53 protein-coding genes and 1 riboswitch (1 of these 54 running past the window's edge) are annotated in these 54,943 nt (G+C 71.3%); of the genes, 24 read left to right on the forward strand and 29 right to left on the reverse strand.

Going from position 1 to position 54,943, the window contains the following annotated elements; genetic code table 11:
• Nucleotides 1–523: 523 nt before the first annotated feature.
• Nucleotides 524–754, forward strand: a complete 231-nt coding sequence (locus ACFWBQ_RS15190; protein ID WP_385488004.1) for an Lrp/AsnC ligand binding domain-containing protein — start codon at nucleotides 524–526, stop codon at nucleotides 752–754.
• A 252-nt stretch (nucleotides 755–1,006) separates the two neighbouring features.
• Here the strand turns inward: ACFWBQ_RS15190 and ACFWBQ_RS15195 are convergent, their stop codons facing one another.
• Both ACFWBQ_RS15195 and ACFWBQ_RS15200 read right to left on the reverse strand, forming a co-directional pair.
• Complete coding sequence (locus tag ACFWBQ_RS15195) at nucleotides 1,007–1,549, reverse strand: GNAT family N-acetyltransferase (RefSeq protein ID WP_385488007.1); 543 nt, start codon at nucleotides 1,547–1,549, stop codon at nucleotides 1,007–1,009.
• A 406-nt stretch (nucleotides 1,550–1,955) separates the two neighbouring features.
• Nucleotides 1,956–2,984: a helix-turn-helix transcriptional regulator gene (locus ACFWBQ_RS15200; protein ID WP_385488010.1), complete on the reverse strand. Its 1,029-nt coding sequence runs from the start codon at nucleotides 2,982–2,984 to the stop codon at nucleotides 1,956–1,958.
• 42 nt (nucleotides 2,985–3,026) lie between these two features.
• On the opposite strand from ACFWBQ_RS15200, the gene ACFWBQ_RS15205 reads away from it, so the two are divergent.
• Nucleotides 3,027–3,578: a DinB family protein gene (locus ACFWBQ_RS15205; RefSeq protein WP_385488013.1), complete on the forward strand. Its 552-nt coding sequence runs from the start codon at nucleotides 3,027–3,029 to the stop codon at nucleotides 3,576–3,578.
• Between the two features lie 252 nt (nucleotides 3,579–3,830).
• Entirely contained in the window at nucleotides 3,831–4,082 is a 252-nt protein-coding gene (locus ACFWBQ_RS15210; RefSeq protein ID WP_385488016.1) for a hypothetical protein, read from the forward strand.
• A gap of 14 nt (nucleotides 4,083–4,096) precedes the next feature.
• Here ACFWBQ_RS15210 and ACFWBQ_RS15215 read toward each other — a convergent pair whose 3' ends face one another.
• The gene (locus ACFWBQ_RS15215) at nucleotides 4,097–5,350 is read right to left on the reverse strand and encodes a PP2C family protein-serine/threonine phosphatase (RefSeq protein WP_385488019.1); all 1,254 of its coding nucleotides are present in this window, start codon (nucleotides 5,348–5,350) and stop codon (nucleotides 4,097–4,099) included.
• Nucleotides 5,351–5,571: 221 nt separating this feature from the next.
• Here ACFWBQ_RS15215 and ACFWBQ_RS15220 point away from each other — a divergent pair, with 221 nt between their 5' ends.
• Nucleotides 5,572–5,817, forward strand: a complete 246-nt coding sequence (locus tag ACFWBQ_RS15220) for a hypothetical protein (protein ID WP_385488022.1) — start codon at nucleotides 5,572–5,574, stop codon at nucleotides 5,815–5,817.
• A 367-nt stretch (nucleotides 5,818–6,184) separates the two neighbouring features.
• Here the strand turns inward: ACFWBQ_RS15220 and ACFWBQ_RS15225 are convergent, their stop codons facing one another.
• Together ACFWBQ_RS15225 and ACFWBQ_RS15230 are read right to left on the reverse strand one after the other, a co-directional pair.
• Nucleotides 6,185–6,799 (reverse strand): hypothetical protein, encoded by a 615-nt coding sequence (locus tag ACFWBQ_RS15225; protein ID WP_385488025.1) that lies wholly within the window; start codon nucleotides 6,797–6,799, stop codon nucleotides 6,185–6,187.
• Nucleotides 6,796–9,396, reverse strand: coding sequence for a hypothetical protein (locus ACFWBQ_RS15230; RefSeq protein WP_385488028.1), 2,601 nt, complete (start codon nucleotides 9,394–9,396; stop codon nucleotides 6,796–6,798). The genes ACFWBQ_RS15225 and ACFWBQ_RS15230 overlap by 4 nt, the downstream gene beginning before the upstream one ends.
• A 613-nt stretch (nucleotides 9,397–10,009) precedes the next feature.
• Between ACFWBQ_RS15230 and ACFWBQ_RS15235 the strand changes: the two genes are divergently transcribed.
• The 5 genes from ACFWBQ_RS15235 (at nucleotide 10,010) to ACFWBQ_RS15255 (ending at nucleotide 12,785) form a co-directional block, all read left to right on the forward strand.
• Nucleotides 10,010–10,225, forward strand: coding sequence for a hypothetical protein (locus ACFWBQ_RS15235; protein WP_385488030.1), 216 nt, complete (start codon nucleotides 10,010–10,012; stop codon nucleotides 10,223–10,225).
• A 6-nt stretch (nucleotides 10,226–10,231) separates the two neighbouring features.
• On the forward strand, nucleotides 10,232–10,576 hold the full coding sequence (locus ACFWBQ_RS15240; protein ID WP_385488033.1) for a hypothetical protein: 345 nt from the start codon (nucleotides 10,232–10,234) through the stop codon (nucleotides 10,574–10,576).
• 128 nt (nucleotides 10,577–10,704) lie between these two features.
• Nucleotides 10,705–11,133 carry a hypothetical protein gene (locus ACFWBQ_RS15245; RefSeq protein ID WP_385488035.1) on the forward strand — a complete coding sequence of 143 codons (429 nt, stop codon included), beginning with the start codon at nucleotides 10,705–10,707 and terminating at the stop codon, nucleotides 11,131–11,133.
• 1 nt (nucleotide 11,134) lies between these two features.
• Nucleotides 11,135–12,508 (forward strand): DUF1254 domain-containing protein, encoded by a 1,374-nt coding sequence (locus ACFWBQ_RS15250; RefSeq protein WP_385488038.1) that lies wholly within the window; start codon nucleotides 11,135–11,137, stop codon nucleotides 12,506–12,508.
• Between the two features lie 52 nt (nucleotides 12,509–12,560).
• Nucleotides 12,561–12,785 carry a DUF2277 domain-containing protein gene (locus ACFWBQ_RS15255; RefSeq protein WP_385488040.1) on the forward strand — a complete coding sequence of 75 codons (225 nt, stop codon included), beginning with the start codon at nucleotides 12,561–12,563 and terminating at the stop codon, nucleotides 12,783–12,785.
• A gap of 78 nt (nucleotides 12,786–12,863) precedes the next feature.
• On the opposite strand, the gene ACFWBQ_RS15260 is transcribed toward ACFWBQ_RS15255, so the two are convergent.
• The 4 genes from ACFWBQ_RS15260 to ACFWBQ_RS15275 all read right to left on the reverse strand — a co-directional run bounded on the left by ACFWBQ_RS15260 (nucleotide 12,864) and on the right by ACFWBQ_RS15275 (nucleotide 16,825).
• Entirely contained in the window at nucleotides 12,864–13,538 is a 675-nt protein-coding gene (locus ACFWBQ_RS15260; protein WP_385488042.1) for a DedA family protein, read from the reverse strand.
• A 205-nt stretch (nucleotides 13,539–13,743) separates the two neighbouring features.
• A complete protein-coding gene (locus tag ACFWBQ_RS15265) occupies nucleotides 13,744–14,193 on the reverse strand; it encodes a DoxX family protein (protein ID WP_385488044.1) in 450 nt (149 codons plus the stop codon).
• A 109-nt stretch (nucleotides 14,194–14,302) separates the two neighbouring features.
• Nucleotides 14,303–16,027 carry an alkaline phosphatase D family protein gene (locus tag ACFWBQ_RS15270; protein WP_385488047.1) on the reverse strand — a complete coding sequence of 575 codons (1,725 nt, stop codon included), beginning with the start codon at nucleotides 16,025–16,027 and terminating at the stop codon, nucleotides 14,303–14,305.
• A gap of 153 nt (nucleotides 16,028–16,180) precedes the next feature.
• Complete coding sequence (locus tag ACFWBQ_RS15275) at nucleotides 16,181–16,825, reverse strand: HNH endonuclease family protein (RefSeq protein ID WP_385488050.1); 645 nt, start codon at nucleotides 16,823–16,825, stop codon at nucleotides 16,181–16,183.
• Between the two features lie 279 nt (nucleotides 16,826–17,104).
• Between ACFWBQ_RS15275 and ACFWBQ_RS15280 the strand changes: the two genes are divergently transcribed.
• Nucleotides 17,105–17,839: an ABC transporter permease gene (locus ACFWBQ_RS15280; RefSeq protein ID WP_385488053.1), complete on the forward strand. Its 735-nt coding sequence runs from the start codon at nucleotides 17,105–17,107 to the stop codon at nucleotides 17,837–17,839.
• Between the two features lie 49 nt (nucleotides 17,840–17,888).
• Here the strand turns inward: ACFWBQ_RS15280 and ACFWBQ_RS15285 are convergent, their stop codons facing one another.
• Both ACFWBQ_RS15285 and ACFWBQ_RS15290 read right to left on the reverse strand, forming a co-directional pair.
• Nucleotides 17,889–18,551, reverse strand: a complete 663-nt coding sequence (locus ACFWBQ_RS15285; protein WP_385488057.1) for an HAD-IA family hydrolase — start codon at nucleotides 18,549–18,551, stop codon at nucleotides 17,889–17,891.
• A 178-nt stretch (nucleotides 18,552–18,729) separates the two neighbouring features.
• The gene (locus tag ACFWBQ_RS15290; protein WP_385488060.1) at nucleotides 18,730–19,761 is read right to left on the reverse strand and encodes a peptidoglycan-binding protein; all 1,032 of its coding nucleotides are present in this window, start codon (nucleotides 19,759–19,761) and stop codon (nucleotides 18,730–18,732) included.
• A gap of 139 nt (nucleotides 19,762–19,900) precedes the next feature.
• On the opposite strand from ACFWBQ_RS15290, the gene ACFWBQ_RS15295 reads away from it, so the two are divergent.
• Nucleotides 19,901–21,943 carry a DHA2 family efflux MFS transporter permease subunit gene (locus ACFWBQ_RS15295; protein WP_385488063.1) on the forward strand — a complete coding sequence of 681 codons (2,043 nt, stop codon included), beginning with the start codon at nucleotides 19,901–19,903 and terminating at the stop codon, nucleotides 21,941–21,943.
• A gap of 103 nt (nucleotides 21,944–22,046) precedes the next feature.
• Here ACFWBQ_RS15295 and ACFWBQ_RS15300 read toward each other — a convergent pair whose 3' ends face one another.
• On the reverse strand, nucleotides 22,047–22,523 hold the full coding sequence (locus ACFWBQ_RS15300) for a GNAT family N-acetyltransferase (protein ID WP_385488066.1): 477 nt from the start codon (nucleotides 22,521–22,523) through the stop codon (nucleotides 22,047–22,049).
• Between the two features lie 62 nt (nucleotides 22,524–22,585).
• Between ACFWBQ_RS15300 and ACFWBQ_RS15305 the strand changes: the two genes are divergently transcribed.
• Complete coding sequence (locus ACFWBQ_RS15305) at nucleotides 22,586–23,695, forward strand: serpin family protein (protein ID WP_385488070.1); 1,110 nt, start codon at nucleotides 22,586–22,588, stop codon at nucleotides 23,693–23,695.
• Nucleotides 23,696–23,981: 286 nt separating this feature from the next.
• Entirely contained in the window at nucleotides 23,982–26,030 is a 2,049-nt protein-coding gene (locus tag ACFWBQ_RS15310; protein WP_385488074.1) for a bifunctional glycosyltransferase 87/phosphatase PAP2 family protein, read from the forward strand.
• Nucleotides 26,031–26,155: 125 nt separating this feature from the next.
• On the opposite strand, the gene ACFWBQ_RS15315 is transcribed toward ACFWBQ_RS15310, so the two are convergent.
• A complete protein-coding gene (locus ACFWBQ_RS15315; protein ID WP_385488077.1) occupies nucleotides 26,156–27,106 on the reverse strand; it encodes an Lrp/AsnC family transcriptional regulator in 951 nt (316 codons plus the stop codon).
• Nucleotides 27,107–27,552: 446 nt separating this feature from the next.
• Here ACFWBQ_RS15315 and ACFWBQ_RS15320 point away from each other — a divergent pair, with 446 nt between their 5' ends.
• Nucleotides 27,553–27,864 (forward strand): hypothetical protein, encoded by a 312-nt coding sequence (locus tag ACFWBQ_RS15320; RefSeq protein WP_385488080.1) that lies wholly within the window; start codon nucleotides 27,553–27,555, stop codon nucleotides 27,862–27,864.
• 148 nt (nucleotides 27,865–28,012) lie between these two features.
• On the opposite strand, the gene ACFWBQ_RS15325 is transcribed toward ACFWBQ_RS15320, so the two are convergent.
• From ACFWBQ_RS15325 to ACFWBQ_RS15335, 3 genes are all read right to left on the reverse strand, one after another.
• On the reverse strand, nucleotides 28,013–28,972 hold the full coding sequence (locus ACFWBQ_RS15325) for an AEC family transporter (RefSeq protein ID WP_385488083.1): 960 nt from the start codon (nucleotides 28,970–28,972) through the stop codon (nucleotides 28,013–28,015).
• 88 nt (nucleotides 28,973–29,060) lie between these two features.
• Nucleotides 29,061–30,422, reverse strand: a complete 1,362-nt coding sequence (locus tag ACFWBQ_RS15330; protein ID WP_385488086.1) for an MFS transporter — start codon at nucleotides 30,420–30,422, stop codon at nucleotides 29,061–29,063.
• A gap of 237 nt (nucleotides 30,423–30,659) precedes the next feature.
• Nucleotides 30,660–31,322, reverse strand: coding sequence for a TetR family transcriptional regulator (locus tag ACFWBQ_RS15335; protein WP_385488089.1), 663 nt, complete (start codon nucleotides 31,320–31,322; stop codon nucleotides 30,660–30,662).
• Between the two features lie 144 nt (nucleotides 31,323–31,466).
• Here ACFWBQ_RS15335 and aroQ point away from each other — a divergent pair, with 144 nt between their 5' ends.
• The 3 genes from aroQ to ACFWBQ_RS15350 all read left to right on the forward strand — a co-directional run bounded on the left by aroQ (nucleotide 31,467) and on the right by ACFWBQ_RS15350 (nucleotide 34,694).
• Nucleotides 31,467–31,937 (forward strand): type II 3-dehydroquinate dehydratase, encoded by a 471-nt coding sequence (gene aroQ / locus ACFWBQ_RS15340; protein WP_385488092.1) that lies wholly within the window; start codon nucleotides 31,467–31,469, stop codon nucleotides 31,935–31,937.
• Nucleotides 31,934–32,797, forward strand: coding sequence for a shikimate dehydrogenase (locus ACFWBQ_RS15345; protein ID WP_385488095.1), 864 nt, complete (start codon nucleotides 31,934–31,936; stop codon nucleotides 32,795–32,797). Before aroQ ends, ACFWBQ_RS15345 begins: the two co-directional genes overlap by 4 nt.
• Nucleotides 32,798–32,918: 121 nt before the next feature.
• Nucleotides 32,919–34,694 carry a bifunctional sugar phosphate isomerase/epimerase/4-hydroxyphenylpyruvate dioxygenase family protein gene (locus tag ACFWBQ_RS15350; RefSeq protein WP_385488098.1) on the forward strand — a complete coding sequence of 592 codons (1,776 nt, stop codon included), beginning with the start codon at nucleotides 32,919–32,921 and terminating at the stop codon, nucleotides 34,692–34,694.
• Between the two features lie 69 nt (nucleotides 34,695–34,763).
• Here the strand turns inward: ACFWBQ_RS15350 and ACFWBQ_RS15355 are convergent, their stop codons facing one another.
• The 6 genes from ACFWBQ_RS15355 to ACFWBQ_RS15380 all read right to left on the reverse strand — a co-directional run bounded on the left by ACFWBQ_RS15355 (nucleotide 34,764) and on the right by ACFWBQ_RS15380 (nucleotide 41,112).
• Complete coding sequence (locus tag ACFWBQ_RS15355; protein WP_385488560.1) at nucleotides 34,764–35,183, reverse strand: transglycosylase SLT domain-containing protein; 420 nt, start codon at nucleotides 35,181–35,183, stop codon at nucleotides 34,764–34,766.
• Between the two features lie 314 nt (nucleotides 35,184–35,497).
• The gene (locus ACFWBQ_RS15360) at nucleotides 35,498–36,322 is read right to left on the reverse strand and encodes an ECF transporter S component (protein WP_385488101.1); all 825 of its coding nucleotides are present in this window, start codon (nucleotides 36,320–36,322) and stop codon (nucleotides 35,498–35,500) included.
• Nucleotides 36,319–38,049 carry an ABC transporter ATP-binding protein gene (locus tag ACFWBQ_RS15365; protein WP_385488104.1) on the reverse strand — a complete coding sequence of 577 codons (1,731 nt, stop codon included), beginning with the start codon at nucleotides 38,047–38,049 and terminating at the stop codon, nucleotides 36,319–36,321. Before ACFWBQ_RS15365 ends, ACFWBQ_RS15360 begins: the two co-directional genes overlap by 4 nt.
• Nucleotides 38,046–39,194, reverse strand: a complete 1,149-nt coding sequence (locus ACFWBQ_RS15370; RefSeq protein ID WP_385488107.1) for an energy-coupling factor transporter transmembrane component T — start codon at nucleotides 39,192–39,194, stop codon at nucleotides 38,046–38,048. The genes ACFWBQ_RS15365 and ACFWBQ_RS15370 overlap by 4 nt, the downstream gene beginning before the upstream one ends.
• A complete protein-coding gene (locus ACFWBQ_RS15375) occupies nucleotides 39,191–39,868 on the reverse strand; it encodes an SCO2322 family protein (protein ID WP_385488110.1) in 678 nt (225 codons plus the stop codon). The genes ACFWBQ_RS15370 and ACFWBQ_RS15375 overlap by 4 nt, the downstream gene beginning before the upstream one ends.
• A complete protein-coding gene (locus ACFWBQ_RS15380; protein ID WP_385488114.1) occupies nucleotides 39,865–41,112 on the reverse strand; it encodes a prenyltransferase/squalene oxidase repeat-containing protein in 1,248 nt (415 codons plus the stop codon). The genes ACFWBQ_RS15375 and ACFWBQ_RS15380 overlap by 4 nt, the downstream gene beginning before the upstream one ends.
• Before the next feature lie 127 nt (nucleotides 41,113–41,239).
• Nucleotides 41,240–41,312: riboswitch (cobalamin riboswitch) on the reverse strand.
• A gap of 248 nt (nucleotides 41,313–41,560) precedes the next feature.
• Here ACFWBQ_RS15380 and ACFWBQ_RS15385 point away from each other — a divergent pair.
• Nucleotides 41,561–42,025 (forward strand): hypothetical protein, encoded by a 465-nt coding sequence (locus ACFWBQ_RS15385; RefSeq protein ID WP_385488117.1) that lies wholly within the window; start codon nucleotides 41,561–41,563, stop codon nucleotides 42,023–42,025.
• Here ACFWBQ_RS15385 and ACFWBQ_RS15390 read toward each other — a convergent pair.
• Nucleotides 42,007–43,488 carry a PHB depolymerase family esterase gene (locus ACFWBQ_RS15390; protein ID WP_385488120.1) on the reverse strand — a complete coding sequence of 494 codons (1,482 nt, stop codon included), beginning with the start codon at nucleotides 43,486–43,488 and terminating at the stop codon, nucleotides 42,007–42,009. The genes ACFWBQ_RS15385 and ACFWBQ_RS15390 overlap by 19 nt on opposite strands.
• Before the next feature lie 274 nt (nucleotides 43,489–43,762).
• Between ACFWBQ_RS15390 and ACFWBQ_RS15395 the strand changes: the two genes are divergently transcribed.
• The 6 genes from ACFWBQ_RS15395 (at nucleotide 43,763) to ACFWBQ_RS15420 (ending at nucleotide 49,233) form a co-directional block, all read left to right on the forward strand.
• On the forward strand, nucleotides 43,763–44,557 hold the full coding sequence (locus tag ACFWBQ_RS15395; protein WP_385488123.1) for a 3-hydroxybutyrate dehydrogenase: 795 nt from the start codon (nucleotides 43,763–43,765) through the stop codon (nucleotides 44,555–44,557).
• Between the two features lie 34 nt (nucleotides 44,558–44,591).
• Nucleotides 44,592–46,580: a helix-turn-helix domain-containing protein gene (locus tag ACFWBQ_RS15400; RefSeq protein ID WP_385488126.1), complete on the forward strand. Its 1,989-nt coding sequence runs from the start codon at nucleotides 44,592–44,594 to the stop codon at nucleotides 46,578–46,580.
• A gap of 272 nt (nucleotides 46,581–46,852) precedes the next feature.
• Complete coding sequence (locus ACFWBQ_RS15405; protein WP_385488129.1) at nucleotides 46,853–47,701, forward strand: hypothetical protein; 849 nt, start codon at nucleotides 46,853–46,855, stop codon at nucleotides 47,699–47,701.
• 264 nt (nucleotides 47,702–47,965) lie between these two features.
• On the forward strand, nucleotides 47,966–48,244 hold the full coding sequence (locus ACFWBQ_RS15410) for a hypothetical protein (protein ID WP_385488132.1): 279 nt from the start codon (nucleotides 47,966–47,968) through the stop codon (nucleotides 48,242–48,244).
• A gap of 276 nt (nucleotides 48,245–48,520) precedes the next feature.
• Nucleotides 48,521–48,790, forward strand: coding sequence for a hypothetical protein (locus ACFWBQ_RS15415; protein ID WP_385488135.1), 270 nt, complete (start codon nucleotides 48,521–48,523; stop codon nucleotides 48,788–48,790).
• Nucleotides 48,791–48,891: 101 nt separating this feature from the next.
• Nucleotides 48,892–49,233, forward strand: coding sequence for a hypothetical protein (locus ACFWBQ_RS15420; RefSeq protein ID WP_385488138.1), 342 nt, complete (start codon nucleotides 48,892–48,894; stop codon nucleotides 49,231–49,233).
• A gap of 126 nt (nucleotides 49,234–49,359) precedes the next feature.
• On the opposite strand, the gene ACFWBQ_RS15425 is transcribed toward ACFWBQ_RS15420, so the two are convergent.
• The 6 genes from ACFWBQ_RS15425 to ACFWBQ_RS15450 form a co-directional block, all read right to left on the reverse strand.
• Entirely contained in the window at nucleotides 49,360–50,346 is a 987-nt protein-coding gene (locus tag ACFWBQ_RS15425; protein ID WP_385488141.1) for an alpha/beta fold hydrolase, read from the reverse strand.
• Nucleotides 50,347–50,548: 202 nt separating this feature from the next.
• Nucleotides 50,549–51,448: an alpha/beta fold hydrolase gene (locus ACFWBQ_RS15430; protein ID WP_385488144.1), complete on the reverse strand. Its 900-nt coding sequence runs from the start codon at nucleotides 51,446–51,448 to the stop codon at nucleotides 50,549–50,551.
• Nucleotides 51,445–52,551, reverse strand: coding sequence for a branched-chain amino acid ABC transporter permease (locus ACFWBQ_RS15435; RefSeq protein ID WP_385488147.1), 1,107 nt, complete (start codon nucleotides 52,549–52,551; stop codon nucleotides 51,445–51,447). Before ACFWBQ_RS15435 ends, ACFWBQ_RS15430 begins: the two co-directional genes overlap by 4 nt.
• Nucleotides 52,548–53,435 carry a branched-chain amino acid ABC transporter permease gene (locus ACFWBQ_RS15440; protein ID WP_385488150.1) on the reverse strand — a complete coding sequence of 296 codons (888 nt, stop codon included), beginning with the start codon at nucleotides 53,433–53,435 and terminating at the stop codon, nucleotides 52,548–52,550. Before ACFWBQ_RS15440 ends, ACFWBQ_RS15435 begins: the two co-directional genes overlap by 4 nt.
• The gene (locus tag ACFWBQ_RS15445) at nucleotides 53,435–54,184 is read right to left on the reverse strand and encodes an ABC transporter ATP-binding protein (RefSeq protein WP_385488153.1); all 750 of its coding nucleotides are present in this window, start codon (nucleotides 54,182–54,184) and stop codon (nucleotides 53,435–53,437) included. The genes ACFWBQ_RS15440 and ACFWBQ_RS15445 overlap by 1 nt, the downstream gene beginning before the upstream one ends.
• Nucleotides 54,181–54,943, reverse strand: the 3' portion of a protein-coding gene (locus ACFWBQ_RS15450; protein ID WP_385488156.1) for an ABC transporter ATP-binding protein. It continues 29 nt past the right edge of the window; only the last 763 of its 792 coding nucleotides appear in the window; the start codon falls outside the window, past its right edge; the stop codon is at nucleotides 54,181–54,183. The genes ACFWBQ_RS15445 and ACFWBQ_RS15450 overlap by 4 nt, the downstream gene beginning before the upstream one ends.

Raw genomic sequence — 54,943 nt, forward strand, 5'->3', positions numbered from 1 at the left:
CCTCATCACACCCCTCTTCCTCCGAGAGCCCAGGTTCCACGGCCAGGAGGGTGATCGCCGGTTTCACTCCTGCACAGCCGGTCCAGCTCGCCGTTGGCCCTCAGTCATCGGCCGGCATTCGGCGTCAGGGTCACAGCTGCCTACCGACCGAGCTCGACAGCCGACTCGACCAGGCCGGTACGGAGCTGTTCGACTCCATCGGCTGCTGTGCCCACGACTCCCAGCACTCCGCGGCTGCCTGCACTCACGTTTCCACCACCCCGAATTGATCCGTCCCCGCGGCCGGCAGTACAGCAGAGGGAGTTGAGCACGGTGCGAAGCCGCATGACGTTCGACTACCGCCGGGCGGATGCGTCGGCGGAGTATGCCGAGACGGACGTCGACGGGAAGAGGAGGACGCCGTCGAGTACCCGTGACACCAACTACCGACGCCGGCATGAGCGTACGGCGACGATTCGGCCCGATCGCGGGTACCCGGGCAGCCGGCCGCTCAGACGTAACACCTGGTCCAGCTTCCACCAGTGTGTACGCCACCGACCGCAAAACGGTCCAGGAGTTCGAGACCACTGTGGCCTCCTACGAGGAAGTCGTCGAGTTCCGGCGGTTCTTCGGCCGCCCCGACTACTTCCTCCGTGTCGCCGTCGCCGACCACGCCGCCAATGAAGCCTTCCTGACCGGCAAGCTCACCGGACTGCCCGGAGTCCTGCGCACCGAATCGCACCTGACCATGAAGAAGATCAAGACCGAGTCGTGACCAGCACAGCACCCGCCCCCACGCCGCTGTGAACTCCGCTGATCCTGAAGCGCCACCCAGGGTGTCCGCTGACGGACGATCACCCGCTCCAGCACTCGTTCCTGATCGGCACGAGTCTCAACTCCGCCCGCACCAGCCCTGCGGCCAGCAGCTGCCACCTTGGAATCGGCTCAACAACGTGTGTTCGTCCAAGAGCCGGCGGTCATGGGCCTGGGGTGAGCGTGCGATCGGGTGCTCGTGGCAGGGCCGAGGTCAGGGGCGGTTCAGGCCCCACGTCTGCAGGGCGTAGGGCCGCCCCTTCTCCTCACCCGTGATCAGCGGCACGTCGAGCAGTCTGAAGCCCGCCTTGGCGGCCACGGCGACGCTGGCGGCGTTCTCGGCCTCGAGCTCCAGGATTGTCTGCCCCGCGCCCAGCTGCTCGAAGGCGTACGCGGCCATCACCCGCACCGCCCGCGCCGCCAGCCCCTGGCCGCGGTGCGCCGGGCCGACCACGTAGCCGAGCTCCGTGCCTTCGGGGGCACGCCGCAGCATCACCTCGCCGAGCGGTGCTCCGCCATCGACAGTGATGGCGAGCAGGATGGTCGTGCCTTCCGCCCGCAGTTTCCGGTCCCGGCCCAGCCGTGCGCGGGCGGCCGCTTCGTCGAAGGGGGAGACGATCGGTGTCCAGTACGCGATATCCGCGTGGTCGAACAGCTCAGGCATCGCGGCCAGATCTGCCTCCGTCCAGTCGCGGAGGACGAGGCCCTCCCCCGAGAGCTCGATCCGCTCGGGAAAGGACGACGTGGTGCTGCTCATGGTGGGGTTCCTCCCTGGCCTGTTCAGGACAAGGCAGGATATCCGGGGGCAGGCAACAGCTCACCAGTTTTTTCCTGGGGGCTCTCGCGCCCCGGCCGTGGTGATGTCCGTAAGCACCACCGACGGCTCCCGCGGCCCACCTGCTGCAGGCCAAGCACGACCACTTCCTCTTGGGCGCCCGGCATGCCACCAGGCTCCTGCGGATCCTGCTCGTGGAAGTGGGTTCCGGAGGGGCGGACCCTGCTCGTGGAAGTGGGTTCCGGAGGGCTCGATCCGCGGCACTCATGGTCTGCCTGCGGTCCGTGGACCCGTGAAGCTCGTAGGCGAAATACCTGCCTGGGCGAAATTGCACAGCGGATGTCGGCGGACTCGCGTGCGGCGTCCTGACCCAGCCGGCTCTGGCCGACTATGTGCCGTGCGGCGTGTTCGGAACGAGTTCATCAACGCGATCCGCATCCTCGATCGGCCCTCCGCCCGCCCGCAGCAGGTGCTCCCCAAGGGCGCGGGTCGCCTCCCTGAGCTCTCGGGGCTTGACGACGCGGAAGGGCGCCTTGATGGCCGTGAGCTGCTCCGCGTACCAGTCCGGTTCGTCCGTGGTGGCGATCAGGCGGGTGGTGGCCGCGTCCATCGGTTCGCGCCTGCCCAGGTTGCGCGGGAGCCATTGGGCGACCACCGCGGCGGGGGCGTCGATGATGATTTCGACCTCGTACTTCCAGCCCTCGGCCAGGTGTTCCTCGAGCACCTCCGCCGGGTTGAGGCCGGCCGGAGGGGTGCAGGCGGAGTCGAGGACGTCGACGCCGGTGATTCTGTCCACGCGGAGGACTCGTCTCGCGTCCTTCGTGTGCGACCAGCACAGCAGATACCAGCGGCCATGGCGCACGACGACCGCCCACGGATCGACGTCCATCGTCCGTTCCCGGCCGGGCCCCGCCCGGTAGCCGAGTCGCAGCCTGCGGTGCGCGGCGCAGGACTGGACGAGCGCGGCCGTGGTTTCGGGGCTCGGGGGGGTCGCCCGGGGATCTGGAGCCGGCGCGGTCACCGTCCGTACCGCCTGCGCCGGGTTGGCGACCGGTCCAGGGAGTACGCGCATGATCTTGCCCAGTGCGCTGCCCACCGGGCCGGCCGCGTCAGCCGCGTGGTGATGGCCGTCCAGGACGGCCATCACCAGACCCAGCGCCTCGGCTCCGGTGAACATCAGGGGAGGGACCCGAAGACCACGTCCCACGCGGTAACCCCCGTGCGGGCCGCGGGTGGACTCGATCGGAACACCTGCCTCGCGCAGGATGCCGACGTACCGGCGCGCCGCCCGGTCCGAGACACCGAGCCTGTCGGCCAGTCGGCTCGCCGTGATGCCCGGGCTGTTCTGGACCAGTTCGAGGAGCAGCAGCGCCCGGGCGGTCGGGCTCTCGTCGTGCTTCACAGGTAACCCCGGCATTCCGGCAGTGGATCGTCCGGAACTGACCGTAGCCTCCCCGCCATGACTGAGAACAGCGAGGCGGTTCCGCAGGAGCCGCCGCTCGCGGGCGACGAGACCGACACCCTGCTGGGTTCCCTGGAACGCCAGCGCAGGACCTTGGAATGGAAGTGCGCAGGGCTGGACGCGGCCGGGCTGCGGGTGACCGTCGGCGTCTCCTCGATGACCCTGGGCGGGCTGCTCAAGCACGTGGCGCTCGTGGAGGACGACGTCCTCTCGCAGAAGCTGCTCGGGCACCGTCCCGCGGCCCCGTGGGATGCCATCGACTGGGACGCCGATCCCGACTGGGAGTGGCGCACCGCCGCCGAGGACACCCCCGAGCAGCTCCTGGCGCTCTGGAGGGACTCGGTGGCCCGCTCCCGCGCCCACGTGCGCCAGGCACTGGCCGACGGGGGGCCGGGACGGATCGGGGCGTTCGTCCACCCACGCGGAGGGTCACCCAGTCTGCGGCGCCTGCTCGTCGACCTCATCGAGGAATATGCGCGCCATGTCGGGCACGCCGATCTCATCCGCGAGTCCATCGACGGGCTGGTGGGAGAGGACCCACCGCGATGAGGGGCTGACGGTGTCCGGCAAGAACCCGCCGGGCCCCTCCGGACGGGCGACCGGTACCGAGCCGCTACGGACTCCGCGCAGGAGGACGGATTCACCGCCCCCTCGGCCTGCTCGAACACCGGGTCAGCGCCACCAGGCCGCCGGCGGTGGCGGTAGCTCGGCCTGTCGGCGCGACAGTCCCTTTCCCTCCGGCGAGTGACCTGCCGCGTGGCCGCCGGGGCGGGCGCGGCACGTCCTGCTTGGCTGGGTTTCATGACCACCTTGCGCATGCCACCCCGCATCGCCCGGCTCGCAGCCGCCCTGCCACTGATCGCAGTCCCGCTGCTCTTCACCGCCGGCCCCGCCCACGCGGTGCCCGAACCGTCGGCCAACCCCTGCGCGGCCGTCACCGTGCCCGAGGGCCACATCTGCCTGCCCGAACCCAAGTACTGCATCACCACCCCCTGCCCCCAGTACGCGGTTGTCCCCGACGGGATCGGCCCTCGCGTATTCCCGATGAGGTAGCCGCTTCGCTCAGCTCAGAGGCGGACGACGACCAGGGCGATGTCGTCACGGCCGCCCCCGGCGACACCGAGCTTCGCGAGCAAGGCGTCCGCCAACTGCCTGTGACCGAGGTCGGTCAACCCGCTCAGTGCTTTCCCGAGCCGATCCAGGCTGATGTCGATGTCCTCCCCACGACGCTCGATCAGCCCGTCGGTGTACAGGACCAGGGTGTCGCCATGGCGATAGGGGGTGCCGGCCTGCGGGCGCGGCACATGTTCGGGCCGTGCGCCCAGAGGCGGATCGGTGGCCTTGTCCAGCAGCTCGCACGTGCCGTCGGTATGCAGCAGCACCGGCGGAGGGTGCCCGGCGCTGGAGTAGACCAGCAGTTTCGACCGGGAGTCGACGAGCACCGTGACCGCAGTGGTCGCCAGTGCGCCCTCCACCGAGCGGGCATACATCCCCAGCACTTCCAGGGCCTGGGCAGGCCCGGCCACCGCCCGGCTTGCCGCGGACAGTGCGCTGCGAAGCATCCCCATCACGGTGGCGGCCTCCAGGCCGTGCCCGACGACGTCACCGACGGCAACGGTGAACCGTCCCTCGGTCAGGTCAACGGCGTCGTACCAGTCGCCGCACACGTTCAGAGAACCGATCGCAGGCAGGTACCGCACCGTCACATCTTCGTGGCGGGCAAGATCCGGGGCGCGCAGCATCGCTTCCTGCAGCGTGACCGCGATCTCCCGCTCCCGCGCGTGCGCCGCCCGCAGCTCCTCATTCACCCGTTGCAGCTCACGGGCCCGGACATACAGCTCGGCCTCCATCCCCTCCGCCCGCTCGATCCCCTCCGCCCGTTCGGTCAGCTGCTCACCTGCCTCGTGGTTCCGGAAACGGCGGGCCTGCACGAACGCGGTCACGTCCTCCACCCGGTGGATGATCCACATCACCTGCCCGTCCCGGCCGAGAACGGGAGTGTTCACCGTCGACCACCAGCGCTCCTCGAAAACCCCCGGCCGTGCGACCACGGGGATGCTGTACCTCTGCACCGCCATCGCGTCGGCTTTCCCCGCGGCCAGAACCCGCCCCAACGAGGCCTCCAGATTCCGCATCCCGTCCGTACCCGGGTCGGCCGGGTACGCGTCGAAGACGCCTTGGCCGACCAAGTCCTCCCGGGTACGGCCGGTCGCCCGCAGATACGCCTCGTTGACATCGACGATCACAAGATCCGGCGCCAGCACCAGATTGGGGCTCGGCGTCGCTGCGAACAACGACCTGTAGTCCAGCTCGGGCCTCACATGCTTCCGTCCCGTGCGCACTTCGGCCTCGGCAGCCCTGGCCCTCCCACGCTATGCAGCATCAGCACGCCCCGCCCGCTGTGGCGCCCACCCGCGTGAGCCGCAGGATGCCGTTGGCCACGATCTCACCGGGGGGACATGCGCCCTTTCCTGAGGCGCTCCGCGGCGCGGCCAGGTGCGCTGCGTATGTCGGGCATCCAGGTTAGGAGGACACTGATCGCATGGCCCTACCCAAAACGCATCATTGCTCGGCCTGCTCGGACAGTGCCGCGCAGCACTCGGTCCTTCACGAAGACCTCGTCGTCGGAGCACCGCTGTCGATGGAGGATCTCACCGACGCTCAGCGCCTCGACCGGTTCGCCCGCAAGTATGCCCACGACGGTTGCGAGGTCACAGAAGTCCGGCGGGTCCCGCACGACAGCCTGAGCGGCTACGCCTGGTCCGTCCGCTTCACCGAGAGTTCGTGATGAGCTGATCGCCGGGCAGCGCAGGGAAGATGTCCGGGAGGAGCAGTCGGCCCGATGCGCAGCTTCGGACTTCGCGTAACCATCCGCGCCCCCAGCGGCAAACAGCAGGTGAGAGCCTGTTCCGGCCCTCCGGTCCACATGGATCGGGGGGCCGTTTTCCTGATCGATGCCCCATGGGGTCCACATCCCCGCGCGGTGAACCCCGGCCGACCTCGTCGGCCGGGAGAACCGGCGGCAGGTCATGACCCGTTTCGCCGACCGGAGGCGCCGTCGTTCCGCACCCGTCGGGTCGGCGGAGACGGGCCGCGCGGAGGTCACGCTCCGGTACGGCGGGACGGGCCGCCCGGAGCGGGGTGGGCACGGGGCGTCAGCGAAGCTCGTACGCGACCGACTCACGGATCTCGTCCGGCAGGCCGTCGTACGTGGCGAGCCGGGCGAGGGCGGCGTGGCTCTCGGGAACGGACTTGGTGCAGCTGAGCGCGCCCACGGCTTTCGCGGCGGCCATGCCGCGCCGGGCGTAGAGCTCGGCGAGGTCCATGAGCCAGGGCGTGAGGGCGGCCTCGTCGTCGACCATGAGGCCGCACCAGTACAGGGTCTGCTCCGCGATCCAGGCGGTGATGCGGCGGGTCCAGACCTCCTGGAAGCCGGTCGTGGCGAGCCCCCGACGGGCGCACTCGGCCTCGGCGTCGGCCATGCGCTCGGCCGTTACGTACCGGGCGTAGGGCATGCGCTCGCGCAGGACGGCACGGATCTCGGTCCACTCGGGGTACCCGTCGTCGGAGGAGTCGTGGACGACCGCTTCCTCCGGCGGCTCGGGCTCGGCGAGCGGCTCGGGCGGCAGGCAGGCTTCCAGCACGGCCCGCGCGTAGGCGAGGGTCTCCTGGTCCTCCTTCTCCGAGGTCCAGATGAAGGCGTTGTTCCACGGGTACGGGTAGCTCTGCAGCACCACCGGCAGCAGCGGCGTTCCGTCGGCGGCGGTCACGTGACTCCCAGGTATTCCATCGCGCTCTTGGGGTCGTTCATCTTGCCGGAGTCCACCGCCGCCTTCTTGTCGGCGTCGCTCTTGGCGTTCCACGCGTCGTCCATGGCCTTGACCTGTTGCGGCGTGAAGTCCTGTCCGGCGATACGGACGTTGAGGCCGTTCTCGGCGAAGGTCCGGGCGGGAGTCCCCTCAGGGGTGACGTTGTTCTTCTTGTCCGTCTGGTAGCCGTCGAAGATCTTGTGCCAGTCCTTCTTCTGCTCGATCTCGTAGCGGGCGACCCGCGGCGGGGTGGCGCCGTCCTGCTTGGCCCAGTCGGCGAGCCGCTTCGCCTGGGCCGGGACGGTGTACTTGGTGGCGGCGTTGGCGGTGTTCTTCACCTCGACGGCGTGGATGTTGCCGTCCTTCCCCTTGTAGAGGACGTCGACGTCGTCGACATCGCCGACGTCGACCGTGGTGCCGTCACCCATGTCGACGGACTGGCGGCCCTTCTTGGCACCGACCGCGCCGTAGACCTTGGTGCCGTCGGCGGCCTCGGAGACCGCGCGCTGGGCGGCGCGTACCTCGGCCATCGACTCGGCCAGCTTGTGCCGGTCGCCGGCCTTGAGGACCTCGGACGCCAGCGATCCCCGGGTCTGGGTGTCGATGGACTTGTTCTTGAGCATGTCGTCGAGGTCCTTCAGCGCGGAGGCCAGCTCCTCCTTGCTGTACTCGCCCTTGCTGCGGTCGGGATTGTCCTTGGCCTTCGCGACCAGCTTGTCGATGCCCTTCTCGTTGAGGGTGAGGCGGTCCTCCTTGGGCGTCTTCTGTTTGTCGCGCGCATCGATGATCGACTGCTTGACCCGGTCGGCCACATCGCCGAGTTCTGCCGCGTCGGCCGTCCTGTCCGCCTCGTCCGCCTGCTTCTGCGCCTCGGCTGCGTTGTCCGCCTCGGCGCCCGTGCACGGGGTGGGGCCGTCCTCCGCGGTGAAGCCCACCGGAACCGCTGCGGGAGCGGCCGCGAGGACGACGGTGCCACTGCCGGACCCGCCGAGGGGGCGCGGGATGCCTCCGCCGTACGGGACGAGGCGCGCGCCGCCGAGGGCGGCGAGCCTGCATTCGCCCGCTTCCTCGACCTTCTTCTTCGCGTCGTCGGCGACTTCCTGGGCGTCGTCCGCCGCGTTCCGGGCGCCCTTGGTGTCACCCGCGGCCGCGGCCTTGCGGGCGCGGCCCGTCGCGTCCTTGGCCTTGTCGACGGCCTCGGTGATGGCCCCGGCGATCTTGCCGAGGCGGCCGAGCTTGCCGAGCTTGGCGGCCGCCTTGGCCTCGCCGTAGCCGGGGATGAACAGCGATCCGACGTTCCAGACGACGTTGCTGACCGCCTGGGTCTCCTCGCCCCGGTTCCAGCTGTCACGTACCTCCTCGCCGATGAACATGTCGTCCAGCGGCTTCACGACGACGTCGACACCGCTCCCGCCCCAGTCGGTGAGCGCGTCCCAGTAATCGCCCTTGTCCCACTTGTCGCCGGCGTCCTTGGTGCCCTCGCTCCAGGTGTCGCCGAGCACCTTGCCGTAGTCGACGAAGCCCGTGATGCTGTCGATCGGGTGAATGATCGTGTCCCAGGCGTCGGTGACGTCGCCCCACACGCCGTCGACGAAGATGCCCTCGCCGACCTGGCCGAGCTGGTCGAGCGTGCAGCCCCAGAAGCCGGAGCACTCCTTCTTCTTGTCGCCGCCCCCGCCGCCGACCTGCGTCGCCCCGCTGTCGCCGATCGGCTCGTACGGGTCGGTCGGATCGCCGCCCTCGTCGTCCTCGGAGCCGGGCGGGCCGTCACCGGGGACGTCCTGGGTGTCCTCGCCGGCCTGCCCGTCGGGGTCCGTGTCGCCCGGGCCGCCGGTGTTGCCGCCGGTCGCGCCTTCGTCGGCGCCCTCACCGGTGGAACCGTTCGCGCCGTCGTCCGTCTCCTCGCCCGCCTGGGTCGTCTCACCGTCGCCGTTGCCGGCCGGGCAGGACTCGCCGGTCAGGGAGCAGACGGCCTCCTTCAGCCCGCCGGAGATCTGTCCGCCGATGCCGCTCAGCACCAGCGCTGAGACGATGGCGACGACCACCACGACCAGGCCGGTGTACTCCACCGCCGACTGGCCGCGGTCCCGACGCCAGGTGATCATGTGGGGGAGGGAGAACGGCGGCCGTTCCTGCCGTTCGGAGGGCGCCGAACGGAACCACTCCCGTGTGTCCTTCATGCACAGGAAGACCAGGATCACGACGGGCAGCAGGAGTTGGGTGAGGCCCTGGAGCGAGCCCTCCCGCAGGTTGGCCAGGCCGCCGGAAATCAGCCACGCCTGTACGGCGATCAGCCCCCAGCGGATCCCGTTGCCACCCGTCCACACCCGGCGTGCGAGCAGCCATCCGGTGATGCCGGGCGCCGCCGCGTACAGCAGGGTGCCGAGCACCAGGCCGCCCAGCGCGTCCACTTGGGCGGCGGAGAGCAGCAGGCCGAGGCCGCCCACGATCGTCGCCCCGAACAGGACGTACACAAGCCAGCGTGCGACCACCAGTTGTTGCGGCATGACGCGTCGCGCGGCTCCGCCCACTCCGGCGACATCAACGTAAAAGGACATACTCGTCCACCCCCCAGCGGCCGAGAATAGATCACCAGAGCGAGTGTCAGATGGGTCCCTGGGCCCAAATCAGGGCCCAACTCCGGTTTCTCCGGCGCTGAATCGTGCCGGCATCGGTGGGCGAAGCCTTCGGCGCGGAGCGGGTGGCGGAGCACGCACGGGTGTGCCGGCTGGTGCAGGGTTCTGATCGGCGCCAGGCCTGCACAGCAGATGTCGGCAGTTCGAAGCCGTCCCCGCCCACCGGTCGGAACGCCCCACCAGCCATCTGGTGCAGGGCGTTGACCGCAGTTCCTCAGGCACATCGGGTTGCGGTGGGCTGCGTGAGCAGACACCTTCCCCACGGATGGAGGTCGAGCCGGCCCACGATCCGGCTGCGCTCGTCGGCGGTGAAGTCAGGGCGTGTGCGAGGAAGTGGCATGGGCGCCGGGGCCGGCTCGGCCGGGCACCGGGCGCATCGGTTCTTCCGCCCTCGCGCCGGTGCCCTCACGCGGAACGCGGAACGCCCGGACGGGCACGTCGTCCGAGGCGGCGGAGCGTTCGGGCGGGCCCCGGCCGCGGGCTTCGAAGCGCCTCCCGGGATGCGGGCGGGCGGGGGGCGGGGGACCGTGGAGGCATGTCCGGACATCCACCTGTGATCGTGTATCCGCCCTCGCCGACCGGTGGGCGGCGGGTGACCGTGCGGGGGCAGATCGTCGGGCTGGCGCACGGGCGTGGGGACGTGGCCTCGTTTCTTCGGCAGGCCGGGTTTGCCGTGGGGGTGGAGGAGATCGACCTGGATCAACCGGAGCTGATCGAGTGGCGAGGCGGAGACCTCGATACCTGGAGGTGAGCCCCCATGAAGCCTCGTCGAGCGCGCCGGGGCGAGTCGTCCCTGGAACCTCCTCCCGGGTATTACGGGGCGGGCGGGGCGGCGCCCGACGTCATACAGCGGGGGCTGATCCTCGACTGGGTGGTGAGTCAGCGGATCGCGAGCGGATGGCATGTGGAGTCCCGGTCGGGGACCCAGGCCGTCCTCGTACGCGGGCAGCCGGTCAACCATGTGCTGCATGCCTTTCTGACCGTCTTCTCGTGCTTCGTGTGGGGCGCCGTATGGGCCGCTCTGGCGCTGACGAACAAGGTCGAGAGGGTCGCTCTCACCGTCGATGCCCAGGGGCAGGTCGTGAGCGTCGGCGGCCCCTGAGCGCCGATCGCCCGAGGGCAGGGCCCCTCACCCGAACGGATGCGTCCGGGTAGTCGCGGGCGGCGGCGTCGCGCAGCGTCGGATCTGCCCTGCGGCCGGCGGGGCGCCCGTCGGACGAAGGAGTTCCCATGACTCAGTCAGCACCCACGCCGGGCGCCTCCCCGCGCTCCGGATCCGGCAGTGCGTGGGCGGCCGGAGGTGCGATGTTCGCCGGCGTTCTGCTGCTCGTCGACGGAGTGCTGGCCGTGATCAAGGGAATCGCGGGCATCGCCTCCGACGAGGTGTACGCCCGCATCAACGACTACACGTTCAAGTTCAATGTGACGGCCTGGGGCTGGATCCACCTGGTCCTCGGGATCGTCCTCGTACTCGTCGGCTTCGGGATCCTCAAGGGGGCGCTCTGGGCCCGCGGCGTGGGCGTCGGGCTGGCCGCGCTGAGCCTGATCGCCAACTTCATGTGGCTGCCGTACCAGCCGGTGTGGGCGATCGTCTCGATCGCCATCGACGTGTTCGTGATCTGGGCCCTGTGCACGGACCGTTCGAAGGCGGCTGTCTGACGTGAGTGGCGGCGGGCACGGCCGGGAGCGGGACGGGACTGCCGCCCTTGCTGCCGAGGCGTACGTCTACGGCTCCCCGCTGGTCCTTGCGCTGTCGGCGGTCGAGGCGTGCCTGCAGGAAGGCTTCGGGGGTCTGGCACCGGCGCCCTTCAACGACTTCGCCCATGCCGTCCGGCCCGCCGCTCCCGCAGACGGTGTCGCGGCCGCCGCGGTCGACACCGTCGACGCGATCGCGCAACTCGACCTGTCCGGCGGCCCGGTCGGACTTCATGTGCCGGACACCGGCGGTGCGTACTACTCGCTGCAGTTCGCGGACGCGTGGAGCGGCACGTTCGCCTATGTCGGCCATCGGGCAACCGGCACGCGCGAGGGCGACTGGCTGGTCGTGCCGCCCGGCTGGTCCGGCACCGTGCCCGACGGGGTGACGGGGGTGATCGACGCGCCCACCTCCGTCGTCTCCCTCGTCGGCCGCATCGCGTGCGACGGTCCGGACGACATGCCCCGCGTCCGGGCGCTCCAGCAGGAGCTCACACTCACGCACCTGGGCGCTCATGCCCACCGCACCGGTCTGCCCGCGCCCGACTCCGACGTACCCGAGGCCCTTCGGTTCTTCGAACAGCTCCGGGTGTGGATGGCCGACTTCCCGCCCGCTGCCGCCGACCGTTCCTACCAGGACCGGTTCCAGCCCTTGGGGCTCCTGGAGGAGGGCCTCTCGCCGTACGTCTCGGCGAGCCCCGGTCTCCTGCGTGCGCTGACACAGGGGCTCGCGCTGGGCAGGGCACGGGTGGCGGAGGCCTGCCGTCCCCCGGAGGGCGCGGACAGGACGCCTGGTGCGTGGGAGACGGATCCGCACCTCTTCGACCACAACCTCGACCACTTCGGTGTCGGCACGATCGACTCGCCGGAGTGGAAGATCCCGGACCGTGAGACCTCGTACCTGGTCAGGGCGGTGGCGGCGCGGCAGGCGCTCTGGGGACCACATGGATACGAAGCGGTGTGCGCGCAGACCCGCAGCGACTCCCGGGGGCGGCAGCTCAGCGGGGCACACAGCTACGCGCTGCGCCTCGGCCGGCCGCCTCCGGTCGAGGCGTTCTGGTCCGTGACCATGTACGACGTCCCGGGCCACCACCTGGTCGAGAATCCGGAGGACCGGTACGCGATCGGTGACCGCACCCCCGGCGTCGTGTACGCCGCCGACGGCTCACTGACGCTGTACCTGTCCCGGCAGCGGCCGACGGACCCCGGCAGGGCGGCGAACTGGCTGCCCGCGCCCGCCGGTGACTTCCGGCCCGTGATGCGGCTGCGCACCCCTGATCAGGCCGTTCTCGACGGAAGTTATGTGATCCCGGCCGTCGAGCGGCTCGATGACCGGTAGGGCTCGGATCCTCGTCGGTGCCGCTGTCGGTGCCGCGGTCCACACTGGAGTCATGTGCCGCAGCATCAAGACGCTTCGTCCCCCCGCCATCCCCGAAGAGGCCACCGAGGAGGAGATGACCGCCGCCGCCCTGCAGTACGTACGCAAGGTGTCCGGCTTCCGTGCGCCCGCCGCGCACAACCAGGAGGTCTTCGATCGCGCCGTCGCCGAGATCGCGGAGGCGACCCACCGACTGCTCGACGGCCTGGAGATCCGGGGCGGCGCGGCCCGGGTGTGATGCCCGGGACGGCCTGACCGGCCGGGGCGGGTGAACCGACCGCCGGCCGGAGGACGACCTGACCGGCCGCCGGGGCTGTCAGCCGCCGGCCGGGGCTCCGGTGACCGGTGCTCGCCGGCTGTGCGCCGGCCGCCGGACGACGAGTGCGGCCAGGGCGCCCGCCAGGAACAGGGCCAGGACCGAGACGGCCGTGCCCAGCCAGCTCGCGCCCAGCCACTGACCACCGAAGTAGCCGAGGCTCACGCTGTAGCCCGCCCAGGCCACCCCGGCCAGCGCCGACCAGGGCAGGAAGTCCCTCACCTTGCGGTGGGCGGCGCCCGCGGCAAGGGACACGACCGAGCGGCCGGCCGGGGCGAAGCGGGCGACGACGACGAGGGCGCCACCGCCGCGGCTCAGCGCCGTGCCGAGGCGCTCCTGTGCGGTGGTGAGGCGGCGGGAGCGGGCGATGGCCCGGTCCAGGCGTTCGCCGCCGCGCCAGGCGAGACGGTACGCGACGAGGTCGCCGAGCACCGAGGCCGTGGCCGCGCTCAGGGTCAGCACCAGCAGCGAAGGCACCTGCCGCGTGGCCTCGTCCGCTGTGGCAGCGACCGTCGTGGCGGCGACCGTTGTCGAGCCCGCCGCGGCAGCCGTCGCCGCCGTGATCACCAGCACACCGCTGGGCAGGACGGGCAGGAAGACGTCCAGAAGTACCGAGAGGGCGACCACTGCGTAGATCCATGGGCTGCCGGTCAGCGCACCCACACTCTCGAGCACTTTCTACTCCCCGTTCCGTGTCACCTTGTCAACGCCGCGACGTCGCAGGGGAGCGGCAGGGGCGGCAGGGTCAGCGGTTCAGAGTACGCCTGCGGTTTGCCCGGAGTTCGCCGTGGGCGGGTGATGTTGTGCAGGTCACGTACGCCCCCGCCCCCGCGACGGCAGGGGGGCCGGGGCGTACGTGCGCCGGGCCGGGGCCGGTCGGTCAGACCGGGACGACCGGTGAGTTCTCGCGGGGGCGTTCGCCCTCGCGAGTGGTGCCGGTGCGGGTGGAGAACAGCCGGTCCACGGCCACGGCGCCGGGGCCCGTGAAGACCAGCAGCAGGAAGACCCAGCAGAAGACGGCCGACGCTTCGCCGCCGTTCTGCAGGGGGAACAGCGATTCAGGCTGGTGAACCTTGAAGTACGCGTACGCCATGGATCCGGAGGCGATGAGGGCGGCTATACGGGTACCGAGGCCGAGCGCGACCAGCGTGCCGCCGACGAGCTGGATCACGGCTGCGTACCAGCCCGGCCAGGTGCCGGCGGGCACGGTGCCGTCGCCGCCGAGGATGCCGAAGAGCGAGGCGGCGCCGTGGCAGGCGAAGAGGAAACCGACGACGGCGCGGAAGAGGCCGAGTGCGTAGGGCTGTGCCCTGTTCAGACGTGCGGACATGGGGGGTGCTCCTTCGGTCTGGGGACGTGAACCGATCGGGGCCCCTCAGGTTAGGTACACCTCAATATTACTTGCAAGTTCAACATATTGTCGGCTGGCCGGAAAATGGTCATGGGTTCGACGTCAACGTGCGCTCCAGGACCGTCACCAACTGCGCGCCTGCGGGCTTTTCTCTGGCCTGAACCAATGTCAGCGCAGCTTTCCGGCCATGCAGGGTGAGGGCCATCAGCTGGTTGCCGAACCACGGTCCGCCCGTCCTGCGCCACCGCATCGGCGGGTCTCCCGCCCGCCCGTGGAGCGCCAGCGCGCGCCCCAGCCACCGGCCGGGCGTGCTCCAGCCGAAACGGAAGCCGGCTCTTATCGTGGCGGGGATCGAGTTGTGCACGGGAGAGCAGGTCAACTGCAGGATGCGTGCGCCGGGAGTGGCGTCCGGTGCGGAATCCTTCCAGTGGGGTTCGGCGATGTACGCATGGTGCACATCGCCCGAGAGTACGCATACCGTCGCAGGAGCGTCGGGGCCGGTGGCCACCTCCCGCAGCAGCTCCGTCAACTCGTTGAAGGACTCGGGGAAAGCCGCCCAATGTTCCAGGTCAGAGGCGCGGCGTACGGTCTCCCCGAAGCGTGCCCAGCGCCCGTCCGGGCCGCCGCGCTCGCCCCGGCACAGCGCGGCGTTCCAGCTCTCCGCGTCGTGGATGAGCGGCGGCAGCAGCCACGGCAGCGAGGTGCCGATCAGTAGATGGTCGTACGCATCCGCCTCGGCGAGGGCCTCGTCACGCAACCAGCGGGCCTCTCCGGCGTCGAGCATCGACCGCTGTTGTTCGCCGAGAACACGGGCCGCCCGGGTGTCCACCATCAGCAGCCGTACTCGGCCGAAAACACGCCGGTAGCTCCATCGGGTGTGCGTGGGGTCGGCGTCGGCCCGGGCGGCGTGGTCCCGCAGCGTTTCGGTGGCGTCGGGGGCGGCGCGTACCGCCGCGTACAGCGGGTCGGCCGCAAGGGCGTCGGGGGAGAGGTTGCCGAGGTGCTGGTACACCCAGTACGACATCAGGCCGCTGACGATCCGTTCGTGCCACCACGGCGTGCGCCGCATGTCCGCGAGCCAGGCGGCGCTGGTGTTCCAGTCGTCGATGACGTCGTGGTCGTCGAAGATCATGCAGCTGGGGACCGTGGACAGCAGCCACCGCACCTCCGGGTCGCGCCAGGACTCGTCGTAGAGGTGGGTGTACTCCTCGTAGTCCGCGACCTCCGCACCCGGCGCTTCGTTCAGATCGCGGCGTGCGGCGAGCCGGCGCCGGGTGGCCTTGGACGTCTCGTCCGCGTACACCTGATCGCCGAGCAGGAGGAGCACGTCGGGTCGTACGGCTTCGGGGTCGGCGGCGAGCTCGGCGGCCAGGGTGTCGAGGGCGTCCGGGCCGATGGGGTCTCCCCTGCTCGAGCGCAGCCGAGAGTTCGGGGAAGGGTCGTGCTCCTTCGCCGGCGGGGCCGCCCAGCGGCAGGAACCGAAGGCGATCCGGACGGGTCCGGCCTCCTCGGGCTGTGGAACGGCGGGTGCCGTGATGGTGCTCGCGGGGAACCGGGAGTCCTCGGGCGGCCAGACGCGGCGGCCGTCGAGGAGCACCTCGTAGGCCGTCGTCGAGCCGGGGGTCAGGCCCGTGACCACCACCAGCGCGTAGTGATGGCCCTCCACCGCGAAGGTCGGGGTGGAACCCGATGCGCCGTCGGCGCAGCGGACCTCGGCCGTGCACGGCCGGCTTGCCTCGACCCAGACCGTCGCCCGGGAACCGGATTCCCAGTCGACGTACCGCAGCAGTGGTCCCAGGCGTAGCCCGGCCATGTGTGCCCTCCTCGCGTCGCCGTGACCGATGGCTCCGTACGGTACGGAACGACGGAGGAGGGCGGGTTGGTTCCGCTCGGCTGCCCGGGCCTTGCGGCAGCCGGCCGGAGCGGCTCTGCGGCCGCTCGGTGTCAGCAGCCGTTCAGTTGGCTGTCAGCAGCCGTTCAGTACGGACTGCAGTGCGCTCTTCTCGGCCGAGTCGACGCTCATGCCGTAGTAGTGCTTCACGTGCACCCAGGCGCGCGCGTAGGTGCAGCGGTACGCGGTGCGCGACGGCAGCCACTCGCCCGGGTCCTGGTCGCTCTTGGACTGGTTGACGTTGTCCGTGACCGCGATGAGCTGGGGGCGGGTCAGGTCGTTGGCGAAGGACTGGCGCTGGGCCGTGGTCCAGCTGCTCGCGCCGGAACGCCATGCCTCGGCCAGCGGGACCATGTGGTCGATGTCCAGGTCGGCGGCGGCGGTCCAGGTGGCGCCGTCGTACTGCGAGTACCAACTGCCGCTGGTCGCGGCACAGGCGGAGTCCTGGACGACATTGGTGCCGTCACGCTTCAGGACGACTTCGCGCGTGTTGCAGGCGCCCGACTGGGTGATCCAGTGCGGGAACTTGTCGCGGCTGTAGCCGGTCGAGGAGCCCTCCGCGGAGACGGTGAGCTGGCCGAGGTACGTGCGGGCGGTCGACGCGCTGACCGGGGTGGGCATCGCGGCCTGGGCGGCCGGTGCGGAGAGGAGCCCGGTGGTGGCGGCGAGTGCGGCGGAGGCGGCGACGACGGCTATGCGACGCGCGTAGATACCGGACATAAGAACTCCCTTGATGTGGGGGGAACTTGGGCGGGCGACCTGTGGGCCAGGCCATCGTGGCGGCGCCGGGTTTCTGCAGGATGGTCGCCAGGTAACAGAGTGGCGACATGCGCACGTCACATCAAGGGGTAGGGCGGCTCGGTCTGACGTCCGGCCCGAAGTCTGTTCGAGTACGGGACCTGACGGCACGGCAGCCCGGTCGGCCCGTGCGTGATCCGGTTCGGGGTGGTTCGCGGTGGTGTGGGCAGTCGAAACACTCAAACCACTTAGGGTGGCCGGGTGTTGCTTCCGGTCACTCCCACGCTCGGCGTCGCTCTCGCCGTACTCCTGGCGTTCGCCGCCACTGTTGCCGCGGGGGCCTCGCTCGGGCGGGCGCGCGAGATCGTCGTCGCCGGGCTGCGGGCCGCGGTGCAACTCGCCCTCGTTTCCCTGCTCATCGGCTGGGTGGTGCGTTCGCCGGGGCCGCTTCCCGGTTTCCTGGCGCTGATGTTCGCGGTGGCGGTATGGACGGCCGGGCGTCGGATCACCACCAACCGCACCTGGTGGTGGGCCGCGCTGCCGATCGGTGCCGGAGTCGTCCCCGTGGTGGGTGCGCTGCTGCTCACCGGCCTCGTCCCGGTGCGGGGCATCGCGCTGATCCCGGTCGCGGGCATCCTCATCGGGGGTGCGCTCACCGCCACCGTGCTCGGCGGGCGGCGCGCGCTGGACGAGCTCGGGACCCGCTGGGGGGAGGTCGAGGCCGGGATGGCGCTCGGCCTGCTCGACCGGGACGCCCGGCTGGAGATCGCCCGCCCGGCGGCGTCGGACGCGCTTCTGCCGGGGCTGGACCAGACCCGGACCGTGGGGCTCGTCACGCTGCCCGGGGCCTTTGTGGGCATGCTGCTGGGCGGCGCCTCACCCGTGGAGGCGGGCGCCGTGCAGTTGTTCGTCCTGGTGGCGCTGATGGCGGTGCAGGCGGTTGCCGTCGCGCTGGTGCTGGAGCTGGTGGCGCGGGGGCGGCTGCACCGCGGATGAGGGGTGCGGCGGGACGGGGCGCGCGGGAGCTGGGGCGGGCAGGGGCGGGTTACCGGGCGTCGATGTGCAGACGGATCGAACCGTCGCCGACCGCTTCCACCCGGAGCTGCGTCAGGTCCTCGACGTGGGCGTCGGGGGAGAGCGCCGCCGCGCGCGGACCGATGCCCACGATCCGCATGCCGGCCGCCCGCCCGGCCGTGATGCCCGCCTCGGAGTCCTCGAAGACGATGCAGTCCGCCGGATCGAAGCCCAGTTCCGCCGCGCCCTTGAGGAAGCCCTCGGGGTCCGGCTTGCTGGCGCCGACCAGCTCGGCGGTGACGCGGATCTCCGGCACCGGCAGGGCCGCGGCCGTCAGCCTGGCCTGGGCGAGCGCCTCGTCGGCCGAGGTCACGAGCGCGTGCGGGAGGCCGGCGAGGGACGCCATGAAGGCGGCGGCGCCCCCGATGGGCACCACGCCCTCCACGTCGGCGGTCTCCTCGGCGAGCATGACCTGGTTCTCCGCGTAGTTCTGCTCCATGGGGCGGTCCGGCAGCAGGGCGGCCATCGTGGCGTACCCCTGGCGTCCGTGGACCACCTTGAGCGCCGCCTCGGGGTCGAGGCCCTGCTTCAGTGCCCAGCGGCGCCAGCAGCGCTCCACCACCGCGTCGGAGTTCACGAGGGTGCCGTCCATGTCCAGCAGGAGGGCGCGGGCTTCGAGGACGGTGGCCGACATCGGCAGGCTCCAGAGCGCGGGGGGAGGTGCGACCGGCACGTGGCAGGTCAAGAGAACAAGCAGCCCCGCCCGCCGGTCAGGGGAAACGGGCGGAGGCTACTTTGTTCCATCACGATACAAAAACCGTCGCCGGAACGCCAATCCCGCAGGCAGGCCGCCCTTCCCGTGTGTCCGGGCGTCAGGACCGCCGCCCCCTGCCGGTCGTCTGCGCCTCCAGCGCGCGACGGGTCTCCGGCCCGTACACGCCCGGTGGATCGTTCTGGACGGACACCCAGCTCTGGAATTCGCGCACAGCCCGTTCCACGCGGTCCGAGTAGTCCCCGTCGTCCGGCTCCCGGTAGACCCAGATCTCCTGCAGCCGGCGCTGGAGCTCGGCGACCTCCGGGCCCTCGTCGCCGGGCCGCAGTGTGGGTCCGGCGATCTGGACGGGCGGCGCCGATGACGCTTTCGGGGACTGCGTGGCGGACGCCGAGGGTGACGGCGTCGCAGGGGCGGTGGCGGACGGGGATGCCGACGGGCTCTTCGATGCGGAGGTGGAGGGGGACGGTGACGCGGAGGCGGACCGGGAGGGTGTCGGTGAGGGGGACGCGGACGGGGACTCCGACACGGACTCCGCCGGTCCGTCGCTCGCGTCCGGGACGCTCGTCGTGACCTCGGGCAGGGCCTCCTCCCGGCTGTCGTCCCTGTCGAACAGGCCGCCTGCGAAGGCGGCCGTCCCCACCACTGCGACCACGGCCGCCCCCACGGCCAGGACGGCGAACGGCCGCCGACGGCGCGGTTGAACGGGTTCGGGGCCGCTGCCCGCGTAGGTCGCGGCGGTACGCCGGTGGGTCTCGTCCGCCGGTTCGGCGTCGGGCAACGGGCCCGCGGCGCCTCCCGCCGTGCCGCTTGCCGCACCTCCCGCCGCAGGGCCTGCCGCACCTCCCACCGCACCGCCCATGAAGAGCGGCATCGTCGTGGCCGCGGCGGGTGTGCCGTGCTCCGACGCGTCGTTGCTCGACAACGTCACGTACGGCCGGATCCGCAGCGGGTCGAAGTCCTCGGCTGCGGCCATCTCCGCCGAGCGGGCAGCCCGGAACTCCTCACCGGGCAGTTGGGCCGTACGGGCGCCGCAGGCACACGGCCTTGTGCTCCCGGGTTCCGCACCGGCCCCGGGTCCCGGTCTCGCACTCTGCTCGCCGCCGCACTCCGGGCATATATGTCCGGTCATCGTGGGTTCCCCTCCCCTTTGAACTGCCTGCGATTATGCAGGCCACCGCCGGGAAGCCCAACGCCCGCACCGCTGCTCGGCAGGCCATAACGGGGCACAGCAGCCAGGATGGGGGTGAAGCGGACCCGAGGAGACGTTCATGGCCCAGCAGCTGAGCCCGCAGCCCCTTGCGCCGGGCGAGGGCAGGTCCCGGCGGAGTGTCCTGGTGGCCATCGGCGCACTGCTCCTCGGCATGCTGCTCGCCGCACTCGATCAGACCATCGTCTCCACCGCACTGCCGACGATCGTCAGCGAACTGGGCGGCCTGGACCACCTTTCCTGGGTGGTCACCGCCTACCTGCTGGCGGCGACGGCGGCGACCCCGCTCTGGGGCAAGCTCGGCGACCAGTACGGCCGCAAGAAGCTCTTCCAGACGGCCATCGTCATCTTCCTCATCGGCTCGGCCCTCTGCGGCATGGCCCAGAACATGCCGCAGCTGATCGGCTTCCGCGCGCTCCAGGGGCTCGGCGGCGGCGGGCTGATGGTGCTGTCCATGGCCATCGTCGGAGACATCGTCGCCCCGCGCGAACGTGGCAAGTACCAGGGGCTGTTCGGTGCGGTCTTCGGCATGACCAGTGTCCTGGGGCCGCTGCTGGGCGGCTTCTTCACCGAGCACCTCAGCTGGCGGTGGGTCTTCTACATCAACCTGCCCATCGGCGTCGTCGCACTGCTCGTCATCGCTGCGGTGCTGCACATTCCGGTCCGCCGCACCAAGCACACCATCGACTACCTGGGCACCTTCCTCATCGCCTCCGTCGCCACCTGCCTGGTCATCGTCGCCTCGCTGGGAGGCACCACCTGGGCCTGGGACTCCGTCCAGATCATCGCCCTCGCGGTCCTCGCCGTGGTGCTCATCGTGGCGTTCATCGCCGCCCAGCGCCGGGCGGCCGAACCCGTACTGCCGCTGAACCTGTTCCGGATCAGGACCTTCAGCCTCGTCGCCGTCATCAGCTTCATCATCGGCTTCGCGATGTTCGGTGCGATGACCTATCTGCCGACCTTCCTCCAGGTGGTGCACGGCATCACGCCGACCCTGTCCGGTGTGCACATGCTGCCGATGGTGTTCGGCATGCTGCTCACCTCGACCGGCTCCGGCCAGATCGTCAGCCGGACGGGCCGCTGGAAGGTCTTCCCGGTCGTCGGCACGGCCCTCACCGCAGCCGGCCTGATGCTGCTCCACCAGCTCTCGGAGACCAGCTCCACCTGGCAGATGAGCCTCTGCTTCTTCGTCTTCGGCGCCGGGCTCGGTCTGGTGATGCAGGTGCTGGTACTGGTCGCGCAGAACGCCGTCAGCTACGAGGATCTCGGTGTCGCCACGTCCGGAGCGACCTTCTTCCGGTCCATCGGTGCCTCGTTCGGCGTGGCTGTCTTCGGCACCATCTTCACCACCCGGCTCACCGGCAAACTGGGCGACGCGCTCGCCGGGCGTTCGCTGCCGCCCGGGGTGAGCGCCGAGGCCCTCGCCGCCGATCCACGGGCCATCAGCCGGCTCCCGGCCGACCTGCGCCCCTCGGTCCTCAGCGCGTACTCGACCTCGATCACCGATGTCTTCCTCTACGCGGCCCCCGTCGTCGTGGTCGCTTTCGTCTTCGCCTGGTTCCTCAAGGAGGACCCTCTGCGCGGTTCGGTGACGGCCCCCGACCCCAGCGAGACCCTGGCGTCGAACCCGGTCCAGCGCTCCTCGTACGACGAGTGCGCCCGCGCCCTGTCGGTGCTCGCCACCCGGGAGGGGCGCCGGGAGATCTACGAGAAGATCACCGCCAGGGCCGGATACGACCTGCTGCCCGCGGCCAGTTGGCTGTTGCTGCGGATCAAGCGGCACGGCACCGTCGAACCCGCCAGGCTCGCCGAGGCCGCCCCCGTGCCGCTGCACGTGATCATCGCGGCGGCCCGCCAGGTGGAGGAGCGCGGCCTGGTCCGGCGCGAGGGCATGCAGATGGTGCTGACCGACCTGGGCGGTGAGGCCGTGGTCCGGCTGTCGGAGGCCCGTGAGGACTCCCTGGCCGAGATGCTGGGGGACTGGTGGGGTCCGGAGCGGCCCACCGACCTGGTAGGTCTCGTGGCGGAGCTGACCGCCGAGGTGAGCGGGTCCAGCAAGGAACGGCCGCACATGCCCGAACCACCCCGCGACCACTCGGCCTGACGGGCACGGGCCTGAGCGGGAGGGCGTACGCAGCCCGGGGGCGTATGCGGGCCGGGGCGTACGCGGGCCGGGCACACGCGGGCCGGGCACACGCGGGCCGGGCTCACAGCTCCTTGGCGAACCAGTGCTCCGCGTACGGCCCTTGGTTGAACGCCGGAATCTCCCGGTAGCCGTGCTTCGCGTACAGCCCGCGGGCCTCGACCAGGTCGTTGCGGGTATCCAGCCGGATCCGCCCCACGCCGAAGGAACGCGCCGCACTCTCGATCGCCGCCAGCAGCAGTCCGCCGCCCCCGGTGGAGCGGAATCCGGGGCGTACGAACACCCGGGTCAGCTCCGCGGTCCCCGCGTCGGTCAGCAGCAGCCCCGCGCAGCTCGCCGCCTTGCCCCCGTACCGGCCGACGAGGAACTCGCCGGTCGGCCGCGCGAGGCGTTCGACGCCGTCGCCGGTGAGCCCCTCGTCTATCTCCTCGGTGGTCGCCGGCCGCCCCCAGTAGCGGCTGGCCACCTCGTCGTAGTAGTCCCTGCGCAGGAGCGCGGCGTCGGGCGTGCCGAAGTGTTCGGGGGTAACGGTCCACGTCATTTGGTTCATTCTGGCTTCGGTACGACCGGATGACGAACCATTAATACGCGCAGGGGGCAGTGATGGTGCAGAACTCGGACCCGGCGACCTGGGCAGCAGCGGTGCAGCGGCTCGGCGAGCAATGGATACGGGAGCTGGCGGGGCCCGGCTCCGAGGGCGGCTTCGTCTGTTCGCCGGCCGGACTGTGGCTCGCGCTGACAGCCGTCTCGGCCGGAGCCCGCGGGGCGACGGCCGACGAACTCCGCTCGGTGCTCGGGGTGGCGGACGAGGAGGCTGCTGCCGTGGTGACGGAGGCGGCGCGGGAATGGGGACGTACCGAGGCGCTGCGGGTGGCGACCCGGGTGTGGAGCAGGGTGGCCGTCCGTCAGGAGTACATGGACACGCTCCCGGACATCGGATTCGGGCCGGTCGACACGGACGAGATCGACGCCTGGGTGTGCGAGAGGACCGGCGGCCTGATCGAACGGCTGCCGTTGCGGCTCGATGACGGCGTCGCACTCGCGCTGGTCAACGCGCTGGCGCTGAAAGCGCTCTGGGAGACCCCGTTCGACGTGAACCGCACGCGTGAGGTCCCCTTCACCGACGCGGCGGGCACGACCCGCCCCGCAGCGACGATGCACGCGTCGGTTCCGGCGTGGGACGCGTGGACGGTGGCGGGCGCGCACGTCGTGGAGCTGCGCTGCCGTACGGAGCCGGGCGGTGCGGCTCCGGCACGGATCAGGTTCGTCCTCGGGGAGACGGGAGCGGGCGCGGCGCAGGTCCTTCCCGCGGCGTGGGCGCCCCGGGAGCAGCGGGCCCCGCTGGACGGAGTTCAGGTGACCATCGGGGTTCCGCGATTCACCCTGCGTACGACTGTTCAGGTCACCGAGCAGCTGTCGGCGCTCGGTGTGAGGCTCGCGACCAGCATCGCGGCCGCGGACTTCTCCGGAATGTCGCCGCAGCGCCTCGCCATCTCCGCCGTGGTCCAGGAAGCCGTGGTGAAGATCGCCGAGGAGGGTGTGGAGGCCGCGGCAGTCACGGTCGTGGTGATGCGGACGTCGGTCCCGCCCCGCCCGCAGCCGACGCAGCACATCGCGTTCGACCGTCCGTTCGGGATCGTCGTCCTGGACGGCACTGCGGACGTTCCCCTGTTCGCGGGCTGGCAGGCGGACGCCCCCGTTCACCAGGGCTGACGTCAGGGCAGCGGTGCACCCCGCCGCCGTCGCGCCCGCAGGGTCAGCGGTGCGGCTGCGGCGATGAGCAGGCTCAGTCGGAGGGGTTGTGACTCACACCCCAGGACGAGGAGGTCCTGCGAGCCGCTCGGGATGCGCCCGGAACGCACGAGTGGGTCCAGGACTCACTTGTGCGCACTGGCTAGGATCGGTTGATTGTGTCTACCTCATAGGGTTAATGCGAGGCTTCATCCGCACATACCCGGGTCGAGGGGACGGTGCACAAACGGTGGGAGGGGCGGCGCGCGTGGCGAATGCGGAGCGCAGTGTGCGGGGGAACGCGACGGCGGACCTGGGAACGAGGACCGGGGCGGCCCGGACAGTGCTCTGGCTGCTCGTGGCAGTACTGGCGGTTCGGCAGATGGCGGTGGTGCTGCGGCAGCCGCCCGGCGAACGCCTCACCGACCTGGAGACCTGGATCGGTGAGAACGGGGTCCTGCACGTGGCGGGATCCGTGTACGACGCCGGCCGGTTCACCGGCACGCCCTTCGCGGGACTGGTGCTGAAGCCCCTGACGGCCTCGGCCGAGCAGACCCTCGGCGTCGTGTGGACCTTCGGGTCCCTACTGCTCGTCGCGGCGCTCGGCCTGGTCGCCGCCCGCGCCCTGCCCACCCCCGTGAGCCGGCGCACCACCTTCCTCGCGGCGCCCGTCGCGATCGCCCTGCTCATGCTGTCGCTGCCCGTCCGCAACGCGCTGCACCTGGGACAGACCAGCATCCTGCCCGTCCTGCTGGTTCTCGTCGCCTGCTTCGTGGCGCGCGGCGAACGCCTTCCCGGCGTGCTGATCGGCGTCGCCGCGGCCCTCCAGCCGGCCGTCCTGCTCTTCGCCGCGCTGCTCTGGCTCACCGGCCGGCGGCAGGCCGCCGTGACCGGCGGTGCCGCGTTCGCCGCCTGCACCGCGCTTGCCGCGGCGGCGATGCCACGCGACTCCTGGACCTACTGGGTGCACCATGTCGCGGGCGCCGGACTCGGCGAGCGCCCGGACAGCCTGGCCAACCAGTCCCTGCACGGCGCGCTGCTCCGCCTCGGGTTCGAAGGCCCCCTGGAGATCGCGCTCTTCCTCGCTCTGGCCGCCGGTGTCACCTTCCTCGGGCTGCGGCGCGCGGTGGGCTACGCCCGCGACGGACAGCTGCTCCTCGCCGTCGCCGTCACCGGCTGCGTGGCCGTCGCGCTCTCGCCGACTGCCTGGCAGCACCAGCTGCTCTGGGTGCTGCTCGCCGTTGTCGGACGGGTCGGCACCCGGGCCTCGGACCGGCTGGTCTGGCCGGCGGTCGTGGTGCTCGTCCTCACGCTGCCCGGGAAGATGCTGCTGCCGAACGTCGGCGCGCTCCTTCCCGTACGCGACAACGTGCTGCTCATCGCGGCGCTCGGAGCGGCCTGCGTGGCGCCGTTCCTGTCGCGCACCTCGCCGCACTGGCAGCGGCCGATCCCCACGGACTACGCCGAGCCGGTTGCCTCGCGCTTCAGACGCGTGCCGCTGCTGCCGTTCTGGCGGCGGGTGCTCAGCCGGCCCAACCTGCTACTGGAACTCCTGCTCATCCGGGTCGTCTACTCCGCGTACGCGAAGGTGCGGCTGGCGGCGACCGCGGGCCGTTCCACGGCCGAGGAACACGGCCGGCAGATCCACTCCATCGAGCAGTGGCTGCACATCGACATCGAGCACTGGGCGAACCACGCGGTCGTGGAGGTCACCTGGCTGCGGGACTTCTTCGACTACTACTACTCGACGTTCCACTTCATCGTGCCGCTCACGATTCTCGGGGTGCTGTACGTACGGCGGCCCTCGGACTACCGCTGGGCCCGCAGCTCCATCGGCTTCGCCACGGTTCTCGCCCTGGTCGGCTTCTGGCTGTACCCGCTGGCCCCGCCGCGGCTGATGCCGGGCCTCGGCTTCATCGACACCGTCCACGGTGTGCAGGACTTCGCGAAGCCGGACTACGGGACGCTGACGTCGATGACCAACCAGTACGCGGCGATGCCGTCGCTGCACTTCGGCTGGTCGCTGTGGTGCGGTGTGGTGATCGTGCTGCTCGCGCCGAAGGCGTGGATGAAGGCGCTCGGCCTGCTGCACCCGCTCTTCACGATCTCCGCCATCGTCGCCACGGGCAATCACTGGGTGCTGGACGCGGCCGGCGGCGCGGCGGTCGTGGCCATGGGCTTCGGCCTGACGTACGTCCTGTCCGGGCCCCGGACACTGCGGCGCAAGCCCGCTGCGGCGGAGGGTGCGTCAGTCGAAGCCGGACCGGCGGAGGATGCCGGGAACCCGGTGGGCGAGCCGGTGGGCAGTAAACACTGACGTTCCCCGGAAACGCTGACGTTCCCCGGAAACGCTGACGTTCCCCGGAAACGCTGACGTTCCCCGGAAACGCTGACGTTCCCCGGAAACGCTGACGTTCCCCGGACCGGGCACTGGACTGTTCCTCAAAGCGCCGGGGCGGCTCGTTTGGTGTAGGAGGTGATCAGCACGGTTTCCATGCGGTCGACGCCGTCGAGTGAGCCGATGCGGTCGGTGAGATAGGTGTGAAGAGCGTAGGCGTTTCGGCAGACGACGATCGCGAAGAGGTTGTGGGGTCCGGTCGTGCTGCCGACGAAGGCCGCTTCGGGATCACCGGCCAGCGCTCGGGCGGCGCTGCTGAGCCGGGCGGGCCTGACGGTCAGCCAGAGCACACATTGCACGGAGAAGCCGAACAGCCCCGAGTCGACCTCGACGTCGAAGCGGAGAACGCCTGACCGGCGGAGTTCATCCAGGCGGCGACGGACGGCGGATTCCGACCAGCCGACCTGCCGGGCGAGATCCGGGTAGGCGGCACGGCCGTCCGCGGCCAGGGCGGGTAACAGCCGGCGGTCGAGATCGGTGAGGGGGACCGGAGCGGTGTCCGTGGTGGGGGTGGGCCTCAGTACGGAGATCTGCTCCTCGGTGAGCGCCGAGGTCCGGCCGATCCAGCGGTGGTCCATCACCGGGCGCAACAGCCGTTGCGCGTCGATCTGCGTGCCCTGCGGGAGGCGGCCCAACGCGCCCAGGGGCGCAGGGCCTTCCTCGGCGACGCGGAAGACACAGACGATCTCGGTGCCGCTGGAAGCAACGCTCACCCAGGCGGTGTCGGGGCGACAAGCCAACGCGCGGGCGAGCGGGGCGATGCCGGAAGGCAGGACACGCAGGCGCACCAGCCATTCGGCATGGCCTGTGCGGTCGCTGTCGGTCACGCCGGCCACTCGGGCGATCCCCGTGGTGCGGAGTCTGCCGAAGCGGCGGGCGACGGTGCGGTCGGAGACATCGAGAACGTCGGCGATCCTGCTGAAGGAGGCGCGCCCGTCGAGTTGGAGAGCGTGCAGGAGCCCCAGATCGAGTGCGTCCAGCGTGACCGAATCCACCGGGCAAGTGTAGGGCGGTGTCGGATAGCGGCGTGGTGACGGGAGTTGGGGATCCGAGGCGCGCGGTCGATGCAGCATCGAGCCCATGACAGGCGCTGTCCAACCGGTGCCCACGTCAACGACGACCACCACGACCCAAAATCACGCCGCGGGAACGCCGAGCCGTTCCCGCCCGGCTCATCCAGCCTGCGCATCTCGTCCCTGTCGGAGGACACTCGTGTTCGGAACCCTCATGCTTCTCGCCGGCCCGACGCTGGGATTTCGTCTCCTCGGCGTGCTGGGCGTCAGCCGGTTCGCGACCTGGCGAACCAGCGCCATACATGGCCTTGCTGTCATGCTCGTGGCCACCGCGACCGCGCACTTCGCTCCGTCAGGCACCGGCGTGATGCCCGGCCATCACGACTTGGCCGCCATGGTCCCGCCCTTCGTCCCGTTTCCCCGGCGTGATGGTCTACGCGACCGGGGTACTGGAATTTCTCGGTGCTGTCGGACTCGTCCGGGCAGCGACGCGCCCGAGGGCGGGGATCGGTCTGGCGGTGCTCTTCGTGCTGCTGCTCCCGGCCAATGTCTACGCTGCCATCGAGAACATCCCGCTCAACGGAGACCCGGCCACGCCGTTGTGGTTCAGGATTCCCGAGCAGCTGATCTTCATCGCCATCGCCGTGTGGCCAGCCACAACTGCCGGTGTCGCCACCCGACGTCATGGGGCCCCCGCGAACCGGCCCGGCACCGACGACACTGCTGCGGTCCGCCGATGAAACGTCAAACGGCGGAGCTCCGCGCGCCGCGTGGGGGAGGGCCGAAGGGGTGCCGGGGACAACTTCCGCCTCCCCGGCACCCCTTCGGCCGGGATCGCCGCGTCTGACCAGCATCCGCCCGAAACCACAGGTCCGCCACTCGAACGGCTCAGCCGTCCGACGGTCCCAGCACCCAGGTCGCCAAGGACAGCGTGGCCATCGACACGACCGTGGACGCCACCACCGCATTGCGGGCGAGCGTGGTGTCCAGCGCGTACTGCCCGGCGTAGATGAAGGCGTTCTGGGCGGTCGGCAGCGCGGAGCACAGGACCACCGCGAGGAGCTGGTGGTCCGCGAGGTCCAGGAGCAGCGGGCCGCCGACGGCAAAGGCGATCAGGGGCTGCAGAAGTGTCTTGAGAGCCACCACCGTCCCCAGTTCCGCCCGGTTGCCCGGGGCAGTGGTTCCCGCCGGTTCCGGGCGGGTGTGCAGCGACAGGCCGAGCGTGATCAGGGCCGTGGGAACGGCTGCGGACCCCAGCAGATCGCAGGAGTGGGTGAACGCCACCGGCAGCCGCAGCCCGGTCGCCGAGACACCGACGCCGAGCAGCGAGGCCATGATGACCGGGTTGCGGACCGGCATGGTCAGCATGCGGCGCAGCCCCGCACGCCAGTGGGCGCTGCCCCTGTCCGTGCCGGTGTCCAGCAGGGTCAGGATCACCGGGGACACCAGCAGCACCTGGAACAGGATGACCTGGGCGACGAAGGACGCGTCGCCCAGCACCTGGACGGCCACCGGAATGCCGAGGTTGGCCGAGTTCACGTACCCCGATGCCATACCGCTGATCGCGCCGTCGGCCGTCTTGCGGCCGAAGAAGCGCCGGGCCACCAGCAGGCCGAGAGCGCAGACGAGCACCGTGCCGGCCGCGAAGGCGATCACCGAGGTGTTCACGAACGAGCCCAGGTGCGCGTCCGAGACCATCATGAACAGCGCCGCGGGCATGGCCACATGGAAGACGAAACGGCCGAGCACCGCCTCGGCCTGCTCCCCGAGCAGCCGCCCGCGCCCGGCCGCGTAACCGATGGCGGTCAGCGTCCAGATGGGGGCGAAGCCGGAGAGCAGGGCATGCATGGGACTCATGATCCCTGCGGGCAGTGGCCCGGCCGTACGGGGGGCCGGGCCACGGCAGGATGCCACTGACGGGGCAGGGCGGGCGGGATCAGACCCCGACCGACATCCCGGCCTTCGGGGTCACCTCGTCGCTGCGCTCCCCGAGGTGCTCCGTCTCCACATGGGCGGTCTCGCGGGCGGTGAACGCCGCGATCACGGGCGGCAGGCAGAGTGCGGCCGCGAAGAGCGCGACGCCTGCCCAGTTGTCCCCGTCGGGGCCGGCGATCTGCGAAGCGAAGGCCACGGCGAAACCGGCGATGGCGAAGCCGGTCTGGGTGCCGATCGCCATGCCCGAGAGCCTGACCCGGGTGGGGAACATCTCGCCGTAGAACGAGGGCCAGACGCCGTTCGCGGCGCTGTAGACGACACCGAAGACGAGGATCCCCAGCCCCAGCACGAGGGGATAGCTGCCGGTGGAGATCGCCCACAGGTAGAGCGGCATCGCCACCGCACTGCCGATGGCGCCGATCAGGAAGACCGGCCTGCGCCCGATGCGGTCCGAGAGCCGGGCCCACAGCGGGATCGTGAACAGGGCGACGAGATTGGCCAGGGCGCCGACCCACAGCATCCCGGTCCGGCCCATGCCCACGGCGTCGCTGGTCGCGTACGACAGCGCCCAGACGGTGAAGATCGTGCTGACGGTGGCGATCACCGCGCACCCGACGACCCGCAGTACATCGGCCCAGTGGTCGCGGACCAGGACGGTGAGCGGCATCTTCGCCACACCTTCGGTCGCTGCCTGCCTGGCGAAGACGGGTGTCTCCTCCAGGGTGCGGCGGATGACGTAACCCGTCACCGCGACGGCGATGCTCAGCCAGAACGGGATGCGCCAGCCCCAGGAGAGCAGTTGCTCCTCGGGCAGAGCGGCGACCGGGATGAAGGCGAGGGTCGCGATCAGCTGGCCGGCCTGCGTTCCGTTGATGGTGAAGCTGGTGAAGTAGCCGCGCCGGTGCGCCGGCGCGTGTTCCAGGCTCATGGAGTTGGCGCTGGCCTGCTCGCCCGCCGCGGATATGCCCTGGAGGATACGGAGGAGCACGAGCAGGACCGGAGCGGCGCCGCCGATCTGCTCCCGGGTGGGCAGGCAGCCGATGAGGAACGTCGAGAGGCCCATCAGGATCAGCGTGAAGACCATGATCTTCTTGCGGCCGACCCGGTCTCCGACATGGCCGAGGAAGAGCGCGCCGACCGGACGGGCGGCGTAGGCGACACCGAAGGTGGCCAGCGACAGCAACGTCGCGTTCGCGGGATCGGACTCGTCGAAGAAGACCTTCGGGAAGATCAGCGCGGCCGCGCTGCCGTAGATGAAGAAGTCGTAGTACTCCAGGGCGCTGCCGATCCAGGCGGCGAGCGCGGCCTTACGGGGCTGGGCCTGAGGCAGCGGGGGACCGGTTGCGGGGTCGTGAACGGTCACGTCGTACTCCTTCGGGGACGTTCCGTGGGGGAGAGCGAGCGGGTGGAGCGAGCCGGCGCAGCTAATGAACGCACTAGGTAGTTAGTTGTGGATGGCTACGGATGCTGCGAGGAGATGGCGGCCCTGTCAAGAGTCCGCGCAGAACCCAGTGGTCCGCGGGTGCACCCGGACATGCTCCGCGGCCGTCTCCGCCGGCCCTGCTCCCGAACCGCCCCCGGCCCTGCCCCGGCCGCGGGCTCAGGCCGCCCGGTCGGCCGTCAGATAGGCGATGATCATGTCGCCGAGCATGGTTCGGTAGTGCTCCCGCAGGCCGGGGGCGACGAGGTCGCGGCCGAAGAGTGCGCCGAAGGTGTGCCGGTTCGCGATCCGGAAGAAGCAGAAGGAACTGATCATCGCGTGCAGGTCCACCGCGTCGATGTCCGCCGTGAACAGCCCCGATGTGCGGCCCGTGTCCAGGATGCGCCGCAGGACATCGATCGCGGGGGAGCCGATCCGGCTCAACTCCGCCGAGGCGGCGATGTGTTCGGCCTCATGGATGTTCTCGATGCTGACGAGCCGGATGAAGTCCGGGTGGTCCTCATGGTGGTCGAAGGTCAGCTCGGCCAGTCGGCGGACCGCCGCCACGGGGTCGAGGTGCTCGACATCCAGCAGCTGTTCCGCCTGCCGGATCCTGCTGTACGCCCGCTCCAGCACCGCGGTGAACAGCTGCTCCTTGCCCCCGAAGTAGTAATAGATCATCCGCTTCGTCGTGCGGGTGCGGGCCGCGATCTCGTCGACCCGGGCGCCTGTGTAGCCGAGGCGTGCGAATTCCTGCGTGGCCACGGTGAGGATCTCGTCCCGTGTGCGGGCCGCGTCGCGGGTGCGCCCGGCGGGTTGGGCGGGTCCTTGGGTGCTGGTCATCCGGATCCTCCGCGGGCCGTCGGTGAGTGCTCGCGATTCTAGAAGCCGGGGGTCGCAGCGGCTGATCCGGGCCGGGGTCTTCCCAGGGCGGCTCGCTTTGGGTATGACTAACTAACCAGTCCGTACATTAGCGGGAAGTGAGCGATGCCGAACCATGCCGACGCACCCCAGGGCGCCCCGGTCCTTGTGCTGAACGGGCCGAATCTCGGCCTGCTCGGTCTGCGCGAGCTCGCCGTCTACGGAAGGGGCACCCTCGCCGACATCGAGGAGCTCTGCCGCCGAACCGCTGCGGAACACGGTTTGCGCGCCGACTGCCGGCAGAGCAACCACGAGGGCGTGCTCATCGACGCCGTCCACGAGGCCCGCACCGCGCACCGCGGCATCGTGATCAATCCCGCCGGGTACAGCCACACCTCGGTCGCCCTGCGCGACGCGCTCGCCGCCGTGGAGCTGCCCGTCGTGGAGGTGCACCTGTCGAACATCCACCGGCGCGAAGCGTTCCGCCACCACAGCTGTGTCTCGGGCGTCGTCGGCACCGTCATCTGCGGGGCGGGTGCCCACGGGTACGCCATGGCCCTCACCCACCTCGCCCAGCTCCTGGAGGAGAACCGTTGAGCCCGGACTCGTATCTCGTCGGCCTCATCGGCTCCGGCATCGGCCCCTCGCTCAGCCCCGCGCTCCACGAACGGGAAGCGGACCGGCAGGGCCTGCGCTATCTCTACCGCCTCATCGACATCGGCACGCTCGGTGTCCCACCGGAGAAGACCGGTGAACTCGTGCGCGCCGCACGCGACATGGGGTACGACGGCCTCAACGTGACCCACCCCTGCAAACAGCAGGTCCTGGATCATCTGGACGCACTCTCCCCGCAGGCCGAGGCGCTCGGCGCGGTCAACACCGTTGTCTTCGAGGGGGACAGGGCGACCGGCCACAACACCGACGCCACGGGCTTCGCCGCGTCCTTCGCCCGGGGGCTGCCCGACGCGTCGTTGGACCGGGTCGTGCAACTGGGCGCCGGCGGAGCGGGAGCAGCCGTCGCGCATGCCCTGCTCGCCCTGGGCTCCGGCCGGCTCACCGTGCTGGACGCCGTTCCCGAGCGGGCCGGCGCCCTCGCCGAGTCCCTGAACCGGCACTTCGGTGCGGGGCGGGCGGATGCCGCAGACCTCCTCGACATCGCCGCGCGGACGGCGGGTGCCGACGGGCTGGTCAACGCCACCCCCATCGGGATGGCCGCCCACCCCGGACTCCCGCTCCCCGCGGACCTGCTGCACCCCGGCCTGTGGGTCTCCGAGGTCGTCTACCGCCCGCTGGAGACGGCCCTCGTACGCACAGCCCGCGCGCTCGGCTGCGCCACCCTCGACGGCGGCGGCATGGCCGCCTACCAGGCCGCCGACTCCTTCCGGCTGTTCACCGGCCGCGAACCCGACACCGCGCGCATGCTCGCCGACATCGCCGATCTCACGTCCGCCGACTGAAGCCCACCGAACCGCACTGAAGTGCACCGCACCGCTCCGAAGCCCACCGAAGCCAGAAGCCCGAAGCCGAAGCCAGAAGCCCGAAGCCCGAAGCCCGAAGCCCGAAGCCCGGAGGACCGACATGCGTACGTCCATCGCCACCGTCTCGCTCAGCGGCCCGCTCACCGAGAAGCTCACCGCGGCCGCGCGCGCCGGCTTCGACGGAGTCGAGATCTTCGAGAACGACCTGATCGGCAGCCCGCTCACCCCGGAGGAGATCAGGGAACGCACCGCGGACCTCGGCCTGACGATCGACCTCTACCAGCCGATGCGCGACATCGAGGCCGTTCCCGAGGGCGAGTTCGCCCGCAACCTGCGGCGTGCCGAGCACAAGTTCCGTCTGATGCGGCGACTCGGTGCCGACACGGTCCTGGTCTGCTCCAGCGTTTCGCCGCAGGCCCACGACGACGACGCACTCGCCGCCGAGCAGCTCCGCCGACTCGCGGACCTCGCGCAGGAGTTCGATATCCGTATCGCGTACGAGGCGCTGGCGTGGGGCCGTCACGTCAGTACGTACGACCACGCCTGGCGCATCGTCGAAGCCGCGGACCATCCGGCTCTCGGTGTCTGCCTGGACAGCTTCCACATCCTCGCCCGGGGCTCCGACCCCGCAGGGATCGAGGACATCCCCGGCGACAAGATCTTCTTCCTGCAGCTCGCCGACGCCCCGCTGATGGCCCTGGACGTCCTGCAGTGGAGCCGCCACTACCGCTGCTTCCCGGGCCAGGGAGACCTCGACGTAGCCGGGCTGGTCGGGGCCGCTGTACGGGCCGGCTACGAGGGCCCCCTCTCCCTGGAGGTCTTCAACGACGTCTTCCGCCAGGCGGAGGCGGGCCGCACCGCGGTGGACGCCCAGCGTTCCCTGGCCCTGCTGCAGGAGTCCGCGGGCCTGACCACACCCCCGGCGCCGGTCGTTCCCACCGGATTCGCCTTCGTCGAGATCGCCACCGCCGACACGGCCAGGATCACGCCCCTGCTGACCGCGCTCGGCTTCTCCCGCACGGCCAGGCACTCCGGCAAGCCGGTGGACCTCTGGGAACAGGGCGCGGCCCGCATCCTCCTCAACACCGACACCGGCAGTCACCGGCCGGACCCCTCACTCACCGCCATCGGCCTGGAGAATCCCGACCCGGCGGCGGCATCCTCCCGGGCGGAGTCCCTTCTCGCCCCCGTACTGCCCAGGCGCCGCGCACCCCTGGACGCCCCGCTGGACGCGGTGGCCGCGCCCGACGGCACCGAATTCTTCTTCTGCGCCACGGGCCGCCCCGGGCACCCCAGCTGGACCGGTGACTTCACCCCCGCCGCGCACACGCCGGGCGGTATCGGCGTCACACGCATCGACCATGTCGCGCTCACCCAGCCCTGGCACCAGTTCGACGAGGCGGCCCTCTTCCACCGCAGTGTGCTCGGCCTCCAACCGCACGCGAGCATCGACCTCGCGGACCCGTACGGCCTGCTCCGCAGCCGCGCCGCCAGTAACCCCGAAGGAACCGTGCGCATCGCCCTCGGCGTGGGTGCATCTCCCACGGACGACCCCGCACGCCCCCAACACGTGGCCCTGGTCACCGACGACCTCGTCACCGCGGTCCGCCGCGCCCGCGCGGCCGGCGCCCGGCTGCTGCCGGTGCCCGCCAACTACTACGACGACCTGGCCGCGCGCCACGAGTTCGCCCCCGGCGAGCTGGAGACGTACCGCGAACTCGGCATCCTCTACGACCGTGACGAGAAGGGGGAGTTCCGGCACTGCTACTCCGCGACGATCGGCAGCCTCTTCTTCGAACTCGTCGAGCGCATGGGCGGATACGACGGATACGGGGCCCAGAACGCCCCCGTCCGGCTCGCCGCCCAGCGGACGTGAACGCACGCACACACCGCAGGGCCCCGACCGGTGAACCGGTCGGGGCCCTGCGACATGCGTGTGGGGGGATCAGTACCAGCCGTTGGACTGCCAGAAGTCCCAGGCGCCGCACGGGCTGCCGTAGCGGTCCTCCATGTAGTCGACGCCCCACTTGATCTGCGTCTCGGCGTTGGTCTGCCAGTCGGAGCCCGCCGACGCCATCTTCGAGCCGGGCAGGGCCTGGACCAGGCCGTACGCGCCGGAGGAGGCGTTGGAGGCGTGTACGTCCCAGTCGCTCTCGTGGTCCACGATCTTGTTGAAGCACTCGTACTGGGCGCTGTCGTCGATCATCTTCTTCGCCGTTGCCTGCGCGCTCGTCGTGGTCGTCGGAGCGGCGGCGGGGGCAGCCATCGCCGGGGTCACGCCGAGGGCCAGTCCGGTGGCACCCAGCAGCACGGAGGCACCGGTGACAGCGGCCCTGCGACGGGTGATGCGGGGCCGGGTGAGCATGCGACGGGCAGACGACACGTAGAACCTAACGTCGGGGACGGGGATGTCGCGGCCGGTCCTGAAGTGCGGGAGCGGTACTCGTCGACCGCGGTCCGTTCGGGCGGACACTGCGGTGCTCGGCGACGTCATCCATCGTGAGCGATGCCGTCCGGACCGCGCAACGACCGCCGGTACGACCGTGCGTCGTAGCGGGGCCGGAGTCCCTGACCGAAGGGCCCGGCCCGAAGACCGCGCCGGACGGGAAGCGGGTGCGCGGGCGGAGTTCTCGGCTCTCCGGTGCCCGGTAGTACAGGACCATGGTCCTGTGGGCACCCTCACCGCTTCGGGACCTCGAATGTGACCTCGGCCTCGAAGGCCGCACGCCGGGTCGCCCGGCGCAGGGCCTTCAGCAGGGTGGGGCCGATGGTGAGGGTCAGGGCGACGGTGAGGACGGCGCGGCCCAGGTCCCAGCCCAGCGAGGTGGCCACGCAGTACGCGAGGAAGCGGACCAGGTTCTCGTGCAGTGGGTCACCCGGGACGAAGGAGATCCCGGAACCGAGCCCGGGCACGATCGTCCAGCCCTGCAGGTTCATCACCGTGCCGTACGCGAACGCCGCCACGAAACCGTACGCCGCGAGCATCAGCACCTCGCCCCGGCCCCGCAGCCGGTCCGGGCCGGGCAGCAGGCCCGCGCCCATCGCGAACCAGCCCATCGACAGCATCTGGAACGGCATCCACGGACCCACCCCTCCGGTGAGCAGGGCGGAGGCGAACAACGTCACCGAGCCGAGCACGAAAGCGAAGCCCGGGCCGAGGACCCGGCCGCTCAGCACCATCAGGAAGAACATGGGTTCCAGGCCCGCCGTCCCCGCACCCAGGGGGCGCAGCGCGGCGCCGACCGCAGCGAGGACGCCGAGCATCGCCACCGCCTTCGCGTCCAGGCCACCGTCCGCGATCGTCGCGACGACCACGCCGACGAGCAGGACGAGCAGCGCGGCGAACAGCCACGGCGCGTCCTGGGCGTGGGCGGCGAGACCGGAGCCCCGGCCGGCCAGCAGCGGCCAGCCGAAGGCGATCACCCCGATCGCGCTGACCAGGACGAGGGCGGCAGCGGCACGCGGGCCGAGACGGACCGGGCGGGCCGGACGGGGGCCGGTCATGCGGTGGGCTCCCCGGGAGCGGACGCTTCCAGCGCCGTGCGTACCTGCGCCACGGTCAGCCACTCCTGCGGGGCCAGGATCTTCGAGGTCTGCGGGGCGAACGCGGGGGAGGAGACCACGACCTGCCGTGTCGGACCGTCGGCGACGATCTCGCCGTCGGCGAGGATCACCACCCGTTGGGCCAGTTCCGCCGCCAGCTCCACATCGTGTGTGGCCAGGACGATGGCGTGGCCGTCGGCGGCCAGCCTGCGGAGCACCCCGATCAGCCGGGCCTTCGCCGCGTAGTCGAGGCCGCGCGTCGGCTCGTCCAGGAGGAGGAGCGGCGGACGGGCGGTGAGCACCAGGGCGAGGGCCAGGGCGAGCCGCTGCCCCTCGGACAGGTCGCGGGGGTGGGTGTCGTCCGGCACACCGGGCAGCAGCTCGGAGACCAGGGCACGGCAGCTGCCCGCGGGCGCCCCCGCGTCGGAGTCGGCCGCCGCGCACTCGCCGGCGACCGTGTCGGCGTACAGCAGATCGCGTGGTTCCTGCGGTACGAGCCCGACCCGGCGCACCATGTCGCGCGGAGCCGTACGGGAGGGGACCAGGCCGCCCACGCGTACGGAACCCGTGGTGGGCTCGATCATTCCGACGAGCGTGGACAGCAGGGTCGACTTGCCCGCACCGTTGCGGCCCATCAGGGCCACGGTCTCGCCGGGCGCGACGGACAGCGTCACCCGGCGCAGCGCCTCGACCCGCCCGCGTCGCACACCGAGGTTCTCGACCCGGGTGACGGCGTCGCCCGCAAGGGGCCCGGGTGCGGTGATCGGGCGGCGGCCGAGCAGTCGGCCGATGAACCCCGCGGATGCGGCGGCGGGAGCGGGGAGGGGGGCGAGGACCGCGTCCGGGGACGTCGGCGCAGGCGGCAGCTGGACCTGCGCCAGCCGCTCCCGGAGTTCCGCCCCCCGGCGCCGTGCGTCGCGCACCGACAGCGGCAGCGGCTCCCAGCCCGCCAGCAGCCCGAGGGCCACCACCGGCGGGCGTACCGGAGAGACGGCCATGATGTCCGCGGGGGTGCCCATGACCGGGGCTGCGCCCGGCGAGGGCAGCAGGACGATCCGGTCCGCGTACTGCACCACCCGCTCCAGCCGGTGCTCGGCCATCAGTACCGTCGTACCCAGGTCGTGCACCAGACGCTGGAGCACCGCCAGCACCTCCTCGGCCGCCGCCGGATCCAGCGCGGACGTCGGCTCGTCGAGGACCAGGACCTTGGGGTGCGGAGTGAGGACCGAGCCGATCGCGACGCGCTGCTGCTGGCCCCCGGACAGCGTGGAGATCGGCCGGTCGCGCAGTTCGGCCAGACCCAGCAGGTCCAGCGTCTCCTCGACCCGCCGCCGCATCACATCGGGGGCGAGGCCGAGCGACTCCATGCCGTACGCCAGCTCGTCCTCGACCGTGTCCGTGACGAAGTGGGCGAGCGGGTCCTGGCCCACCGTGCCGACGAGATCGGCGAGTTCACGGGGTTTGTGGGTACGGGTGTCACGGCCGTCGACCGTGACCCTGCCCCGCAGCACGCCGCCGGTGAAATGCGGTACGAGACCGGAGACGGCACCCAGCAGAGTCGACTTGCCGACTCCGGACGGGCCGACGAGCAGCGCCAGCTCACCCTCGGGGACGGTGAGGTCGACGCCCGAGAGCGTGGGACGGCCCGTGCCCTCGTACTGCACCGAAACCTGTTCGAACCGGATCACGGCTGCTCCTTGGACGTGCGGGAGATCGGCGGCGGGACGGGCGCCACCACGGCGGGCAACAGCCCGGCCAGCACCGCGGCAGCGGGCCACAGCGGCAGTACGGGAGCGGTCAGCGGTACGACACCGGGGCGCAGCGCCGCCGGATCGGCGCTCCCCGCCCGGATCATCACCGCCGCGACGACCACGCCCGAGCCCGCGACCAGCCAGGCCCGTACACCCCACCGGTCCGGCCGGTAGCGGGTACGGACCGAGCGGCGCCCGCCGAGTCTGAGTCCGGCCATCGCCGCGACCAGCCCGGCGAGCAGCAGCGGCAGCCCGTACACCGCGCCCTGCACGGCCAGCAGCCCGTACGTTCCCGCGCACACGCCCAGCAGCCCGCCGAGCGTGAGCGCGTTCGTGGTGTGCCGGACGGCGGGCGGAACCTGGGCCGTGCGCCCGTACCCCCGCGCGTCCATCGAAGCCGCCACCGCCACCGAACGCTCCAGCGCGCCCTCCAGCACCGGCAGTCCGATCTGGAGCACCGCCCCGATCCCGCCGGTCGCACGCCCCCGCAGCCTCCGGGCCGTCCGCAGCCGCACCACATCGGCGACCATGTTCGGCGCGAAGGTCATCGCGACGACGACGGCGACCCCCGCCTCGTACAGTGCGCCCGGCAGCGACTTCAGGAGCCGGGCGGGGTTGGCCAGCGAGTTCGCCGCCCCCACACAGATCAGCAGGGTGGCCAGCTTCGCTCCGTCGTACAACGCGAAGACCAGCTGTTCGGCGGTGACCCGGCCGCCGATCCTGACCCCCTGCGCCCAGTCGGGCAGCGGCACTTCGGGCAGGGTGAATGCTGTGTGCGTCCCCGGGATCGGCGAGCCGAGGAACACGGAGAAGACCAGCCGCACACCGACGACGAACAGCCCCAGCTTGATGAACGCCCCGTACGAGCGGGCCCACGGCGCATCCGTCCGGCGAGCTGCCACCACATAACCCGCCACGCCCACCAGCAGGCCGAGCAGCAGCGGATTGGTCGTACGGGACGCGGCCGTGGCGAGGCCGAGCGCCCACAGCCACCAGGCTCCGGCCGGCAGCGCGTTGCTGCGGGTGGCCTCGGGTGCGCGCCGCGCACGGTGGAGCCGGGCCGTGCCGGTGGAACGGGTCATCGGCGGCGTCGGGCCTGCAGCACCGCGGCGACACCGAGCAGGAGGACCGCGCCGACCCCGGCCAGCACGCCGGCCGACGGACCGCCGCCGCCGGAGGCGCCGACGGCGTCGTCCGTGGCGGACGCCGTGGCCGGTCCGCCGGACTCCGCGGCACCGGAGTCCTCACCGACCTGCTCACCGCAGCCCGATGCGGGATAGCCCGATATCGCGCAGAGCATCGCGGAACTGTCGTACCGCAGCGGCTTCGCCACCGAGGCGAGCGCCTCGGCGGAGCTCGCGTCCGGCGCCACCTGCGCGCACGCGGTACGCAGCGCGGGAGGCTTCTCGCCGTCCGGGGCGTCCGCCGCCGTACCCGAGTCGACGACCAGCGCGATCCGCTTGCGGCCGTCCTTCGCGGGGGTGCCCGCACAGATCGCCCCGAAGTCCGGGGCCCGGCGCGGCTGGGCCGAATCCTGCGAGTCCTCGCTCACCGAGAACCGGAAACCCTGCACCGTGCCGTCGTCCGGCCGGATCAGGGACGGGCCCTGCGTGGCGTACGTCCAGCCCTTCCCGCCGTCGCTCTCCCAGAACGACCAGTAGCGGTAACCGGCCGCCTGCGCGCTTCCCGCGCCCAGCACGGTCAGCAGAGCGCCGATGAGGAGAAGGAGCGCCGCGGTGACCGGCGTGCGCCTCACAGCTGCTGGTTCTTCCGGCGTCCGCTGAGCAGGAAGCCGATGCCCGCTCCGAAGGCGAGACCGATACCGACGAGCCACCAGACACCCAGTCCGCCGTCGTCGCTGCTCGTGTCCTTCGGCTGCTGCGCCGACGCCGTCGGCGAGGGCACGGCGGTGGCGGCGGGCTTGGGGCCGGACGCGTTGAGCTGCTTGACGAGGTCGACGCCGCCGAAGTCACGGGCGTCCGCGCCCGTCGCGTGTGCGGCGAGCACCAGCTGGGCAGTGGCGGCGGGGCCGCCCTCCTTGGCCCAGCCCTGCGCGTTCTTCTTCAGATACGTGACCGCTCCGGCCGCCTTGTCCTTGTGGCCGGACGCCGCCAGGGCGACGACCGCGTCGGCGGTGTTGCCGAAGTCCGGCTGCGGCGAGGAGTCCTCGGCACCCGGCATCGGCGGGAGCTCCAGATGGCCCGACTCCGCGAGCGCGCCCGCGAGGTAGTAGGCGCCGTTCTGCGCGGACTGTTCGGCGGTGAGGCCGGTGCCCTTGTGGCAGACGGGGGCCTTCACCGCGTTGGAGTTACCGGCGGCCAGGCCCTTGCCCATCGCACCGAGCACCGCGGCCGCCGTGGCGTCCGCGTTGGCGGCGAGCTTGCCGTCCTTGTCCGGCTGGTACGCGAAAGCGCCGCCGCCTTCGCCGCCGCACGGCAGAGCGAACGTCTGCAGCGCCGTGTACGGCGTCTTCCCGCCGTCGGTCGTGACGTCGGCCAGCGGCACACCCGCGCGGGCCAGCGCTCCGATCACGACGGCGGTGGAGTTGGCGTCGCTCGGGCTGCCCGGGTTGTACCCCCAGCCGCCGTCCTCGTTCTGTACGGACTTGAGGAAGCCGACGCCCATGTCCACGACCTCGCGGTGCACGGCGAGCTCGACCATGGCCTGGACCGCGGCCGCGGTCGCGTTGGTGTCCGCCACCGTCTTCGCGCCACAGGGCTTGGACGCGTCGCGGTACGAGGCGAAGGCTCCGTCGTCGCACTGCTGGCCCACCAGCCAGTCCACCGACTCCGTGGCGGGCGTGACCAGTTCGATCTTCTGGGCGAGGAAGGCCAGCGACTGGCGCCACACACCGTCGTACGTGGGGTCCTTCGTGCCGTACAGCCCGGCAGGCAGGTCCGCCGACGGGGACGGACTCGGTGCGGCGACCGCTGCGGGGGCGGCTGCGGAACAGAGCACGGCGGTGATCGCGAGTGCTGCCGCGCGGCGGCGTACGGTCATGGCGGGCTGGGCCTCTCCTGCGAGGACCGGGCACAGGCACACGGATGCACCGGGCTCGGGCCCCGTATACCTCGACGGTGCCGGCCACCGGGGTTCCGGTGGCACGAGCCGGTCACGCTCACGGACGGGGCATTCCGGCTCACCACCCCTGCGGGCGGATGACGGCTGCGGGCCAGCGCCGGATTCGCACCGGCTTCCCCCCGTACGGGCATGATGACGACCCGCTCACTCTACCGGGGCGCCTCCGTGCCCTCTCCGGGCGGACGGCTCCGCGCCGGTGGACCTGCCGCAGGACGACGGAGGAAAGGCCTTCCCAGCAGGTCAGAGCGCATGCGAAACTCCGGCGGGGATCGCACGGGCACCCGCCCGTGGGGAGGAACGACCGGGGCGGGAAGCACCTGTGCGTACAAGAAGAACTGTGGCCGTGACGGCCGCGGTGAGCACATTCATGACCATGGCCGCGGGCTGCGGTCTTGTCGGCCGGAGCGACAGCGCACCGAAGCCGTCGCCCGTGCCCGTCGCACCGTTCACCAAACAGACGGTGGCCGACGAGATAGCGGCCTTCGCCGACGCGGCGGGGCTCCCGCCGGGCGACACCTCCACGGACGGCATGCCCGAGGGGGCCTGGCAGGAATGCGTGGCGCCCTGGATGGGGGACGCGCCGGCGGCGGACGCGGCCCAGGCCTTCGAAGCCGCCGTCAAGGCGCTCCGCACCCAGGACTGGGAGATCGTCTCCAGCCACGCCGAGCAGGACGTCACCTTCCGGACCCTCGCCAAGCGGGGCTGGAAGGTGTACGCCCGGCACTACGCGATGGAGGGCTTCGGCACGGAGCAGGTCGTGTCGCTCACAGCCGTCGAGGACGGCTGTGAGCTGCCCGAGGCGATCCGGGGCGACTACGAGGACCCGGCCTGACAACCGGAGTCCGCGATCACGAAGTGGCCGGCCGGTGACTCCCTGAGCGTGTGGGTGACGAACACGTTGTACAGCCCCATGTTCTGCGCGGAGCCGTTCGCGTACACGTAACCGCCCGAGGTGTACGCGCGCCCCGCCGCCACATGCGCGTAGTTCGTCGCGGTGAAGCACCGGGCGGGGGCCTGGCCGCCGGAGGTGGTCGCGGTCACCGCGGACGTGACGGCTCCGGCGGTGCCCGAGGAGTCGGCCGCCGCCACGGTGTAGCGGTAGGAGACCCCGGCGGACAGCCCGGTGTCGGTGAAGGACGGCGAGGTGGGCGAGCCCACCGCGGTGCCGTCGCGGAACACCTTGTACGAGGCCGCTCCCGCGACCGCGTTCCACGACAGCGACGCGGTGCTGTCGGTGACCCCGGTGACCTTCAGCCCGGCGGGGGCCGGCAGCCCGTCCCCACCGCCCGGGGTGCCCTGGTCCAGACCCCAGAACACACCCGTGTAGTACGTGGAGCAGATGGTGTTCAGGAAGTACGCGGCCGTCGACCCGCACTGATCGGCGCCCGAGCCCGGGCTCACCGGCAGACCGTGCCCCATGCCGGACACGGAGAACATCTCCACGGCCGGCCGGCCGGAGGCGTCGTCGTAGGTGGTCTGCGTGGTGTTGCCGGGCAGGCTCCGGGTGCTGGACGGGGTCTGGCCGATGCCCCAGACATCGGTCCACTGGTCGCGCAGCGCGGTGGCGTTGGCCGGGTAGACCGTGTAGTCCGAGGTGCCCTGCCAGATCGCGACCCGGGGCCACGGCCCGGTGTGGCCGGGGTAGGAGTTGCGGACCTTGTCGCCCCACTGGGCGGGCGTCAGCTTCTGCGGCCCGGTCTGGCAGCCGGACGCGGCGGCCTGGCTGGTGGCGCACTGCGCGGGCAGCCCGGAGGCCACGGACCCGCCCGCGAACACATCCGGGTACGCGGCGAGCAGATCGGCCGTCATGCCGCCGCCCGCGGAGAGCCCGGTGACGTACACCCGGCGGCCGTCGGAGCCGTACGTCTGCTTCGCGTACTCGACCATCTGCACGATGGACGCGGCCTCGCCCCGGCCCCGGGTGCTCTCCGCCTGGTCGAACCAGCCGAAGCAGGACAGCGAGTTGTTCGCCGACGTCGTCTGCGGGAAGACGACGTCGAAGCCCCAGGCGTCGGCGAACTTCGGCCAGCCCGAGTTGGTGTAGTAGGCGTTGGCCGTCTGGGTGCAGCCGTGCAGGGCGACGACCAGCGGCGCTCCGGCCGCCAGGTTGTCCGGGGTGTACGCGAACATCTGCAGATTGCCGGGGTTCGTACCGAAGCCGGTGACCTGCGTCAGACCGGCGGCGGCCGCGGCCGGCGGGGCGGTCACGGCCGTACCGAGGGTCGCGGCGAGCAGACCGAGGACTGCGGTGGAGGCGACGCGGCGGAACAGGCGTCGGAGGATCGGTGGGCGCACGGTGGGGCCTCCCTGGTCGGACGTGCGGACTGCTGCGGGAACCTATGAGCCGGAGCGGGCTCCGCCCATGTGGCAGGGGGCCATCCGCGGCGCCGTGCTGTGTGCGGCACTCCTCTTGCGTCCGGTTCCCGGTCTTCTGCATCCGGCTGCCGGCCCCGGATCCGCGCGGCCGCCGCCCACCCCGGCACCATGTACGCCGCCACCATGCCGTCGCCGAAGGGTGTGTGCACCGACCCCGTGTGATGCGGGCGGTGACCTCCTTACGGTGACGCCCATGCAGACTTCCCGGACCCCTGATCAAGAACCCCCCACGCCCCCCGCAGACCGGTCCCTGGCCGGGCGCACCGCGCTGGTCACCGGTGCGGCGAGCGGCATCGGACTGGCCTGTGCGCAGGCACTCGCCGCCGCGGGCGCCCATGTGCACGTGGTGGACAAGGCCGCCGACGCCGTCAAGGAACTGGCCGAGCGGATCGGCGGGACGGCCTGGGTGGCCGACCTCTCCGTGGCCGAGGCGGTGGACGCGCTGCCCGACGGCTCGGACATCGTGGTCAACAACGCGGGGCTGCAGCATGTGGCACCGGTGCATGACTTCCCGCCGGACCGCTTCACACTGATCCACCGGGTGATGGTGGAAGCACCGTTCCGCATCTTGCGCCGTACGCTCCCCGGCATGTACGAACGCGGCTGGGGGCGCGTGGTCAACATCTCGTCCGTACACGGGCTGCGCGCCAGCCCCTACAAATCGGCCTACGTCTCGGCCAAGCACGCACTGGAGGGACTCAGCAAGGTGGTCGCACTCGAAGCGGCGGAGCACGGGGTGACGAGCAACTGCGTCAGCCCCGGCTACGTTCGCACTCCCCTGGTCGAGAACCAGATCGCCGACCAGGCCCGCAGCCACGGCATCTCGGAACAGGACGTGGTGGGCCGGGTGATGCTGGAGCGCAGCGCCATCAAGCGGCTGATCGAACCCGGTGACGTCGCCGGCGCCGTCCTGTGGCTGTGCGGTCCCGCTACGGGACACATCACCGGAACCTCCCTCGCGATGGACGGCGGCTGGACCGCCAACTGACCTTCCGCCCCCCACCGAAGAACGATGGCCGCCCATGTCTGAACCGTCCCCCTCCGCCGCGCCTCTCCTGGCGCGCCTCCTCGACCTGCTGGCCGACGACGCCCCCGCCGAGGAACTCGGCGTCGTCACCTCCGAGGCCCGGGCCGCCGGGGTGTCCGCCGCCGAACTGGCCGAGGTGGAGCGGGCAGCCGCCACCGCCCTGCGGATCAGGGGGGTCCTGCGCCAGCACCGGCGCAGGGAACTCCAGCTCACCGCCCTCTTCGACACCGCGGGCGACCTGGCGGCCTCACGGGACCTGGGCGATGTGCTGAAGGCCATCGTGCGGCGGGCCAGGATGCTGCTGGGCACCGACACCGCCTACCTCACGCTCCCCGACGAGGAGGCGGGGGACACCTACATGCGGGTCACCGACGGATCGGTGTCCGTGCTCTTCCAGCGGCTGCGCCTCGAACTGGGCGAAGGGCTCGGCGGACTCGTGGCGCAGACGGCGAGCCCGTACGCCACCCCCGACTACCGCACCGACGACCGCTTCCACCACACCCACAACATCAACGCCGGTGTGCTGGACGAGGGGCTCGTCGCGATCCTGGGCGTGCCCCTGCTGCTCGGCTCCAGCCGGGGCGGTACGGGAAAGGTCATCGGTGTCCTCTTCGCGGCCGACCGCGCCCCCCGCGTCTTCGGCCCCGAGGAGGTGGCCCTGCTGTGCTCGCTGGCCGCCCACGCCGCGATCGCCATCGACACGGCCCGGGCGCTGGACGACACCAGATCGGCCCTCGCCGAACTCGCCGGGGCGAACGCGGAACTCGCCGAGGCCAACGCCGCCGTACGCGCCCACTCTGCCGCGATGCAACGTGCCGAGGAGGCCCACGACCGGCTCACCGACCTGGTGCTGCGCGGCGGCGACGTCAAGGATGTCGCCGCGTCCGTGGCGGGGCTGCTGGACAGCCCCCTGACCATTCACGATCCGGTCGGGCGGCCACTGGCGGCCGTATCGCCGCACGGCGGGGTGTTCGCCGTGGACAGCATGGACGCGGGCTGGCTCGCCGGGACCGCCGAGGAGTCCCGGCACGGAGGGCGCGCGGTGCACCGCGGCGGTCGGTGGATCTGTGCCGTGCTCGCCGGCCAGGAACTCCTGGCCAGTCTGGTGCTGCACCGGCCGGACCGCCTCGACGACTCCGACCGGCGGCTCTTCGAACGTGCCGCTGTCGTCACCGGTCTGCTCCTGCTCCTGCGTCGCACGGTCGCCGAGACCGAGAACCGGATACGGGGCGAGCTGATCAGCGATCTGCTGGGCGACGCGGGACGTGATCCGGCCGGACTGGCCGAACGCGGCCGGCGCCTCGGCATCGACCTGGACCGACCGCATCTGCTGCTGGTGGCGGAGGCCGACGCGCACGCGCGGGAGAAGCTGGGCGGCGCTGCCATGCGCTATCTGTTCGGCGGGGACATCCACGGGGTGAGCGCCGAACACGCCGGAACAGTGGTGCTCCTGATCGAGTGCGAACGCGGTGGGACCACTGCTGTCGCGGGCGGCGCGGCCCGGGCAGCGGCTTCCCAGCTCGGCCACCTGGTCCAGGGGCCCGTCACCGTTGCCGCCGCGGGACCGGCGCGCGGGCCGGGCGAGCTCGCCGCCGCGTACGCGGAAGCGGCCCGCTGCCTGCGCGCGATGCGGGTCCTGGGCCGGTCCGGAGAAGGTGCCTGCGTCGACGAACTCGGCTTCCTCGGCGTGGTGCTGGGCAATGCGCAGGACGTCGACGGGTTCGTCTCCACCGTGCTGGGCCCGCTGCTCCGGTACGACGCGCGGCGCGGCACGCATCTTGTACGCACCCTGAGCGCGTACTTCGGGGCCGGGGGCAGCCTCATCCGGGCCAAGGACGAACTCCACGTGCACGTCAATACGGTGGTGCAGCGGCTGGATCGCATCCAGGTGCTGCTGGGGCGGGACTGGAACGAGCCCGACCGGGCGCTGGAGCTTCAGCTGGCGCTGCGGCTGCACCTGCTGTCGGGGGACCGAGAACGGTAGTCATGTCAATCCCGTGCCTGGACGTTGGGCCACGCGTGGGTTCTCGGTGGCGCCAGGTTGACCGGCTCGTGCCGACGGCGGGGCCGGGAGAGGGACGGCCACACTGCAGGCCGCACGGTGGAAGCCTGCGCGAAGAGGCCACCGGAATGCGCTGCTGACAGGGTCCGACACGGAGCAAAGCGGATAAAAACTCTTGGTCGCTACTGTTAGCGTTTGCGCACTCACTGCGGGTGCTCGAAGCCCCGTGTATATACCTGAAGGGCCAAAGTTTCATGCGCAAGCTTCAGAAGATGGCAGTCGTCACCCTCGCCATCGGCAGTCTGTCCGGCATCGGTGCCGGCGTAGGCTTCGCCGACGGTCCCCCTCCCGCCTACGAGGGCCAGACCGCCACGCAGTCGGAGCAGGCTCCGCAGCAGCAGGCCTACCCGGAGCAGGCTCCGCAGCAGGCCCAGCAGCAGGCTCCGCAGCAGCAGGCCTACCCGGAGCAGGCGCCCGAGCAGGCCCCGGAGCAGGCTCCGCAGCAGCAGGCCTACCCGGAGCAGGCCCCGGAGCAGGCTCCGCAGCAGCAGGCCTACCCGGAGCAGGCGCCCGAGCAGGCCCCGGAGCAGGCCCCGGAGCAGGCTCCGCAGCAGCAGGCCTACCCGGAGCAGGCCCCGGAGCAGGCTCCGCAGCAGCAGGCCTACCCGGAGCAGGCCCCGCAGGCGGCCCCGGTGCAGGCCCCGCAGGCGGCTCCGGTGCAGGCCCCGCAGGCGGCTCCGGTGCAGGCCCCGCAGGCGGCTCCGGTGCAGGCCCCGCTGGCCGCTCCGGTGCAGGCCCCGCAGGCGGCTCCGCAGGCCGCGCCGGTGCAGGCTCCGCAGGCCGCTCCGGAGAGCACTCAGGTCGCCCCGCAGGTAGCACCGCAGATCTCGCCCCAGGTGGCGCCGGTCGCGTCGCTTCCGCAGGTCCTCCCGCAGGCCGCGCCGCAGGGCGCGAACTACACGCAGAACAACGTCTTCCGCCCGTCCCAGGAGTGCAGCCCCCAGACGGTGGTCGAGGCCAACATTCCGATCGCCCTGCTCTCCGACGCCAAGACCCAGGGCGACACCTGCACCCAGGTGAACAACGCCTTCATCAAGGACTGATTCCACACATCGCGGAAACCCCGCTCCCGTGAGGGGTGGGCGGCCGAACGAGTGATTCCGTGCGGCCGCCCACCCCTCACGTATGACCCGAGGGACCCCGCCGCGCAAGGCGTCGCAGACTCCACCCCAGGTCGAACCGACGCCGGCTGTCCTCCACCCCCGGCGCGCCGTTGAGTGCGGCTGGACATTTCCCCACTAATCTCGTCACTGTAAGCGCACGGACCACCACGGACCGTGTTGTTGTACTGAACAAACGGAGAAGAAATGCGCAAGCTTCAGAAGGCTGCCGTCGTGGTTGCCATGCTCGGTAGTGTCGGCTTCCTCGGCGCAGGCACCGCGTTCGCCGGCGACCACGGCTCGGACATCGAGGTGTCGCAGGCCAACGAGTGCAAGTCGCACGACCTGAACATCGACATCCTCGGCAACGTCGGCGTCGCCAACGGCGTGCTGGGCAACCTGCTCGGCGGCGAGGGCGACCCCGGCGCCCAGGTCACCAAGCAGGGCTCGAGCGTTAGCTGCACCAACAGCGCCTTCGGCGGCTGACCGCCTAGAACGCGGCACAGCGGCGGGCCGCCCCTTGGGGGCGGCCCGCCGTCTTTGTTGTGCGCGGAGTCCTCGTCCGCCCTCCCGCCGCCTCCGGTGGGACACCGGCACGCCTCGCCCGGCGCGCGAATGATCAGTGCGCTCGGCCGAATGGCGGCTGTCACTCTCCGCTTTCGGCGCGCCGTCGAGCGAGGCTGGATGATCTCCCCTAGTCTCGTAACTGTAAGCGCACGGTTCATCACGGACCGTGTTGTAGCGAACCCAAACGGAGAACAAATGCGCAAGCTTCAGAAGGCTGCCGTCGTGGTTGCCATGCTCGGCAGCGTCGGCTTCATCGGCGCCGGCACGGCACACGCCGGCGGCGGCCCGAGCATCGGTGTGGAGCAGGCCAACGCCTGTTCCTCGCACGACCTGAACGTCGACGTCCTCGGCAATGTCGGCATCCTCAACGGCCTGGCCGGCAACGCGCTCGGCGGCGAGGGTGACCCGGGTGCCCAGCTCACCAAGCAGGGCTCGACCGTGACGTGCGCCAACAGCGCTTTCTGAGCGCCGGTAGTCGAGTAAGCACCTGAGAACGGGTCCCGGTTTCCGAGCCACGCGCCCGGCAACCGGGCCCGTTTTTTTCCAATCGTGAAGGAACGCAGCACATGCTCAGTCGGAAGAAGATCGCCCTCGCCTCGTTGCTCCTGAGCGGCTTCGCCGTGGCCGGCGTGGGTGTTACCCAGGCGCACGCCGGAGGGCCCGAGGACGGTTGCACCCGTGACGCGCAGGCCAACGTCACCTGCAAGAGTGAGGCCACGTACACCAGCGAGGACGGCAAGTACCAGGTTCACCAGACGCATGAATGCACGTCGGCTCCGCGCGAGGACGTGAATCAGCCCGCGTCCGGCGCGCAGGAGCCCGGGACGACGCAGGTCGGCACCGTCGTGGAGTGCTCCAACACGGCACCCGCGCTCAACAACTTCGTGGCTCCCAGCTCCGGGCGCTGAGTCCGGACGGCAGGGCCCTGGGCAGCCGCCCCAGGACAAGCCGGTTCCCGGCAGGTGAGCCACGGACGGACGAATGGCCGGACCCGATCGACACGGGTCCGGCCATTCGTGTGTGATCCGGTCGCCTCACAGGCTCGCCGACGCAGCCTCACCCGGCGCCGGGATGACCGGCCGCGGCACGGCGGTGCCCAGCATCTCGACCGGGTTGCAGTACGGCAGTCCGGTGAGCGGCCGACGGGTGCAGAACCTGATGATCAGGTCGGAGAACTCCTCCATCCTTTCCACCGGGGACAGATGGTCGGCCTCCTTGATGGTGGTGAAAGCCGCCGCGGGCAGCGAAGCGGCGACCTCACGCCCCATGGCAGGCGTGCAGAGCGTGTCGTACTCGCCGGTGAAAACCAGGGAGGGCACGGCGGGCACCGGCTCGTTCCGGTACCAGTCGTGGCTCATCAGGCGCGCGTTGTGCTCGACCGACATCCTGATCTCGTCATCCGACTGCGCCATGAACTGCTGAAAGAGCAGCCGGGAGACGACCCGGTGCTTGCGGACGACGCCGGTGCCGGCCGGTGACATGAAGCGCTCGACCAGTTCGGTGGCGATCCCGGCGAGGTCGCCGCACTCCAGCATCCGCGTCCAGCGCGGTACCGCGTCGGCATAGTCGTCCGGGATGACCTTGGTCATCCCGACCAGGCCGAGCTTGGCCACATGGCCGGGGTACTGCTGGGCGAAGCGCAGGGCGATGGCCCCGCCGAAGCAGCTGCCGACCAGGTTGACTTGGGGCATGGCCAACTCCGTCAGCATGTGCCGGACGTTGGCGGCGAGAAAGTCCAGGCCGTGGCCGACGGGAAGGAAGTCCGCCTCGCCGTAGCCCGGCAGGTCCACAGTGACGGTCGTGCAGTGCTCGGCCAGCCACCTCTCGTGCCGCAGCCATGCGTGACGGTTCTGCGATGAACCGCCCAGCAGCAGCAGCGGTTCGGCCTGAGGAGAGTCCTGGTGGACGACGCGGCAGTGGTACGCGAAACCCTCGAATTCGAGGGTCCGTTCCTCCACTCGCACATCGGGGCCGGAAGGTGTCGGATATGTGGCCTGTGCGGTGCCGATGTCAGAGTGCATGGTGCCCCCGAGGGATTGGATGAAGTGTGACCGAATGTCACGATCCTCCCTTTGCACCCCACTTCACGCCGATCAACCCATGGTGGGCGTGTCGGCGAACCCGGAAGCCGACGGCCGCACGTACACCCGCTGCGCCGCGACGCACCTGACTGTGCGGGGACTTGGCCGGTCGCCCGGTCAACCGGCCGGTCCTGCGCGGCTTTCAGGCCGCCGGGTCCGTGTGTGCCGCCCTCAGCAGGTGTTCGGCGATCTCACGACATCCCGCGTCGCCCGTGAGCACTGTGTAGTGGTTGACGTCCGGGAGTCGCACCGCCCGGACCTTCGTCTCCGCCAGGCCCGCCGCTGCCAGCCTGGACTCGTCGTACAGGCCCTGTTCCTCGTTCATCAGGCCCCGCTCCGCCCACAGCAGCGTCGACGGTTGCGTCAGCTTCCTTACTGCCGACAGCACCTCCTCCTCGAAGATGCCGATCCCGTCCGTGCGGATCGCGTCGATACGGCAGCTCGAGTGCATGGCGGGTTCGTCACCCGTCAGGTCGCGCTGGATGTACGCGTCCACCTCGGCAGACCACGCCCCGCCCGCGAACGCGGGGTGCGCCTGCCAGAACGCCCGGTATGCGGCGCGGTCGGTGAAGGTCATGGACAGCCGGTCCATCGCAGGGCCGATCACCGCCGTCAGCAGTTCGTCGGCGGACAGATGGGTGGGGGCGGGGAAGCCGAATCCGCCGTCGACCAGCAGGAGCGGGCCGAAGCGCTCCGGATGCCGCACCGCGGCCAGCGCCGCCACGAACGCGCCCATCGAATGTCCGGTCAGCACCACCCGGTCCAGGCGGAGCGCGTCGGCCAGCGCGGCCGCGTCGTCGGCGTGCGCCGCGATGCCGTACGGGCCGGGCAGCGCGGCGCTGGCGGCGCGGCCGCGCAGGTCCGGTGCGATCAGCGTGGCCCGGCCGGCCAGCTGCCGGGCCACCGGGCCCCAGGAGAGCGCGTTGCCCGTGATGCCGTGCAGGGCCAGGACCACCGGCGCACCGGGATCGGCGGAGGGCCAGCGCAGTACGGCCAGCTCACCCCCGGCCGCAGGGACGCGGATTTCCTCGTACGGGTTCATGAGTTCTCCTTGCGGGGTCGGCGCAGACGGGACGGCAGGCGGGCCAGACCTCCGGGCAGCAGGTGTACCACTGCCACGAACAGAACCCCGAGCAGGAACAGCGGCTGGGAGAGCGGCACCCGCAGCACGGCGGGCAGTTCGGCGACCGCTCCCGATCCGGCGAGGTCGCCGAGCCGGTGGTCCGCCCAGGTGTAGAGGATGCCGCCGACCATCGGCCCCCAGCGGGTGCCGGATCCGCCCAGGACCACCATCACCAGCAGCGAGAGCGTGAAGTCGGAGGTGGTCGTCTGCGGGGTGGAGCCGCCGGTGAGCAGGAGATGGACGAGGCCGCCGACCGCGGCAAGTGCCCCGGCCAGCACGAAGGCCGTCAGCTTGAACCCGTACGGCTTCAGGCCCAGGACCTCCACCCGGCGTTCGTTCTCCTTGATGCCTTCCCAGACCCGTCCGGTGGGTGAGCGGACCGCCCAGTGGACGACGCCGAGGGTGAGGACGAGGTAGGCGAGAGCGATCCAGTAGAGGTTCGCGGTGTTGTCGATGCCGACCAGTGAGGACGGCAGCAGCTCCGCCGGGGCCGCCCGGCCCTCCTCGCCGCCGGTGGAACCGCCGGGGTTCCGGGAGACCAGGATCGAGCCGGCCTGCGCGAAGGCGAGCGTCACCATGGAGAAGCCGATGCCGGTGACCCGCAGGCTCACCGACCCCAGCACCAGGGCGAGCGCGATTCCGAAGCACAGCCCCAGCACGGCGGCGGCGGCGAACGGCAGGCCTGCCTCGAGCAGGAACATGTTGGTGGCGTAGCTGCCCGCCGCGAAGTACAGCGCGTGCCCGAAGGAGAGCAGGCCCGTGCGGCCCAGCAGCAGGTCGTAGCCCGTGGCCAGGGCGCCGAACAGCAGGCAGGTGGCGAGGAGCTGGAGGCTTCCAGGGCTGCCGACCGGTCCGTCCAGCAGGCCCGGGAGGGGAAGTGCGCTGAACGGCGCGACGATCAGGAGCACCAGTACGGCGGCGGGCCACCGGCGCAGCAGCCGGGTGGACCTCCCGGGTTCCGGGGGCGCGGTGGCCGCCGGGCCGCCGTCCGTACGGTCAGGTGTCTGGGTGGCGGTACTCACGCGAGCCTCCCGGTCAGTCCGCGCGGCCGGACGAGCAGCAGCGCGGCGAGCAGGACGACGACGGCCAGGTCGCCGAGGCCCGCTGCGGTGTAGTAGTTGGCGAACTGCTGGACCAGGCCGATGACGACGGCAGCCACTGCGGCACCGGTCACCGACCCCATGCCCCCGGTGACCACCACGACGAACGCGAAGATCAGCAGCGAGGTGCCCTGACGGGGGTCGACCGAGCCGAAGTACAGCCCGCCGAGCGCCCCGCCGAGCGCGGCGGCCGAGCCGCCGATCGCGAAGACGAGCGTGAACGCCCTGCGGACGTCGATGCCGAGCGCGGTCACCATCGCCCGGTCCTCCACCCCGGCCCGCACGACGAGGCCGTGCCGGGTCCGGCCGAGGAAGACGCGCAGCGCCACAAGGACGACGGCCGCCGCCGCGATCAGGACCAGCCGGTTGACCGGAACGTCGGCGCCCAGCAGCCCGAAGGTGCCGGACAGCGCCTGCGGGCCGGGGAAGGTCAGGGCGTCCGAACCCCAGATGCCCGACAGCAGGGCAGGGACGGCGAGCCCCACGCCGACCGTGGCGAGAACCTGCTCGCGAGGCCGGGTGTAGAGGGGGCGGACGACGGCCAGTTCGAGCAGCACGGCTGCGAGGGTGCCCACCGCCGTACCGAACAGCACGGCGAGGACGAAGCCCCAGCCGCCGGCGCCCGCGCCGGGCAGATTCCCGGAGGCCGCCCACCAGGTGCCGTACGCGCCGATGGAAAGGAGCGCGCCGTGGGCGAAGTTGAGCACGTCCATCAGACCGAAGATCAGCGAGAGCCCGGACGCGATGAGGAAGTAGAGCGCCCCCAGACCGAGACCGGTCATGGTGAGCAGCACGATGGTGGACATCAGGAATCCGCCTCCGCGGGGTGGGTGGTGAGGGGGCCCTGTCCCACGCCGAGCAGCTGGCGGGTCGCCTCGGAGTCGCCGAGCAGCCCGTCCGCCGTGCCCCGGTGGGCCGTCCGGCCGTCGGCGAGCACCACGCAGTGCTCGGCGAGGCGCCGTACGACGGCGAGGTTCTGCTCCACGAGCAGTACGGGCACCGCCTCCGCCGCCCGTTCCAGCACCCCGGCCACCTCGGTGACCACCTTCGGCGCCAGCCCCTTGGTGGGCTCGTCGGCGATGATCAGCCGGTTGCCGTTGAGCAGGGTGCGGCCGATGGCCACCATCTGCTGCTGGCCGCCGGACAGCGTCCCCGCCAACTGCCGCTCGCGGAGCTTCAGTTCGGGGAATAGCTCATGGACCAGGGGATAGGCGGGCTCGCCCGCCCCGCGGCGCTCGGCCAGCCGCAGATTCTCCGCCACGGTCAGTCCGGCGAAGATTCCGCGGTCCTCGGGGGCGTACCCGATGCCCCGCCGGACCAGGGTGTGGGTGGGCAGCGCCACGGTCTCCTCGCCGTCGAGCCGCACGCTTCCGGCGCGCGGGACGAGACCGAGGATGCCGCGCACGGTCGTTGTCTTCCCGGCTCCGTTGCGGCCGAGCAGCGCGGTCACCCCGTGGCGTGCCACGTCCAGGTCCACGCCGTGCAGGATGTGCCGGCCTCCGATGAGGACGCGCAGGTCCCGCACGGCGAGCAGCACCTTCGGGTCGGACGTCACAGCCCCTCCCCGAGATAGGCCTGCTGGACGACCGGGTCGGCGGTCACGGCCTGCGGAGTGTCCAGCGCCAGCAGCCGGCCGTGGTGCATCACGGCGAGCCGGTCGGCGAGACCCAGCAGGACGTCCATGTGGTGCTCGACCATGAGGACGGTGCGGCCCTCGTCCCGGTGCAGGGTGCGAATCAGGTCGGTCAGGGCGGGGACCTCCTCCGCGCTGACCCCGGCCATCGGCTCGTCGAGCAGCATCAGCCGGGGCTCACCCACCAGCAGTACCGCCAGCTCCAGCTTGCGTTTCTCGCCGTGGGACAGCTCCGCGGCCGTCGCCCGGGCGCGGTGGCCGAGACCGGTGCGCTCCAGTACGCCGGTTACCTCGGCGGTGTACGGGGAAGCACGCCGCCACAGCCGGTACGAGCCACCGTGGCGGGCCTGCGCGGCCAGCCTGATGTGCTCGGCCACCGTCATCTGCGGCCAGAGGCTGGAGGTCTGGAACGTCCGGCCGATCCCGCGCCGGGCGCGGGTGTGCACGGGCAGCCCCGTGATGTCCGCACCGTCGAGTGCGAGGGTGCCCCCGGTCGGCGGGTTCAGCCCGCTGATCAGGTTGAACAGGGATGTCTTTCCTGCTCCGTTGGGGCCGATGAAGGCAAGGAACTCGCCTTCGCGGACGCTCAGCGTGATGTCATCGAGGATGGTTGCCCCGCCGATGCGCCAGCCCAGTCCGTCCAGTTGAAGCACGGGGACACGCGTACGCGTCCCCTCGTCG

It is taken from the genome of Streptomyces sp. NPDC060035 (genome assembly GCF_042736635.1).
Taxonomy (GTDB): domain Bacteria; phylum Actinomycetota; class Actinomycetes; order Streptomycetales; family Streptomycetaceae; genus Streptomyces.

Coding starts and splice junctions, on each gene's coding strand:
- ACFWBQ_RS15385 (WP_385488117.1), top strand. CDS start 41,561: ATGACCATGGCCGCGGGCTGCGGTCTTGTCGGCCGGAGCGACAGCGCA.
- ACFWBQ_RS15350 (WP_385488098.1), top strand. CDS start 32,919: ATGCGTACGTCCATCGCCACCGTCTCGCTCAGCGGCCCGCTCACCGAG.
- ACFWBQ_RS15230 (WP_385488028.1), bottom strand. CDS start 9,396: ATGTCCTTTTACGTTGATGTCGCCGGAGTGGGCGGAGCCGCGCGACGC.
- ACFWBQ_RS15355 (WP_385488560.1), bottom strand. CDS start 35,183: ATGCTCACCCGGCCCCGCATCACCCGTCGCAGGGCCGCTGTCACCGGT.
- ACFWBQ_RS15200 (WP_385488010.1), bottom strand. CDS start 2,984: ATGCCGGGGTTACCTGTGAAGCACGACGAGAGCCCGACCGCCCGGGCG.
- ACFWBQ_RS15425 (WP_385488141.1), bottom strand. CDS start 50,346: ATGCACTCTGACATCGGCACCGCACAGGCCACATATCCGACACCTTCC.
- ACFWBQ_RS15405 (WP_385488129.1), top strand. CDS start 46,853: ATGCGCAAGCTTCAGAAGATGGCAGTCGTCACCCTCGCCATCGGCAGT.
- ACFWBQ_RS15245 (WP_385488035.1), top strand. CDS start 10,705: ATGACTCAGTCAGCACCCACGCCGGGCGCCTCCCCGCGCTCCGGATCC.
- ACFWBQ_RS15265 (WP_385488044.1), bottom strand. CDS start 14,193: ATGTCCGCACGTCTGAACAGGGCACAGCCCTACGCACTCGGCCTCTTC.
- ACFWBQ_RS15370 (WP_385488107.1), bottom strand. CDS start 39,194: ATGACCCGTTCCACCGGCACGGCCCGGCTCCACCGTGCGCGGCGCGCA.
- ACFWBQ_RS15210 (WP_385488016.1), top strand. CDS start 3,831: ATGACCACCTTGCGCATGCCACCCCGCATCGCCCGGCTCGCAGCCGCC.
- ACFWBQ_RS15290 (WP_385488060.1), bottom strand. CDS start 19,761: ATGACCGGACATATATGCCCGGAGTGCGGCGGCGAGCAGAGTGCGAGA.
- ACFWBQ_RS15420 (WP_385488138.1), top strand. CDS start 48,892: ATGCTCAGTCGGAAGAAGATCGCCCTCGCCTCGTTGCTCCTGAGCGGC.
- ACFWBQ_RS15430 (WP_385488144.1), bottom strand. CDS start 51,448: ATGAACCCGTACGAGGAAATCCGCGTCCCTGCGGCCGGGGGTGAGCTG.
- ACFWBQ_RS15220 (WP_385488022.1), top strand. CDS start 5,572: ATGGCCCTACCCAAAACGCATCATTGCTCGGCCTGCTCGGACAGTGCC.
- ACFWBQ_RS15305 (WP_385488070.1), top strand. CDS start 22,586: ATGGTGCAGAACTCGGACCCGGCGACCTGGGCAGCAGCGGTGCAGCGG.
- ACFWBQ_RS15195 (WP_385488007.1), bottom strand. CDS start 1,549: ATGAGCAGCACCACGTCGTCCTTTCCCGAGCGGATCGAGCTCTCGGGG.
- ACFWBQ_RS15255 (WP_385488040.1), top strand. CDS start 12,561: ATGTGCCGCAGCATCAAGACGCTTCGTCCCCCCGCCATCCCCGAAGAG.
- ACFWBQ_RS15360 (WP_385488101.1), bottom strand. CDS start 36,322: ATGACCGGCCCCCGTCCGGCCCGCCCGGTCCGTCTCGGCCCGCGTGCC.
- ACFWBQ_RS15415 (WP_385488135.1), top strand. CDS start 48,521: ATGCGCAAGCTTCAGAAGGCTGCCGTCGTGGTTGCCATGCTCGGCAGC.
- ACFWBQ_RS15270 (WP_385488047.1), bottom strand. CDS start 16,027: ATGGCCGGGCTACGCCTGGGACCACTGCTGCGGTACGTCGACTGGGAA.
- ACFWBQ_RS15240 (WP_385488033.1), top strand. CDS start 10,232: ATGAAGCCTCGTCGAGCGCGCCGGGGCGAGTCGTCCCTGGAACCTCCT.
- ACFWBQ_RS15320 (WP_385488080.1), top strand. CDS start 27,553: ATGGTCTACGCGACCGGGGTACTGGAATTTCTCGGTGCTGTCGGACTC.
- ACFWBQ_RS15380 (WP_385488114.1), bottom strand. CDS start 41,112: ATGACCGTACGCCGCCGCGCGGCAGCACTCGCGATCACCGCCGTGCTC.
- ACFWBQ_RS15205 (WP_385488013.1), top strand. CDS start 3,027: ATGACTGAGAACAGCGAGGCGGTTCCGCAGGAGCCGCCGCTCGCGGGC.
- ACFWBQ_RS15335 (WP_385488089.1), bottom strand. CDS start 31,322: ATGACCAGCACCCAAGGACCCGCCCAACCCGCCGGGCGCACCCGCGAC.
- ACFWBQ_RS15395 (WP_385488123.1), top strand. CDS start 43,763: ATGCAGACTTCCCGGACCCCTGATCAAGAACCCCCCACGCCCCCCGCA.
- ACFWBQ_RS15325 (WP_385488083.1), bottom strand. CDS start 28,972: ATGCATGCCCTGCTCTCCGGCTTCGCCCCCATCTGGACGCTGACCGCC.
- ACFWBQ_RS15285 (WP_385488057.1), bottom strand. CDS start 18,551: ATGTCGGCCACCGTCCTCGAAGCCCGCGCCCTCCTGCTGGACATGGAC.
- ACFWBQ_RS15300 (WP_385488066.1), bottom strand. CDS start 22,523: ATGACGTGGACCGTTACCCCCGAACACTTCGGCACGCCCGACGCCGCG.
- ACFWBQ_RS15400 (WP_385488126.1), top strand. CDS start 44,592: ATGTCTGAACCGTCCCCCTCCGCCGCGCCTCTCCTGGCGCGCCTCCTC.
- ACFWBQ_RS15410 (WP_385488132.1), top strand. CDS start 47,966: ATGCGCAAGCTTCAGAAGGCTGCCGTCGTGGTTGCCATGCTCGGTAGT.
- ACFWBQ_RS15440 (WP_385488150.1), bottom strand. CDS start 53,435: ATGTCCACCATCGTGCTGCTCACCATGACCGGTCTCGGTCTGGGGGCG.
- aroQ (WP_385488092.1), top strand. CDS start 31,467: ATGCCGAACCATGCCGACGCACCCCAGGGCGCCCCGGTCCTTGTGCTG.
- ACFWBQ_RS15235 (WP_385488030.1), top strand. CDS start 10,010: ATGTCCGGACATCCACCTGTGATCGTGTATCCGCCCTCGCCGACCGGT.
- ACFWBQ_RS15295 (WP_385488063.1), top strand. CDS start 19,901: ATGGCCCAGCAGCTGAGCCCGCAGCCCCTTGCGCCGGGCGAGGGCAGG.
- ACFWBQ_RS15275 (WP_385488050.1), bottom strand. CDS start 16,825: ATGTCCGGTATCTACGCGCGTCGCATAGCCGTCGTCGCCGCCTCCGCC.